The sequence below is a fragment of the Pseudoroseicyclus sp. H15 genome, from assembly GCF_054353345.1.
In genome coordinates this window covers 549,336-605,795 of the sequence record NZ_JBTHJE010000002.1, presented here as the reverse complement: position 1 = coordinate 605,795, position 56,460 = coordinate 549,336, and the positions used below count along the sequence as shown (strand labels likewise).

Genomic DNA, 56,460 nt, shown 5'->3' with positions numbered 1-56,460 from the left:
CCTCAGCCCACCTTCACGCGCGGGTCGAGCAGCGGGTGGAGCAGGTCGATCAGGAAGATCGCGCTCGCCACCGCGATGACCGCCACGGAAGAGACGGCCAGCACCAGCCCGCTGTCGCCGCCATTGACGGCGCGGATCAGCAGGGTGCCGAGGCCGGGGTAGGAGAAGACCTGCTCGGTGATGATCGTGCCCGAGAAGATGCCGCCGAGTGCCATAGCCAGCGCGGTGAGCTGCGGCACCAGCGCGTTGCGGGTGACATAGCCGAAGACGATGCGGTTGCGGTCGACGCCTGCGAGCTCGGCATAGGTCACGTAATCCTCCGAGACGATGTTCGAGACGAGCGCGCGCATGCCGAGGAACCAGGTGCCGATGCTGGCCAGCACCAGCGAGGTGGCCGGCAGGATGGCGTGAAGCAGCACCGAGCCGACGAAATTCCATGTCCAGCCCGGGGTGATGTTCATGGCGAAGCCGCCCGAGATGGGCAGCACGGGCCAGACGAACCCGAAGATGATCACCAGCAGGAAGGCGATGATATAGTAGGGGATCGGCTGAACGCCGATGGCGACGATGCCGAAGGCCTTGAGAAAGCGCGAGTTCTGATAGTAGCCCGCCAGCCCGCCGAGGATATTGCCCAGAAGCCAGCTCAGGATGATGGCCACGGCGAGCAGCCCGACCGTCCAGGGCAGGGCGCGCATCACCAGCTCCATCGCCGGGGTGGGGAAGGCGATCAGCGAGGGGCCGAGATCGCCGCGGATGAAGCGGCTCCAAAAGTTGAGATACTGGCTGAAGAGCGGCTCATCGACGCCGAAGAGCTCTGTCAGCGTGGCGCGGAGCGATTCCACGGCCTGCGGCGAAAAGGTCGACTGGCCGGCGATGCGGCCGATGATCGTTTCGACCGGGCTGATGGGTGAGAAATGGGCGACCACGAAGGCCGCAGACACACCGGCAAACACCACGGCGGCGAGTTGCAGTAGCCGCTTGGCGGCGAAGATCAGGTAGGCTTTCATCCTGGAATGGCCCGCTTTCCTAGGTCGTGAGGAAAATACGCCCGGGGAAGGCGAGGCTCCCCCGGGCGCGGCGTGTTACTCGGCCCCGGTGGGGGTGAGTTGGGTCAGGATGTAGCGAGAGTTGGCCCAGTTGTTCACGATGTTCGCGTAGGGGTTGCTCTCGGCGGCGGGGAAGCCCTGCCAGTAGGTCGTGTCGTAGACCGAGAAGACGTTGTACGACATGACCGGGATGATCGGCATCTCGTCGACCATCAGTTTCACGAATTCCTGCCCGAGCTCGAGATTGCGCGGATCGGTGAATTCGGTGACGCGGACCTCTTCGATGATCCGGTCGAGATCTTCGTTGACCCAGCGCTGCCAGTTGCGCGCCGGCTGGCGCTCGCCCGGCGGCACCACGAAGTCGGAATGCCAGCTGTCGAGGAAGTAGCTGAGGTCGGGGTCGCCGCCCCAGGTCTCGATCGACCAGGCCGTCGCCACCTCGAAATCGCCGAGGGGCAGGGTATCCGCGAAGATCTGCGGATCGGCCTGTGCCGTCACTTCCACGCCGGCCTGCGTCCACTGCTGGGCGATCATGGTGCCCATGCGGTTGATCACGCCATCGGAGAAGGTGTTGAGCGTGAACTCGAAGGGCTCGCCATCGGGCGTCATCCAGTCGCCGCCGTCCTGGGTGAAGCCGGCCGATTCCAGCAGCGTCGCGGCTGCATCGAGATCCTGCTTCCACCAGCCATAGCCGAAGGCGGTGCGGATGGCGTCTTCATCGGTGGGCACGTCCTCGCCGAATTGCGGGCGCACCATGTCGGCCACCTGCAACCCGATGTTCGGATCGTAAGGCTGGATCGTCTCGCCATTGCCGAGATCGAGCTCGTAGTCGGTCAGCCATTGCTGCATCGGGCCGTGGTAGTCACGCGGATGCGTGCCGGTCGGCGGCACCGCGATGGGCGAAAGGGTCGCCGCGCCGCGGTAGGAGGCCATCGAGATCGCCCGCGCATCGAGCATCAGCGCCAGAGCCCAGCGCACGCGCTTGTCCTGGAAGAGCTCGTTCTGGGTGTTGAAGATCACCATCGGCAGCGTCGGGTCGGGGTGGGCATAGGGGAAGCCCGGAAACCAGCCGCGCGCCGTCTCGACATCGTCAACGATCGAGAAGGTGGCCTCGGGCGTCAGGTCGTGGATCATGTCGAGATTGCCGTTGCGCATCTCGATCAGGCGGTTGTCGGAGTTCGGGATCGACCGGTAGATCACATATTGCGGCCCCGGCTCGCCATATTGGGCGACGGTGGTGTTCTCCCAATCGTCACGCTTCTCCCAAGCGTACCAGTAGCCGTTCGGGTCGAAGCTGTGCAGCGTATATGGCCCAAGGCTGACGGGCGGGTTGAACTGGTAGGCCAGCACGTCGTCGACTTCGCTGAAGACATGCTCGGGCATGATCCACGCCGCGTTCCAGCGCACCGAGAACAGCGCATGGAAGCGCGAGTTCGGCTTGGTGAGCGTGAAGTGCACGGTGTAGGGGTCGACCGCCTCGACGCTTTCAACGTTCTCGCTGAAGGCGGCGCTCCAGGTCATGCCGGGCGTGGCCATCTGGGTTTCAACGGTGAAGACCACGTCGTCGGCGTTGAACTCTTCGCCGTCGCTCCAGGTGATGCCCTCGCGCAGATGCACGGTCATCTCGGAGAAGTCGTCGTTATACTCCCAAGGCTCGCTGGCGAGCGAGTTGTAGAGCGCGCCGTCGAGGCCGGCATCGGGGTCGATGTACCACAGCGTGTCCATCGTCAGCTGATGCAGGCCCGTCGACCAGCCGGCGCCATTGCCGGCGACCCAGAGGTTGAAGTTCGGCGGGTTGGTCGCCGGCTGCTCCGGGTTCTGGATGATGAGCGTCTCGTTGCGGGGAAACTCGGTGAGCGGCGGCGCGGCGCCCTCATCCTGAGCGAAAGCGGCCGTCGAAAGAGCCGACAGCACAATTGCTGTCGCAGCCGCAGGTGCGAATGCTGGTTTCATAACTTCCTCCCTGTACCGGCCCCTGAACGGTGCCTGGCGTCATTAATCGTATAATAGTACTCGATTCTGTCAACGATTTTGGCGATATGCATCAGATTAGGTGATATAGATGCGAATGCCGCAATGCGGCGGCCCGAAATGCCTTCCGGGCCGCCAAAATCAGGCCGAATTGCCGCTGTGCAGCGCGGCTCAGGCGTCGCCGACAGACAGGCGGATCATGTGATACGAGAGCGGTTTGAGCGGCAGGCTGAGGCCTGTCCCCTCAAGTTGCAGCCCTTCGCCATTCCCCGGCGTCACTTCGTCGGGCGATTCGGCGGTGTTCACCGCCTCCAGATCGTCATGGCGGATCGTCTTGTGCTCGATCAGGCCGACCTCGCCGAACTGCTCGAGCTTGAGGTCGAGCGAGATCTCGTCGCTCATATGCCGGTTCACGACGAAGAGCGTCACGGTGCCGCCTTCGGTGTCATGCACGGCGGAGACATCGACATACGGCACGTTGTCGCCGTGGGCGCATTCGTAGCCGGGGCTCTCTGTCACCAGCTGCAGAGCGGTGCCGCGCCCGTAGCGCGAGGCGTAGTAGAAGGGCCAGAAGATCGTCTGCCGCCAGGCCCGCCCGCCATTCTCCGTCATGATCGGGGCGATAACGTTCACCAGCTGGGCGATGGCGGCGATCTTCACCACATCCGAGCGGCGTATGAAGGTATTCAGCACGCAGCCGACCTGCAGGACGTCCTCGAAATTGTAGATGTCTTCCAGCAGCGCCGGCGCGTGGGGCCAGCCCTTCTCGCCGCCCAAAATGGGGCGATCCTGGTAGTTGGAATGGTACCAGACGTTCCACTCGTCGAACGAGATGTAGACCTGCTTTTTCGAGCGTTTCTTGGCCTTTACGTAGTCGATCACCCCGGCGACCGAGGCGATATAGGCGTCGAGCTTCTCGTTCAGGCCAAGGAAATCGGGCGTGTTTTTCTCGGGGTTGCGGAAGTACATGTGCAGCGAGATGTAATCGACATTCTCGTAGCATTCCTCCAGAACCGTCGCCTCCCAATCGGGGAAGGTCGGCATGTCGGCGTGAGACGAGCCGCAGACCACAAGCTCCAGCCCCTTGTCGAAGCCGCGCAGGGCCTTGGCCGTTTCGTTGGCGAGGTGGCCATATTCGGCGGCGCTCTTGTGGCCAACCTGCCAGGGCCCGTCCATCTCGTTGCCGAGGCACCAGAGCTTCACGTTCCAAGGCTCTTCGCGGCCATTCTCTCGCCTCAGGTCCGACCAGTAGGTGCCGCCGGGGTGATTGACGTATTCCACGAAGTTGCGCGCCTCATCGAGCCCGCGCGAGCCGAGGTTGACGGCCAGCATCATCTCGGTGCCCACGGTCTCGCACCAATCGGCGAATTCGTGGATGCCGACCTCGTTGGATTCCGAGGTGTGCCAGGCCAGGTCGAGTCGGGTGGGGCGGTCCTCCTTGGGGCCGATGCCATCCTCCCAGTTGTAGGCGCTCACGAAGTTGCCGCCTGGGTAGCGCACCATCGGCACATCCAGCTCGCGCACCAAGTCGGCCACGTCGCCGCGCATGCCGTTCTGGTCGGCCGTCGGGTGATCGGGCTCGTAGATGCCGTGATAGACGGCGCGGCCGAGATGCTCCAAAAATGCTCCGTAGAGCCGGTCGTCAATCTGCGCGATCTGGTAGTCGCGGTGCGCCGTCACCTTGGCTTTCATTCTATCCTCCCCCGTATCGGCTTATCCGATGCATATCTGTAAGTCGGGATAGAAAGCCGGCGGCCTGCCCGCCGTCAAGGGGAGATGTGGGCCGTCAGCCCTTCAGGTGCATCCGCAGGATGATGTCCTGATCGTAATTGCCGAAGCCCTTGCCGAAGATGTTGATGCCCCCCGGATGCCGCGCCTCTTGCTTGACGCCCACGCGCAGCCGCACCGAATGGTGCCGGTCGAGCCCCAGCTCTTCCAGCCGCACGCCGGAGATGCGCGTGCCGTCGACGTAGGAGCCGTCGGAGGTCACGCGGAAGCTCTTCAGCTTGCCGTATTGCGAGCCCTTCAGCTTCCACCAATCCGGCGTGTAAGTGCCTCTTTTATCGCCGAAATCCCCCGGAGACGTCCAGGTCGCCACCTCGATGCCATTGACCCAGATGGTGATGTCGGAAGGCCAGTCTTCGCCGGTGCCGGGCACCTCGGAGCTGAGCTCCATGGTGAATTCGATCGCCTCAAGTTCGCCGTTCTTCAGCTTGGCATTATTGGGGAATTGGTATTCCACATGGCCGCGCGTGAACCACAGAAGGCCGGCGCGCATCCGGTCGGGATCGAGGAAGGAATCCGGCACGTCGAGCAGCCCGACGATGCCATCGGGCCGGCAAAGGCCGCAGGGCGAGGACAGCTCGTAGCCGGTATAAAGCCCGATGGGCATCGCCACTTCGATCGAATCCGTGGCCCGCTTTGCCGCATTGGGCTGAAAGCTGATCATGATCTCGTCGAAGGTCGCGTGGCAGATCTTCTGGTTGCCCTTGCGCGCTTTGCGCGTCTCTGTCCGCACCAGTCCGGCGCTTTCGAGTTGAGACATATTCGACGAAACCGTCGATTGCGGCAACTCCAGACGGGCGGCTATGTCATTGATATTGGCTGGCCCGCTGCCGTGCAGCAGCTTGAGGATGCTCAGGCGCACCGGCGAGGCGAGGCCGCGCAGAACCTCGAGATCCGTCTCCGGATCGACAATCATCACATTACCAGGCAAACGCTCGAAACCTCAATAAACGGGTTCATCTTGTGTATCAGGGTTTGTGGTACATTCAAGGGCGGCAGGCCTCTCGGGCGCTTACGGGGCTGCCATATCGGCCAGTCGGCTGAAAAACGCGCCGACCGGCTCAGCTCCGGCCCGGCAGGCCGGCCTTGGCGATCTTGTCGTTGAGCGTGCGCCGGGGCAGGCCGAGCACCCGCGCGGCGGCCTCGGTATTGCCGCCGCATTGGTCGAGCACGCGGGCGATCTCCTGCATCTCGAAGGCCGCCACCAAGTCGCGCAGCGTCTGGCCCGCTGTAACTGCTGGCGCCTTGGTGCCGGGCGCAGGGCGCGCGAGGCCGAGCACATGGCGGTCGGCCATGATCCTCAGCTCATGGGCATTGCCGGGCCAGTGGTGGGCCTGAAGCGCCTTGCGGTCTTGAAAGGTCACCTCCGGCGCCTCGCGGCCATGCCGGGCGGCGGCATGGGCGAGGAACTGCGCGAAGATCAGCGGCACGTCGGTGGGGATCTGTCGCAGGGCGGGCAGAGCGATTTCGTATCCGGCAATCCGGTAGTAAAGATCCTCACGGAAAGTCCCGGCCCGGATGCCCTCGGCAAGCGGGGCGGAGGCAGAGGCGATGACGCGGAAGTCCACCGCGCGCGCCCCTTCCGGCCCGTCGATCTGCCGGGTTTGCAGCACGCGCAGGAGCTTGGGCTGTAGGGCCAGCGGCAGTGTGTCGATCTGGTCGAGGAAGAGCGTGCCGCCATCCGCCGCGCCGATCAGCCCCGTCGTATCGCCGGTGCCGAACAGCGCCCGTTCGGCGCCGCTTTCCGAAAGCAGGGCGCAGTTCACCACGATGAACGGCCCCTCCAGGCGCGTCCCGCGGCGATGCAGTATGCGCGCCGCCAGTTCCTTGCCGGTGCCCGTCTCGCCGGTCAGCACCACGTCGATCGCCAGCGGCGCGACCTCGGCGAGGCTCTTGCGCAGCGCGGCCATGGTGCGGCTCTCGCCAATGAAATCGCCCTGCTCGGCGAGGCGGCTCTGCAGCCGCGCGACCTCGGCCTTCAGGCGCCCCGTCTTCAGCGCTCGGGCGATGACGCTCATCAGGTGCTCGGCGTCATAGGGCTTTTCGAGGAAGTCCTCAGCGCCCGCCTGCATCGCCCGCACCGCATGGGCGACGTCGCCATGGCCGGTGAGCAGCACCACGGGCACATCGCAGCCCGCCTCGGTGAGCCGGGTGACGAGGCCGATGCCGTCGAGCCCCGGCATCCGCAGATCGGTGAGCACGAGGGCAGGGGGTGCGGTAAGGGCCTCCGCCAGAGCCTCGGTGGCCGAGGCGAAGGGCTGGACCTGGTAGCCAACGGCGGTGAGCAGGTCGGCGAGGCTTTCCAGATGGTCGGGGTCGTCATCGACGACGAAGAGGCGCTCGCCGCTCATTCCGCCGCAATCCTGTCTTGCAGTGCGTCGAAGGTGAGGGCTGCGCGGGTGCCTCCGCCGCCCGCCTCGTCCAGCGTGAGCCGCCCGCCGAACTCCTCGACGATGGTGCGCGAGATGGAGAGGCCAAGGCCAAGGCTCTCGCCGGTTTGCTTGGTGGAGAAGAAGGGCTCCATCACCCGCGCCATCAGGCCCGAGGGGATGCCCGGGCCGTTGTCCAGAACGGCGATCTCGACGCTGCCGCCAGTGACGCGGCGTGTAATGGAAACCTCGGCCCCCTCGCGCCCGGCCACCGCGTCGAGGGCGTTCATCAGAAGGTTCACCAGCACCTGCTCCAGCCGCACCTGCCCGGCGAGGATCACCGGCGACGGGCCATCGGGCGCGAAAGCCACGGGCACGCCGGCATCCGCCGCCCGAGGTGCGACGATATCGAGCGCGCCGGTGATGGCGGCATCCACGAAGACGGGCGTGCGCACGCCGGCCTCTTTGCGGGAGAAGCTCTTGAGATGCTTGATCGTGCGCAGGATGCGGCGGATGTGGCTGCGCGCTTTCTCGATGCGGCTGGTGGCGTAATCGTCGGTCACCCGGCCTGAGAGCAGGGTCGCCGCCAGTGTCGCCTCCATCGCGGCGAGGGGCTGGCTGATCTCGTGCACGATGGCGGCGGACATGCGGCCGAGCGCGGCCATCTTCTCGGAATGGATAAGCGCGTCCTGTGCGTCACGGAGGTCATCCTCCGCCCGCCGCCGCTCTTCGATCTCGCGGGCGAGTTCCACGGTGCGCTCTGCGACGCGGGCCTCCAGCAGCTCGCCCTGTTTCAGGCGCATGGCGACGAAGCGGCGGCGCTGCGCCCAGGTCTGCGCGAGGGCGCCGAGCGCGAGGGTGGACAGGAGCGTGACCGCCGCCGTCAGCCAGGCGGCGCGCGTGGCGGGCGCGAGGGGGGTGCTGTCGAGCAGCACCCAGTCGTCCACGGGCAGAGCCTGACGACGGATCAGCCGGGGCGCGCCATCTACCACCACGCGGGCCTGGCTGGAGGTGGCGAGCACCGGCGCCCGTTCCGTCACCGGGATGCTCGCAAAGGCGCGTGCCTCGTCGATGGCCTGCAGCCGCTCGGGGCCGAGCGGCGCGAGCGGGCGGTAGATCCAGTCGGGACGGCCGGAGAGGATAACCACGCCGAAGCGGTCGGCGACGGCCAGTGTGCCGCCCGTCTCTGCCCATGTCTGCTGCAGCGGCCGCAGGTCGACCTTCACGACGATCACGGCGGATTTGCCCGCGATCTCGGCGCGGGAGGAGAGGAAATACCCGGGCTCGCCGGTGGTGACGCCCACGGCGTAAAGCCGGCCCGCGCCCCATTCCATCGCCTGGCGGAAATAGGGGCGGAAGGCGTAGTTCTCGCCGACGAAGCTGTTCTCGTCCTGCCAGTTGCTGGAGGCGAGGGTGGTGCCATCGGCATTCATCAAGAAGAGCTCGTCGGCCCCCGATTGCCGCGCGGCGACGGCAAGGGCGCGGCTGGCGATCTCGATGGAGGTGGCGCTCTGCGGCGCGATCACGGCAGCGCGGATGCGCGGGTCTTCGAGGGCGAGCGAGGGTAGGTAGCGGTAGCGCTCGATCTCGGAATCGATGGTACGCGCCGTCAGCCCCAGCGAGCGGTCGAGCCGCTGTGCCAGCGCGCCTGTCGACAGGTGCCACGCCCCGGTGCCCGCCGCGAGGGCCGCCAGCACCGCGACGAGGAAGAGCAGCGGCCAGAAGGCCCTGTGGCTGCGCGTGGTCATGGCGCTACTCTGCCACGGCTCCCGCATCCGCGGAATGGCCTTCGGCGCAGGGCGACAGGGTGATGGGCGCGCCGGCCTCCGCCCCGATCTCGTGGCAGGTGCCGCCCGCGCAGAGCTGCCAGCCGCCGGCCGTGGCGCCGGAGGCGGCGAGGGTGAGGGCGGGCACGGTGAGGTCGGCTTCCGACACCCACCAGCCGTCCACCAGCCGGGCCTCCGGCCCCGGCTCCATCCCGGCGCCGGAGCCCTGCACCTCGGCGCGGGTGAGGTGGAGGGCATCGCCCTCCACCCTCCAGCTCTCGCGCCAGCCGGTATGCTCGACGCTGTGCTCCCAGCTCAGCGTGAAGTCCGGGGCGGCGAGCATAAGGAGCGCCGCCCCGACAGCAAGGCAGGTGCTCATGCCTGCGCCCGCTTGCGCCCGCCGAACCAGATGATGGCTCCGGTTGCGGCGGCGAGCGCGAAGCCGATCTCGTCGGTCAGCGGCAGCGAGGCGATGAGCGTGAAGGCAGCGATCATGGCCATCGCTCGCAGCGGCCAGCCGAGCGGGCGGCCCATCCAGCCAATCACCGCGATGCCCCAGAGCGCGATGGAAAGCGCCGTCTTGAACACCACGTAGGCGACGGCCGGCCAGAAGCCGATGGACTCCGCCAAGGGCCCGCCCGGCTGCAGCATCAGCACGGGCGTATAGACGGCCATGAAGGGGATCACGAAGCCCGCCGCCGCCACCTTGATCGCCTCCATCGAGATGCGCAGCCCGTTCGCCTTGGCAATCGGCGCGGCGGCGAAGCAGGCCAGCGCCACCGGTGGTGTCAGGTCCGCCAGGATCCCGAAGTAGAAGACGAACATGTGGCTGACGATCAGCGGTACGCCCAGGTCGAGCAAGGCGGGGCCGGCGATGGAAGAGGTGATGATGTAGTTGGGGATCGTGGGGATGCCCATGCCGAGGAAGATGCAGGTGATCATCGTCAGCACCAGTGACAGGAACAGGCTGCTCTCGCCGATGGAGACGATGAATTGCCCGAAGGTGTTCGCCGCCCCCGTCAGCGTCATCGTCCCGATGATCACGCCCACCAGCGCGCAGGCCACGCCCACCGGCAGCGCCGTGCGGGCGCCCTCGGCCAGGCTGTCGCGGATGAGCCCCAGCGTGCCCCGCCCGCCGCGCGACAGGGCGCACCAGACCAGCAGCACGGCGACGGCGATGAAGAGCACCTCTGTCCCGAACTCCAGGAAGGCGGCGGTGACGAGGCCGAGGCCGATCCAGAAGAGGATGCGCAAGGTGCCGCCGGGCAGCCCGAGCACGATGGAGCCGCCAAGGATGAGCAGCACGGTAAGCGCGAGGCCCACGGTGCCGGCGAAGAGCGGCGTGTAGCCGCCGAAGAGCAGGTAGACGAGCACGCCCAGCGGCACGAGCAGCATCCAGCCCTCCTTCACCGCCTTCAGCGGCGAGGGCAGCTCTGCCTTGGGCAGGCCGCGCAGAGCGTATTTGCCGGCTTCGAGATGCACGATCCAGAAGGCCGAGGCGAAGTAGAGGATGGCGGGGATCAGCGCCGCCTTGACGACCTCGACGTAAGGCACGTCCAGCGTCTCGGCCATGATGAAGGCGACGGCCCCCATCACCGGCGGCATGATCTGCCCGCCCATCGAGGCGGTGGATTCAACGCCCCCCGCGAACTCCGCCCGGTAGCCGAAGCGCTTCATCAGCGGGATGGTGAACTGCCCGGTGGTCACGACGTTCGCCACCCCCGAGCCCGAGATCGTGCCCATCAGCCCGGAAGAGACGACGGAGACCTTGGCCGCGCCGCCCTGCCGGTGCCCGAAGAGGCCCATGGAGACATCGGTGAAAAGCTGGATCATCCCGGCCCGCTCAAGGAACGAGCCGAAGAGGATGAAGAGGAAGATATAGGTTGAGGAGACGTAGATCGGGATGCCGTAGATCCCTTCCGTCCCGTAGGCCATGTGGTCGATTACCTGGCTGAAGGCATAGCCGCGGTGGTTGAGCGGGAAGGGCAGGTACTGCCCGAACAGGCAGTATGCGAGGAAGAGGCCCGAGATGATCGGCAGCGCAATGCCCATCATCGCATAGCCCGCCGCAAAGACCGTCACGAGCGCCGCGACGCCGATGGCGATGTCGAGCGGGGTCGGTCGCCCGGCGCGCAGGATGAGGTCGCGGTATTCCCACCACTGGTAGGCGGCGACGGCGATGGCCACCGCCGCGAGCGCCCAGCAGAGCGCCTTCATCACCGGGCCCACATGCTTGGCATAGGCGATGAGCGGGAAGGTCAGCACCAGCAGAAAGCCCACGTGGATGGCGCGGGTGATCTGGCTGGCCATATCGATGAGATGGGCGGCGGTGGCGATCTGGAAGAGTGAGAAGACGACGGCGATCCAGAAGAGCACCCGGCCGATGGGACGGTCTGGAAAGCTCACGCCGTGGGTTTCCGCCGGCACCGGCGGTTCGGCTTGGGTAGACATGAAGCGTCTCCGGGGAATGGTCGAGACCGCGGGAAAAGCCGCGCGCCGGGAGGGGCGCGCGGCTGGCGTCAGGGGCCGATCAGTCGATCAGGCCCTGCTCGCGGTAGTAGCGCTCGGCGCCCGGGTGCAGCGGCACGGGCATGCCGTCGAGCGCATGCTCCAGCATGATCGAGGCGGCGGCCTGGTGCGAGGAGGTGAGCGTCTCGATGTTCTCGAAGAGCAGCTTCGTCATCTGGTAGGCCGTCTCGTCGGAGACGCCATCATGCGAGACGAGGTAATTCGAGATGGCGATGGTCGGCACGTCCTCGTCCTGCCCGTCATAAGTGCCTGCGGGGATCATTGCGGCCTGGTAGGGGGCGCCGAGCGTCTCGGCGATCTCGGCCGGGATCTCCACGACGGTGATGGCCACGGAGGTCGAGAGGTCGCGGATCGAGGCGACACCGAGGCCCGCCGATTGCAGCGTCGCATCGAGCTGGCGGTTCTTCATCAGCTCGACGGATTCGGCGAAGGGCAGATATTCGGTCTTGCCGAGATCGTCATACGACATGCCCGCCGCGCCAAGGATGGCCCGCGCGTTCAGCTCGGTGCCCGAGGCCGGCGCGCCGACGGAGACGGCGGCACCCGCCAGATCGGCCAGCGTGGTCATGCCGCTTTCTTCGAGCGCGACGAGCTGGATGTAGTTGGGATAGATGGCCGCGATGCCGCGCAGATGGTCGAGCGGGGCGGGGAAGCCGGCCTCTTCGTCGCCGTTCCACGCGGCGGCGACGCTGTCACCCAGCGCGAAGGCGATCTCGCCGCGGCCTTCCTGCAGCAGGTTGAGGTTTTCGACCGAGGCCTTGGTCGATTGCACCTGCGTGCGGGCGCCCTCGATGTTCTCGCCGTAGATGTTGGAAAGGCCGACGCCGAGCGGGTAGTAGACGCCCGAGGTGCCGCCGGTCAGCACGTTGATGAATTCCTGCGCATGGGCGCCGGTGGCCGCGAGGCCGAGCACGGATGCGACAACGGAGCCGCGTAGCGCGGCTGTCAAATAGGTCATGGTTTCCTCCCTGTTGGCGATGACCGCCGGGCAGGATGAGGCACCAGGAGGCGCCGATTTCCCAAACGTTACGCGCTGAGAGGGCCGATCTGGCGGGCAATGTATTGCCCGGGGCCGGGCGAGATAGTGCCTGAAGTTAAAATTCTATTTTTTGTACAGTGGGTTACCTGTGGCGCCGCTTTCGCCGCCCGATCTGGCCGCCCGCGCAATAGAAAACGGGCCGCCCGCATCGCAGGCAGCCCGCTCTCCAATGGTCCAGCGCTGAAAGCCGGCTCAGCTCCGCGCGTCGAGCCCCTCGCCACCGACGGTTCCGAGCTCTTCCAGCGCGCGCTCGGTGAAGCTGAAATCCACCAGCGCCTCCGCCGGCACGACGGGCACATCCTCGAAATCGGGGTTGGCGTAAATGAAGTCCACGGAGGTCTGCAGCTCGGCCGGGTCGAAGCAGCCGTTGATGCACCAGCGCGTTGTCAGGAACGCGGCATTGCGCTCGATATTCTCGCGCGAGATGTCCGGCCGGGCAGCAACGGCGGCCTCGACCCAGCGATCCGGGTGAGCCTCCATGTCGCGCGCGGCGTCGATCAGCGCCTCGGTGAGCCGCAGGAGCGCTTCGTCCTTCTCGGCGATGGTGTCTTCATGCACCGCGAGGAATTTCGACATCGGCGGGGCGAATTGCGAGAACTCGTCGGCATCCATCACGACATGGAAGCCGGGCGTGCCTTCGATGGCCCCGTAGGTGCCGAAGGAGACGGTGGTCGCATCCACCTGGCCCGCCGCCAGCGCCTGCACCCGCACCGCCGGCGCGCCGATGGCAACGTAGGATGGGGCGTCCGGCGACATGCCCATGCCGCGCAGGGCGGACTGGGTAAGGTTGTGATCGAGGCTGCCATTGTCGGCGATGGCATAGCTGCGGCCCTCGAGATCCTCGATGCTCTCGATGTCGTCCACGGCCGCGATCAGGAAGGGGCTGCCAGTGGCGGTGGCGACGATGCCCCGGATCGGAAAGTCGTTTTGCGCGACGAGGCGGATGGCGGCGTCCATGCCGATATCGGCGGCGTCTACGTCGCCGGATTGCAGGGCGGCAGCGGCCTGCGGGGTGCCGTCGAGCGCCACATAGGTCACCTCCAGCCCGTGCTTCTCGAAGAAGCCGAATTCCTGCGCGAGGCGGAAGACGGAACCGGTGGTGAGGTTGAAATTGGCGTCATCCACCGCGAGCGCGATGGTCAGCTGCTCCATGTCGCTCTCTTGCGCGGCGGCGCCAGTGGCGGCCAGCGCGAGGGAGAGGGCGGCGGAGGAGGCGAGGAGAAGACGGCGGTTCATCATGGGGTCACGTCCTTTAAGGGCAGTCAGGCGGCGCGGCGGAACACCGGCAGCGGGTCGAAATCGTCCTTGAGGACGGCGGAGACATCCTCCTGCCCCATCCAGCCCCGGATGAGGGTGGAGTAGATGCGGCGGAAGTCGGTCGTGTAGCGGAGGTTGCCTTCCTCGAGATCGGTGAGGCTGGGCATCCCGCCGTAATGGCCGCCCTCGATGGGCTTGCCGAGGATGAAGGCGGGGCCAGCGGTGCCGTGGTCGGTGCCGAGCGAGGTGTTCTCCGCCACGCGGCGGCCGAACTCGCTGAAGGCCATCAGCACCACGTCGTCGGCGCGGCCCAGACGCTCCATGTCGCGCATGAAGGCGGCGATGTGGTCGGCGGTGTAGGACCACAGCCGCGCGTGCAGGTCGCCCTGGTAGACATGCGTGTCGAAGGCGTTGTTGCGGTAGGGCACGTAGTAGACCCGGGTGGGGAAGTCGGCGGCGATCAGCGCCGCCACCCGCTCCAGCCCCCACGGGACGAGGCCGTAATCGACCGGCGTCTGGTAGGCGCTCCACGCGTCGCGGACGAGCCGCTCGGACTTGCTGGCCGAGGCGGCGATGTCGAAGAGGAAGTCGAGCGAGGCATTGCCGCCGCCATTCCCCCGCCGGTCGACCGCCGCCATCGCCTCCGCCTCCGCCTCGAAGGCGCGGCGGGTGAACTTCTGCGGGTCGTCGAAAACGAGGGGGACGTGGTTCATCGCGCGCACGGCGAGCGACTGGTGGTCGTCGATATTGACGAGGAAGTTGCTGCGGTGGCCGAGCGGGTCGATGGCATCGGCCATGCGCCCGAGCCAGCCGTTCGCCTCGCCGCTGTTTGGCGCGCCCGTCTGCCAGAAGGCCATCGACGAGAAATGCGAGAAGGACGGCTGGTCGTAGCCGACGCCGTGGACGATGGCCATCTGCCCGTCCTTCCACAGCCGCTCGAAGCCGGTCATGGATTTCTGGAAGGCGAAGTGATCGTCGATGGCCACCGCCTTCTCGGGGCGGATGCCGAGGTTCGGGCGGGCGCGGTAATAGGCGTCGTCGGCATAGGGAATGACGGTGTTCAGCCCGTCATTGCCGCCGGAGAGCTCGACGATCACGAGGATGCGCTCGCCGGCCGCCTTCTCGGTCGTCTTCGACCAGACGGGCGAGGTGGTGATGCCGCCGGCGCCTTCCATGACCATGCTGCCATAGCCGGAGCGGAGCAGGCCGTCCTTCTCGTCGCGGGTGAGTTTCGGGGTCTTTGCCATCGGGTCCTCCCGGGTCAGGCCAGCTGGTACTGGGGGGCGCACATGATGCCGTGCGCGACCAGCCTCAGGCCGAATTCCAGATATCCTTCCGCCTCGGCGAGGTCGGAGGTGCCGAGTTCGCCCTCCAGCATCTCCACCAGCGCGGCGCGGGCGGCGCCGTCGAGCGGCAAGGGCAGGAAGCGGGAGGAGAGGGCGTCTACCGCTTGTTCGGTGGTCGTGGCGCCGGTCTCCTTCACCATCTCGGTCAGCGAGAATTGCGCGGGGACGCGAGGGATGGGTTTGAGCTTCCGCATCGCCTCCTGCCAGCCGATGACGCTGGCATAGCGGGTGTTGAAGCTCTCCTGGATGCCATCGGCGGAACTGGGGGCGGCGCCGTCTTCCAGCGTCGCCGCCGTGATCTCCATCCCTTCGTTGAGGTTGCGGTTGACGCGCCGCACCTCGCCGCCGGGGTCGAGGTTGGGGTCGCGGAAGGAGATCATGTCGGGGAACATGACGTCCTTGGCGAAGTTGCCGCGCTCGAACAGCAGGCCCGGCGTGATCCACGCGCGCCCCTCGCTCCAGCCCGCCACAGTCGGTGGGGTGAGCAGCACCTGGCCAAGCGTCTTGCCCACGCTCCACGGGTCGGGCACGCCGGGCAGGGTGTTCAGCCCGAGCTTGCGGTAGGTGGTGGCGATCAGCTCCGTGGGCGAGTGGATATGCGTCGCAATCGACGGCTCGGCGTGGAAATCCTCCGACAGGAAGATTGTGCGCAGGAAGGGGCGGATCTCGTAATCGCCATCGCGGAGCAGGGCGCCGAGGCGTACTGCGAAGTCGGGCGAAATCTCTTCCCGCACGAAGAAGCGGTAGAGCTTTGAGGCGATGTAGATCGCCGTCTGCTCCTGCTGCAGGATGATGCGCAGGATATCGTCGCCATCGAAGCGCCCGCGCTGGCCGAGGAAGCGTTTCTCGCCGTCGTCGTGCAGGGCGGGGTCGAAGGCGAAGGCGAGGTCATCGTTCGTCCAGCCGGTGAAGGCGCGGGCGGCCTCGCGGATGTCATCCTCGGTGTAATTGCCGACGCCCATGGTGAAGAGCTCCATCACCTCGCGGCCGAAGTTCTCGTTGGGCGCGCCCTTCACGTTGTGCGTGGCGTCGAGGAAGACGAGCATCGCCGGGTCCTTCGACACAGCCTCCAAGAGGTCGCGGAAGGAGCCGAGGGCGCCGGCGCGCAGCGTTTCCAGCTGCTGGTGGATCTTGCGGTAATCGCGGAGCTTTTCCTCGCTGGTGGCGAAGTGGCCGTGCCAGAAGAGGGTCATCTTCTCTTCCAGCGGATGCGGCGTCGTCACCATCCGCTCCATCCACCAGAAAGCGAGGCGGCGGGTTTCCAGAGTCGTGGCACGCAGCCAGTAGAAGAAGCGGTTGGTCACCGGCTGCAGCGGCCGGCTGCCGCCGGGTTTGACTTTCACGCCGAGCGCCGCGCCATGCTGCTCGGCCGCCTCGGTGGCGGCGGGGCGCGAAGGCGGGAAGTCAGCGAAGCTCGGCTCCCAGAAGCCGGATTCGTCGAAGGCGGGCAGGGGTGCCGCGCCGGGCGCGCCGGTCAGCATATGCTCGACGGCGGCTTCGGGTGTCATCGCGGCGAGCGCATCGATTTCGGCTGGTGTGCCGCCGAAGCCGGCGCGGTTCAAAAGGTGCAGGGCGCGCGCACGCGACCAGTCATTGGCGCTGACCGGGGCCAGCTCTTCCACTCTAGGCATGGGTCCTCCCAACGCCGCCCTCCCGCGGCGCGTCTCGATAGGTAAGGTAGGGCACCAGGCAGGTTTCGGCGCTCTATCAATGCGATAGGAAAGCTCTATCGGCCAGGATCGGCCTTGTCAGCGCCTTCCCCGGAGAGGGCGCCTGCCAGTTCCTCCAGCGCCGCGCCGTCGCGGGCCATGTCGTGGATCCGCGCCCAGAGCGCCTGCCGAAGCTCGGCGAAGGCGGGCTGGCCGCGGGGGTCATGCTCCCACCGCGGCTCGGGCAGATCGACCGGCATGATCGTGTCCATCCGGCCGGGGCGGGGGCGCAGCACGATGACCCGCTGCGAGAGGATCACCGCCTCGTCGATGTCGTGGGTAACGAAGACCACCGCCATCTTCCGGCGCGTCCACATGCGCAGCAGCTCCGTCCGCAGCGTCTCCCGCGTCATGGCGTCGAGGGCGGCGAAGGGCTCGTCCATCAGCAGCACCTCCGGCTCCACCGCCAGCGCCCGGGCGAGGCCGACGCGCTGCTGCATGCCCCCCGAAAGCTGGTGCGGATAGGCCTCGGCAAAATCGCGCAGGCCCACTGCGCCGAGGAGAGAGCGTGCGCGTGTGCGCCGTTCGGCCTTGGGCAGGCCGCGCAGGCCGAGAACGAACTCGATATTACCGGCGATGGTGCGCCACGGCAGCAGGCGGGCGGACTGGAAGACCATGGCGATGTCGGTGCTCGGCCCCGGCGGGCGGCCCTTCACGAGCACCTCGCCCTCGTCGGCCTGCGTCAGCCCGTCGATGAGGCGCAGCAGCGTGGTCTTGCCGCAGCCCGAGGGCCCGACCAGGCTGACGAACTCCCCCGGCGCCACGTCGAAGGTGATATCCTCCAGTGCCACGACCGCGCCGTCGCCGAAGCTCTTGCCGACCCCCCGCAGGGAGATCAGCGGCTGACCCGCCCCCTCGCTCACAGCGACAGGCGCCAGCGCCCGAACCGCCGCTCCGCCATCCTGAGGGCGATGGTGATCAGCGAGCCGAGGGCCATCATGACAATGACGACGGCGAAGTACTTGTCCATCTGGAAGCGGTTGCCGGCCTTGATCATCTCTCCCCCCAGCCCCGACTGCGCCATCGTCAGCTCGGCGATCACCGTGCCGACGATGCAGACCGCCGCGCCGATGCGCAGGCCCGAGAGGATCGACGGCATCGCGTCGGGCACCATCACCTGCCAGAAGAGCTGCCGCCGCTTGGCACCGAAGCTCTCGGCCATCTCGATCAGGTCCTTGTTGGCATTAGCGATCCCGCCCGTGGTGTTGATGAGGATGGGGAAGACCGCCGCATTCCACACCACGACCACCTTTGCCTCGGTGTAGAGGCCGAACCAGACGATGACGAGCGGGATGAAGGCGGCGCCGGGCGTGGCGTTGATGGCGTTCACGAAGGGGTCGAACACCCGCCCGATCCGGGGAAAGCCGCCAAAGAGGATGCCGATGCCGATGCCGGTGCTGGCGGCAAGAATGAAGCCCAGGCCCAGCACGGTCAGCGACTGGCCGAGGGCGCGCAGCATGGTGCCGTCGCTCCACATGATGATGCTCTGGCGCACCACATCCACCGGGCTCGGCATCACGAGATTGCCGGAGGTCATGTTGAGCAGCTGCATGCCCGCGACGATGCTCACGAGGATCAGCACCTGCCAACCCACCAGACTGCCCCGCCCCGGCGGCCGGCGCGCATGGCGCACGGGCCGAATGCGCGGCTTGGCCGCCTCGGCTGCCGGCGCTTCGGCGGCACGGCGATCCGGCCTGCTCATCTGGCTGTCCTCCATCTCGGGGCCCGCCGGCTTGTGCTGCGGTCGGCCCCCCTCCCGCCTAGAGTGCTAACGCAGGGTATGGACGAGAACCATCGGAAAGGCGGATATGCGATATTGACGTCTCCCAAGGCCGGCCCGGCTAAGACGGACAGACCTGAAGAAGGAGAGAGCAGCACGATGGAGGACGCGTCCGCGACAGGCGGCGATGACAATCTTGCCGACGGGCCGCCCGCCCAGCGGGCCGGCAACGGGCCAACGCTGCATCAGCTGCGCATCTTCCGCGCCGTCGCCAGCGCCGAGACGCTGACGCGCGCCGCCAAGGATCTCGGCCTCACCCAGCCCACGCTGTCGCTGCAGCTCGGCAAGCTAGAGCTGACCATCGGCACCCGGCTCTTCCACCGCCGCCCCGGCGAGATGGAGCTGACCGAGGCGGGGCGCTTCCTGCTGCCGCATGTCGACGAGATGCTGCGTATCCTCTTCGAGGCCGAAGACGGGCTCGCGCGGTTTCGCGGCGACCATCAGCCGGTCATCCGGCTGGCGGGGCTCGATTCCGTCTTGCGGCACGTGCTGCCGATGGCCGTGGGCCAGGTGCAGCCCCAGTTCCCCGATGTCAGCTTCGATATCCGCGAAAGCGCGCCCGCCGAGGTGATCGAGCTGCTGCATACAAGGCGGATCAACGCCGGCCTCGTTGCCGCCAATTCGCTGAGCGGCAACATGCTGGGCGATTTCGACCAGGTGCCGGTGATGGAGGATCCGTATGTCCTCGTCGTGCCGGAATTTCTGAACCTTGACGGTGTCACCGACCCCGAGAACGAGTTGTCGGCGGAGCAGCGGCAGGTGCTGCGCCGCTCGGTGCACTTCGTATTCGGCAGCTCGCATGGCACGCGGGTGGGCGATTGGTACGACCGGCTTCTGCCGGGGCACCACCCCATCGCCCGCTGCCGCAGCTTCGAGACCGCGCTCAGCTTCGCGCGGGCCGGGACGGGCGTGTGCATCGCGCCGGCCCTGGCGACGAATGTGCTGCCCAATTCGGCCGGGCTGCGCCGGTATATCCTGAACGTCCCGCCCCGGCGCGTGGTGGCCCTCGTCCTGTCCCAGCAGCGGCGGCTGGAGCCGCTGGCGACGCTGGTCGGCTGCCTGCAGGAGGCGGGGGCGAGCTTCACCTTCGACGGCCTGCTGTCGACCCCGCCGTTCCTGTCGGCCTCGCTCCGCCAGCGCAGCGAGTGACAGTTCAGCGTGGGGGCTAGAGAGCACCCTCCCGCCGGGGTTCGGCGCCAAACCCCGCCGGGCGGTCGATAAAGTCGCGCACAAAGGCCGAGCGGGGCGCGCTGGTGATCTCTTCGGGCGTTCCGACCTGCTCGATGCGGCCCATGGACATGACGACGACGAGATCGGCGAGCGCCATGGCCTCTTCCTGGTCATGCGTCACGAAGAGGCTCGTCAGCCCGGTCGCGTCATGCACCTCGCGGAGGCCCGCGCGCAGCTCCTTGCGGACCTTGGCGTCGAGCGCGCCGAAGGGCTCGTCGAGCAGCAGCATCTTCGGCTCGATGGCCAGAGCCCGGGCGAGGGCGACCCGCTGGCGCTGCCCGCCGGAGAGCTGGGCGGGGAAGCGGCTGCCGATCTCGGGCAGGCGGATCATCTCCAGCAGCTGCGTGACGCGGCGCCGGATCTCGGCCTCTGCCGGGCGGCGGCTGCGGGGCAGGGCGCGCGGGCCGTAGGCGATGTTCTCGAACACCGTCATGTGCCGGAACAGCGCGTAGTTCTGAAAGACGAAGCCCGCCCGCCGCTCCTGCACCGTCAGTCCCGTTCCGTCGCGCCCGTCGAAGAGCAGGCGCCCGGAGGTCGGTGTCTCCAGCCCCGCGATGATGCGCAGCAGCGTCGTCTTGCCCGAGCCCGACGGGCCAAGCAGGGCGACCAGCGCGCCGTCGGGCACGGAGAGGCGCACGGGGTGCAGCGCCGCGGTGGTGCCGAAGGTCTTGGCGATGTCCTGAATCTCGATGTTCATGGGCTCTCTCCTAATGCCGGCGGGTGGCGGCGATGAGGTCGGCGTGGCGCCATTCCAGCAGCGCTTTCAGGCCGAGCGTGACGAGGGCGAGCAGCGCCAGAAGCGCGGCCAGCGAGAAGGCGGCGACGGAGAGATACTCGTTGTAGAGCATCTCGATCATGATCGGCATGGTGGTGGTTTGCCCCCGGATCTTGCCGGAGACGACGGCGACGGCGCCGAACTCGCCCATCGCCCGGGCATTGCAGAGGAGCACCCCGTAGAGCAGTGCCCAGCGAACGTTGGGCAGCGTCACCGTGCGGAAAGCGCGCCAGCCACGGGCGCCGAGGGTGAGGGCGGCCTCTTCCTCGGCGCGGCCCTGCTCCATCATCACCGGGATCAGCTCGCGGGCGACGAAGGGGAAGGTGACGAAGAGGGTGGCGAGGATGATCGCCGGCAGCGCGAAGACGATGCGGATGTCATGCGCCACCAGCCAAGGGCCGAGCGCCCCATGGGCGCCGAAGAGCAGGATCAGCGACAGGCCGACGACGACGGGCGAGACCGAGAAGGGCAGGTCGATCAGCGTGATCAGCACCGCCTTGCCGCGAAAGTCGAACTTGGCGATGGCCCAGGCGGCGGCGAGGCCGACGGCCGCGTTGAGCGGCAGGGCCACCAGCGCTGTCGTAAGCGTCAGCCGGATCGCCGCCCGCGCGTCGGGCTGCGAAATGGCGGCGAGAAGGGCGAGGGGGCCGTCGGCCAGCGCCTCGGTGAAGACGATTGCCAGCGGCGCGATCAGCAGGATGCCGGTCAGGGCCATGACGGTCACGATCAGCGCCCAGCGGGCGAAGGGCGCCTCGGTGATCGCCGACCGGCTGCGCCGCTGCCGCCGGGGCGGGGCGACAGCCACGGGGGTGAGCAGAGCGTCAGACATGTCCGATCCTCCGGCGGCTCCAGACCTGGAGCAGGTTGATGGCGAGCAGCATGGCGAAGGAGATCAGCAGCATCGCAAGGCCGATCGACGCGGCAGCGTCGTAATCGAACTCCTCCAGCCGGATGACGATGAGCAGGGGGGCGATCTCCGTCAGGTTGGGCAGGTTGCCGGCGATGAAGATGACCGAGCCGTATTCGCCAACGGCGCGGGCAAGGGCGAGCGCGAAGCCGGTGAGGATCGCCGGTGTCAGCACCGGAAGCACCACGCGGGCAAGCGTGCGCGCCCGGCTGGCGCCCAGCGTGGCGCTGGCCTCCTCCGTCTCCACCTCGATCTCGGCGATGACGGGTTGGACCGTGCGCACCACGAAGGGCAGGCCCACGAAGATCAGCGCCATCCAGATGCCGAGCTCGGTATAGGCGACCTGAATGCCGAGCGGGGCGAGGATCTGCCCGAAGGCGCCGTTGGGCGCATAGAGCGCCGTCAGCGCGATGCCGGCCACGGCTGTCGGCAGGGCAAAGGGCAGGTCGACCGCCGCATCCACCAGCCGGCGGCCGGGAAAGCGGTAGCGCGCCAGCACCCAGGCGAGGGCGGTGCCGAAGACCATGTTGATGGCCGAGGCGACCAGCGCCGCCCGGAACGACAGCAGCAGAGCATGCATCACCCGGCGACTGCCGAGGTGGCCGGCCAGCTCCGCCGGCCCCATCGCCACCCCGCGCCCGACGAGCGCGCCGAGCGGGAGGAGCACGATGATGCCGAGCGCCGCCAGCGTGATGCCCATCGCCAGGCCGAAACCGGGCAACGGCGAGGGGGCGCGGAGGGTGCGGGAGCGCATGGGTCTCACTCCTCGTAGATCTGGTCGAAGATGCCGCCCGCGCCGAAGAAGGCGGGCTGCGCCTCGGCCCAGCCGCCGAAATCCTCGATGCCGAAGAGCTCGATCTCGGGGAAGCGGGCGATATCCTCCTCCGCCGCGGCGGAGGTGTCCCAGGCGCGATAGTAGTACTGCAGGGCCAGGGCCTGCGCCTCGGGGGCGTAGAGCTGCTCCAGATAGGCGGTGGCGGCGGCGCGCTGGGCGTCGTCGGTAAGGTTCGCCTCGACCAGCGCCACCGGCGGGTCGGCGCGGATGGAGAGGGAGGGGACGACGATGTCGAACTGGTCCTCGCCCATCTCGGCGAGGGCGAGGAAGGCCTCGTTTTCCCATGTCAGCAGAACGTCACCGACGCCGCGCTGGGTGAAGGTGGTCGTGGCGCCCCGAGCGCCAGAATCTAGCACCGGGACATGGGCAAAGAGCTCCGTCACATAGGCACGGGCGCTCTCTTCGCTGCCGCCCTCCTGTCGCAGGGCCCAGCCCCAGGCGGCGAGGACGTTCCAGCGCGCGCCGCCGGAGGTTTTGGGGTTCGGCGTGATCACCTGGACGCCGTCGCCCACGAGGTCGCCCCAATCGGCGATGCCCTTCGGGTTCCCCTCGCGGACGAGGAAGACGATGGTCGAGGTGTAGGGCGAGGAATTGTGCGGCAGGCTCGCCTGCCAGTCGGCCGGCAGATTGCCCGTCGCCTCGGCGATGGCGTCGATGTCGGAGGCGAGGGCTAGCGTCACCACCTGCGCCCCCAGCCCGTCGATCACTGCCCGCGCCTGCGCGCCGGAGCCGCCATGGCTTTGCTCGATTGTGACGGGCTCGTTGCCCTGCGCCTGCCACCAGGCGGCGAACCACTCGTTGTAGGCGCGGTAGAATTCGCGCGTGGGATCGTAGGAGACGTTGAGCAGCGTCGTGTCGGCGAAGACGGGCGTGACCACGGCGGTGCTGGCGGCGAGCGCGGCGGCGATGCCGGCATGGAGCTTTGTCATGATGCTGATCCTTGTTGGAGGCCGGTTCAGGCCTGCGGGCTGCCGAGCGGGTCGATCCGCGGCTCCCATTGCGCCCTGTCGCGGCCGGCCATGAGCTCGCGCACGGCATCGTCGGGGTCGCGGGTGAAGAGGGCGAGGACCGACCCGTTCACGCGCAGGGGCGCTCCGGTCCGTCTGTCCATCAGGCGCACGAGGCAGGTGCGGCCAGAGATATGTTCCGGGCTTGGCATGCTGTCTGTCTCCCTTCGTTCGGGCCGATCACTCGGCTTACAACAATAAATCTACCGGATTTATCGTGTTTATAGGGAGAGGGCGCCATGCTCCGGGATGGCAGGTCAGGGAAAGATCATTCTCCGGCGAGAGAGCCGTGCAGCGCGTCTGTTCTTTTGTCGCGCTCCAGCAGGTCCTGCAGGGTCAGCGATTCGATGAGCAGCAGGTAGCTCCAGAAGACTTCGCCGAAGACCTTGCGCAGGCGGCATGTCTCTTCGTCGGGGCAATCCTCGCAACGGCGGTAGGCCGTGCGGGAAAGGCAGGGCAGGGGCGCGATGGGCCCGTCGGTCAGCCGCAGCAGCTCGCCGAGCGGGATGCGCTTGGCCGGCCGGGCGAGCAGATAGCCGCCGTTGCGCCCGCGCCGCGCGGCCAGATAGCCCGCCTTGCGCAGATCGAGCAGGATATGTTCGAGAAAGCGCTTCGGCGTGCCGGCCTGGGCCGCGATCTGCTCGATGGTCAGCGCCTCGCCCTCGGGCAGCTCGCCGAGAGCCATCATCGCCTTGAGCGCGTACTTCGTTTTCTGCGTGAACATGGGGTGATCCTAGACACGAAATCCCGCCCGGAACAGTCGTGTTGCCAGAAACCGCAGTAAACCGATAGAGATTTGGGTGCGGGAGTGCCCCGCAAGGAGGTCTGCCATGCAGCTCGACCGCACCGATCGCCGCATCGTCGCCGCCCTGATGGCGGATGCGACGATCACCACGGCGAAGCTGGCAGAGATGGTGGGCCTGTCGCCCACGCCCTGCTGGAAGCGGGTGCAGCGCCTGCAGGAGCAGGGGGTGATTCTCGGCCGCGTGGCGCTGGTGGCGCCGGAAAAGCTGGGCTTCGCGCTTTGCATCTTCGCGGAGGTCGAGGCGCCGGAGCAGACCTCGGCCTGGCGCCGTGCCTTCGGCAAGGCGGTGGCCGAAATACCCGAGGTCATCGAAGCGCACCGCGTCGCCGGCGGCTTCGACTACATGCTGCGCATCGTGGCGCGAGACGTAGCGCATTACGACGAGATCTGCCGCCGGCTCGCCGACGCCATCCCCCTGCGCAACATCACCTCGCTCTTCGTGCTGGAGAATGTCAAACGCGCGGGCGCCCTGCCGATGGACCTGAAGGAGTAGAGCGGGGGGCCCCCGGCGCGGTTACCGGCTCATCTGTTGCAATTCGTTCAGCGCGGCGTCCAGCATGCCGGGGTCGACCTCTTCGATCACCCGGATGTTGCCGGGATCGAGCTGGTCGATGCCCCGGAACAGATCGTCGGGCAGCGGGTCGGTCACGCCGTCGCTCAGCACTAGGATATCGCGAATCTGCTCCCACTCGAGGCCGTCCAGAAGCACCGGCTCGTCATTTCGGCCCGGCAAGATCACCGTGGACTCGCAGCGAGCCTTCGCCGCCAGGAAACCGGCGACGAACGTCATGCGCTCGCCCTGCCCGAGCACGAACTCTGCCGCCTCGTCCAGCACGTTTGGGGCGGACTCCGCGGGGAAGAAAGCACGGTGCGCCGATTCAAGCTGGCGTCCAGCGGCTTCGAGAGCTGAAAGCCGCTCGACGATCTGCCCGTACCGCGCGCGTTCCGGGATCGCATCGGGGTCGACGCCGTCGCGATACATGCTGGCGACAAATCTACCGGGGAGGCCGTCGGCGACGACGATGCAGCTCGGGATCTCTACCTCGGTCAATTCGGGGTCGACGCCCAGCAGGATGGCTGCAGGCGAGGCCGGCCGCTCGAACGTGTGAGTGAAGGAGTTGATGCGGCGCGACAGCTCGTCTTCCGTGACGATGAACGTCAGCATATCGGTGATCGCGTCTGGCAGGTCGGTCCGCGCGGCCGTCAGCTCGCTCTCATAGGCGGCCAGCGCCGCGGGCAGCACGGCGCCGGCGACGTCCATCGGCGTCACGTCGGCACCAAGGGCCGCCACATCGGCACCCACGGCCTCCGGCGCGCCCGGGTACAGCCGTTCGGCGAGCGCCTGCGGCCAGATCTCGGCGACCTCCTCATAGCCCTCGGGGATGTCCAGCGGGATCACGAGGTAGGCAGGCACGCCCCAGCCTGTCACCCGGTTGACATAGCGCCAGTCTTCCGACGTGCGGGCCCACATTTCGGTGAAAAAGTCGTAATACCCGAGCGCCTTGGCCGAGGAGTGAAACCCGGCCTGTGCGAGCCGCACATTCGCGTCGATCAACGGCCGCGCCTCGCCGCAATTTATGCCCGTTCTCAACCCAACTGCGCGGCCCATAGACCGGCCGAAGAGCTCGATGCCAGAGACCGTGAACGCGCTGGCGAGGGCGACGGCCTGCCCGGGCAAGGAAAAGACGTCCTCGATGCGGTCCACATTCCAGTCGAGCGCCTCCCAGACCCTTCCTACTTCCGTTCCGGCGCGGCCGAGGTCCGAGAACATCCCGAAGACTGTCGCGATCACCCAGTCACCGAGGTCGAGGCCAGACATCTGGTTCGGCGGGCCGACGCGGCCGGAGACGAAATCGCTCGACAGCTCGCTCGTCACTCCGGTGACTGCGTTGACAGAGGCGGCGATGGAGCGGCGATGCTCGAACATCAGCTCATAGTGACACTGGCGGTCGTCCTTCAGGTCGAACCGGCTGAAGGAAATCTCGGCGCTCTCGCCGGTCTGCCATTCGGATTTGGAAACCTGCGCGCTGTAGCGGATCACCAGGCGGTGGTGCGTGCCGTCGGCAGCGATGACCAGAAAGGTCAGATCGGTCTGCTGTGCGGGGTAGGGGTGAAACACGCCTTGCTGGGCAGAGGCACCGGTGGCGCTAAGAGCAAGGGCGAGCGCGGCGAATGTCTTAAGTATCTGTCGCAGGGGACCAGCCTCCCAAATGGGTGAAAACTGGCACACGATTCCGTGAAGATCAACTTTTTCGGGGCTTCGCGAGTGATGCCACTGACCGCGTCCACTAGAGCGGCCCCTGAAAACGCAACGCGGCCGCCCGGCATCCCGGACGGCCGCTTGGCACATTCTCCCGCCGCTCAGCTGTGGCGGATCTCTGTGCCGAGCACCTTCAGGCATTCGCGCATGAAGGCGGCCAGCGCCGTCCAGCCCTTGGCGGAGACCATGTTGCCGTCGACATAGGCCTCCTTGGGGTCGGCGTCGTAAAAGGTGCCGCCGACGGCGACCACCTCGGGCGCGCAGGCGCCGAGGCCGGCGACGGTGCGGCCCTTCAGAACGCCCGGCACCGCCATCAGGATCTGCACGCCGTGGCAGATGGTGAAGATCGGCTTCCCGGTGTCGTGGAAGTGCTTCACGATCGCCTGCACGCGCGGATCGGTGCGGATGTACTCCGGCCCCCGCCCGCCGGCGGCGTAGACGGCATCGTAGCTGTCGAGCTCGGCCTCGGCCTCGGAGAAGGTCTTGTTGATCTCGGCGTTGTGGCCGGGCTTTTCCGTATAGGTCTGGTGGCCTTCGAAATCGTGCAGCGAGGTGGCGATGACCTCGCCGGCGCTCTTGTCGGGGCAGACGACGTGAACCGTGTGGCCCACGGCCTCCATCCCCTGCTGGTAGACGTAAATCTCGTATTCCTCGGTGAATTCACCGCACAGCATGAGGATCTTCTTGCCGCTCATCTGCTCTCTCCTGAATTGGGTCGCGGGGTCGCCCGGCCGCTGACCGGCCGGGCGAGGTTGGGCTCAGAACGGCGAGTCGGGGAAGTAGAACTGCTCGGCGTTCTCGGGCGTGATGAGCGGCGCATCCAGAAGGAAGGACCCGCGCATCGGCGCCTGGCCGGCGAATTGCGCCGCCGTCATGTACATGGCCGAGGCGATCATCGACGGCGGGTAGGGGGTGGAGATGGGCGTGCGCTCGTCGCCGTCCATCACCATCTCGATCACCTGCTTCATGCCGTTGCCGCCGAGGGCGTATTGCACATCCGTCCGCTCCGCCATGTCGACCGCTTCGAGCACGCCGAGGAGCATGTCGTCATCGTTCGCCCAGACGGCGTCGATGTTGGGGTAGCGGGCGAGGTAGTCCTGCATCAGCGTGAAGGCCTCATCCTGGTTCCAGTTGGCGTACTGGATGTCGAGGATCTCGATGTTCGACTGCTCGATCACCTCCTGGAAGCCCTGGATGCGCTCGTCGTCGATGACCGTCGGGATGCCGCGCAGCACCACGATCTCGCCCTCGCCGCCGAGCTTGTCGACGAGCCATTCGGCGGTGTTGGCGCCCACGGCGATGTTGTCGCCAGCAACGTAGAGATCCTGGATCGAGGGATCGGAGAGGCCACGGTCCACCACGGTGATGAAGGTGCCGCCCTGGGCGACCGTCTCCACCGGGCCGGTCAGCTCTTCAGAGGTGAAGGGCAGGATGACCAGCGCGTCGAGATCGTTGGTGGCCGACAGATCCTCCAGCGCCGAGACCTGCGCCGTGGCGGAGGAGGCGGTGGAGACGATGACGTCGATGTTCGGGTAGGCGGCCTCGATCTGCTGCTCGGCCTGCTCGGCGTGGTAGACGACGCCGCCGGTCCAGCCATGGGTGGCGGCGGGGATCGACACGGCGATGGTGAAGTCGATGTCCTGCGCGTGCACGGCGGCGCCGGTGGCAGCCCCCGCCGCGAGCGTGGCGGCGGAGAGCAGCAGGCGCGTCCTTGTCTGGATAGTCATGTTTCGTTTCCTCCCTGTTGAAATCGTCACCCGCGCTCAGCGGGCGTTCGTGAAGCGGTGCGCAAGCATGGCGATGATGATGATCGCGCCCTGCACCGCGGCCACGAGGTATTCAGACACCATGTCCGACAGGACCATGACGTTCGCGATGACCTCGAGGATGAGTGCGCCGGCGACGGAGCCCAGGACGCGGCCCTTGCCGCCGCGCAGGAGCGTTCCGCCGATGACGACAGCCGTGATGACCTGAAGCTCCCAGAGCTGGCCGGTGGTCGGCGTGGCGGCGCCGAGGCGCGGCACGTAGCAGATGGCGGCGACGGCCACGCAGAAGCCCTGGATGACGAAGGCCATCGTGCGCACCCGCCCGACATGCACGCCCGAGAAGCGGGCGACATCGTCGCTGGAGCCGGCGGCGGTGACGCGGCGCCCGTACTTCGTGCGGTAGAGCAGGAAGCTGCCGACCGCGATGACGACGATGGTCATCAGGACGGGGTAGGGGATGCCGAGGAAATCGCCGAAGTAGACGGGCCGGTAGGCCTCGCGCAGCGAGCGGTCGATGGGGATCGAGCCGCCGTCGGAGAGAAAGGTGATGAAGGCGCGGAAGATGCCCATCGTGCCGAGCGTGACGATGAAGGGTTCTATCCTGCCCACCGTCACGATCACGCCGTTGAGCAGCCCGCAAAGCGAGCCCACCACCAGCGCCACCCCGGCCCCGGCGAGGATGGCCCAGTTGCCCAGGGCGGGCACCATGGCGTTCATCGACATGATCATGATGCCGGTGACGAAGGCCATCATCGAGCCGACCGACAGGTCGAGCCCGCCCGAGGCGATCACGAAGGTCGCGCCGACGGCGATGATGGCGATGAAGGCGCTGCGCGTGACGACGTTCAAGAGGTTGTTGGCCGACAGGAAGTTGCTGTTGATCAGCGCGCCGAGGATCACGATGACCGCCAGCGCGATGAAGGGCGCCAGCTCTCCCCAGCGGATGCCCTGGCGGCGCTTCCCCGGCGCCGCTGTGATGTCTGCCGTGCTGCTCATGCGATTGCTCTCCCCCCGGTCCGGTCGCGGCTGCTGGCCGCGGCGTAGACCACCTTCTGTTCCGTGATCTCCTCGCCCGTCAGCTCCGCCACGAAGCGGCCGCCGCGCATCACGAGCACCCGGTCGGCGAGGCCGACCAGCTCGGGCAGTTCCGACGAGATGACCACGCAGGCCTTGCCCGCCTGCACCAGCGCGTCGATGAACTTGTAGATCTCGCTCTTGTTGCCGATATCGATGCCGCGCGTCGGCTCATCGATGATGACGACCGACGGGTCGGTCATCATGACCTTGGCGAGCAGCAGCTTCTGCTGGTTGCCGCCCGAAAGCTGGCCTGCCTCCAGCGTCAGGGCACGCACGCGGATGTCGTATTCCTCGACGGCCTCGCGCAGGGCACGGGTCTCGCCGCCGCGGTCGAGCATGATGCCGGGGCTGACGCTGTCGAGCGCCTGCAGGGTCAGGTTCGGCGCCAGCCGCTCACGCAGGAGCAGGCCTTTGCCCTTGCGATCCTCCGTCAGGTAGACGAGCCCGGCCTGCATCATAGCCTCGACGCTGGGCCGAGCGATGGCGGTGCCGTTCACTTGGATCGAAGCGGCATGGCTGGGCCGCAGCCCCATCAGCCCCTCGATCAGCTCGGTCCGCCCGGCGCCGATCATGCCACCGATGCCCAGCACCTCGCCGGGGCGCACCTCGAACGAGGCCTCGACCTTGCCGTGATCGACTGAAAGGTCCTTCACCACGAGCAGGGGGGCGGCGGAGGAGGCGCCGCGCTTGGGCGGGTAGAGCATCGAGAGCTCGCGCCCGACCATCAGCTCGGCCATCTGGCGCTGGTCCAGCTCCGAGGCCGGCCATGTGCCGATCATCTCGCCGTCGCGCAGCACCGTCACCCGGTCGGCCAGCTGCTCGACCTCTTCCAGCCGGTGCGAGATGTAGAGGACGGCGACGCCCTGGCTGCGGAGCGTCTCCACCACGACGATCAGCGCCTCGACCTCCTCGTTCGCCAGCATGGCGGTGGGCTCGTCGAGGATCACCACCTTGCGGTCGTCGAGCAGGGCGCGGGCGATCTGGATGAGCTGCTGCTGGGCGAGCGGCATGTCGGAGACGATGTCGGCCGGGTGCGCATTGGCGCCGACGCGGGCCAGCACCTCGGCGGTGCGGCGGTTCATGGCGCGGTCGTCCACCATCAGCCCGCGCGTCAGCTCGCGGCCGAGAAAGAGGTTCTGCGCCACACTCAGATCGGGGGCGAGCAGGATCTCCTGGTGCACCAGCACCACGCCCGCCGCCTCGGCCTGCACGGAATCGGCGAAGTCGACGCGGGTGCCGTCCATCTCCAGATGGCCTGCCGTGGGGCGGGCATGGCCGGAGAGCAGGCGCATCAGCGTGGACTTGCCGGCGCCGTTCTCGCCGATGATCGCGTGCACCTCGCCGGGGCGGATATCGAGGGTGACATCCTTCAGCACGGTGATCGGCCCATAGGCCTTCGCCAGCCCGTCGGCCCGCAGGACGGGCAGGGCGGCGGTGTCAGCCTTGGCGTGCACGGCGGCGTTCATTCGAAGGCCGCCGCCAGCCGGTCGCGCGAGCGCGCGATATGATCGTGCATCGCCGCGTGGGCGGCATCGGCATCGCCGGCGCGGAAGGCTTCGAGCAGGCGCTCGTGCTCTTCCAGTGCCTCCTGCGTGACGCGGGAATGGAACATCAGGCGGAAGATGTGCAGGTGCACATGCTGGTCGGTCAGCGCCTGCCGGACGGTCTCGTTATCGGCGATCTTCAGGATCTCTTCGTGGAACTGCGCATCCGCCCGGGCGAAGCGTGAATAACGGCTGTTGCGGTCGACCGGCTGCTCGCCCTTCTCCATGTCGGCGGCGGAGAGTTCGAGGCGGTGCAGCAGCTCGGGCGTGAGGTTCAGGCAGGCCTGACGGGCGCTCTCGGGCTCCACCATCAGGCGGAACTTGTAGAGATCGTCGAACTGCTTGTGGGTGAGCTGCGGGGCGGCGGAATAGCCGATGAGATGCGCCTTGCGCACCAGCCCCTCGCGCTCCAGCCGGGCGAGGGCTTCACGGACAGGCGTCTGGGAGACGTTGAGCTCGCGGGCCAGCCCGTCGATGGGCAGGCGGGCGCCGGGCGGAATCTCAAGCGACATCAGCCGCTCGTAGATCCGCTCATGCACGCCGTCGACGATGCTCGGCGGGCGCACAAGGCTGCCTTTTCCTGCTCTCTCCGTAGCGACTGCCACCCCGGTCCTCCCCCCGATCAGCGTCCTTGACAGGGCAGACCTTAACACCGATAGGATATCGAATGTCAAATGCAATATCATATACGATATGGTCTGGCGGGGCTGTAAGCTCTGCAGAGCGGGCGTCAGGGCATTGAAATAACGCGGCAATTCCGGGTGGGCTCACGCCGCCGGAATTGCCGGACGAACGAGGGAGGGCCGCCCGGCCGTGCCAGATGGCGGGCGGGCCGGCGCGAAGGTTGGAGGAGAAGACCATGGCGATATTCGGCACGATCAGGGCCCCGAGAGAGCTGATCTTCGGGGCAGGCCAGCGCCGCTCGCTCGGGCCCATCGCGGCGGGTCTCGGCAAGCGCGCGCTGATCGTGACGGACGAGCGCCTCGCCGGCGATGCAGACTTCCTCCAGATGGTGGCCGATCTGGAAGGGGCGGGCCTCGCCACGCAGGTCGATGCCTCCACGCTGCCCGACGTGCCCGTCGCCACTGCCATCGCCAGCGCCGAGGCGGCGAAGGACTTCCAGCCCGATCTGGTCATCGGCGTCGGCGGCGGCTCCTGCCTCGACATGGCCAAATGCGTGGCGCTGCTGCTCAGCCACGGCGGCAAGCCGCAGGATTACTACGGCGAGTTCATGGTGCCCGGCCCGGTGCTGCCGCTCATCGCCATCCCCACCACCGCCGGCACGGGGTCGGAGGTGACGCCCGTCGCCGTCCTCTCCGACGACGCGCGGCAGCTGAAGGTCGGCATCTCCTCGCCGCATCTCATCCCCACCGCCTCGATCTGCGACCCCGAGCTGACGGCGACCTGCCCGCCGGGCCTGACCGCCATCGCCGGGGCCGACGCGCTGACCCATGCCATCGAGGCCTTCACCGCCATCCGCCGCGAGCCGGTGGCGGGGCTGGCGCAGGAGCGGGTCTTCGTCGGCAAGAACACCACCTCCGACCATTTCGCCCTGCAGGCCATCGCCCTGCTCTGGGAGGGGCTGGAGCGCGCCGTGACCGACGGCAGCGATGCCGAGGCCCGCGCGCAGGTGATGCTGGGTGCCACCAATGCAGGGCTCGCCTTCGGCGTGGCCGGCACCGCCGCCGCCCATGCCATCCAGTACCCGGTCGGGGCGCTGACCCACACGGCGCACGGGGCAGGGGTGGCGTGTCTCATGCCCTATGTCATGGCGTGGAACGCGCCGAAGATCGGGCCGGAGCTGGAGCAGATGGCCGGGGTGATGGGGCTTGGCGGCGGCGCGGATGTCATCCCCGCCATCGCCGCGCTCTTCGCCCGCATCGGCATCCCCGCCACGCTCGCCGATCTCGGCCTCGCGGAGGACAAGCTGGATTGGGTGGCCGAGCAGAGCTGCGGCATCGCCCGGCTCATCCAGAACAACCCCAACCCGCTGCCGCCGGAAGACATGCGCCGCCTCGTCGGCGCCGCCTATCACGGCGAGACCGCCGCCCTGACCGCCTGATCGGAGACCAATATGACGCTCGACACCCCGCACAAAGGCTATGCCGACCCCGCCCTGCATGCGCAGGGGCTCTACATCGGCGGCGAATGGCGCGCCGGCGGCGGCATCCCGGTCACCGATCCCTCCACCGGCGAGACGCTCGCCGAGGTCGCGGATGCGGGCGAGGCGGAGGCCGCCAGCGCCGTCGAGGCCGCCGCCGCCGCAGCGCCCGGCTGGCGGAAGACGCCGCCGCGCCAGCGTTCGGAGATCCTGCGCCGCTGGTTCACCCTGATGACGGAGCATGCCGAGGAGCTGGCGACGCTCATCAGCCTCGAGAACGGCAAGGCGCTGCCCGATGCGCGCGGCGAGGTCGCCTATGCCGCCGAGTTCTTCCGCTGGTACGCCGAGGAGGCGACGCGCATCGGCGGCGAGTTCCGCCACACGCCCTCGGGCGCGCACAACATCCTCGTCGATCACGAGCCCATCGGCATCGCGGTGCTGATCACGCCGTGGAACTTCCCCGCCGCCATGGCCACCCGCAAGATCGGCCCGGCGCTGGCCGCGGGCTGCACGGTGATCCTCAAGCCCGCCTCCGAGACGCCGCTGACCGCCTATGCCATGGCGCGGCTGGGGGAGGAGGCGGGCGTGCCGCCGGGCGTGGTGAACGTGCTGACGACGAGCAACCCCGGCCTGGTGACGGCGGCGATGCTGGCCGACCCCCGGGTGCGCAAGCTCTCCTTCACCGGCTCCACCGGCGTTGGCCGGACGCTGCTGGCCGAGGCGGCGAAGACCGTCGTGAGCTGCTCGATGGAGCTCGGCGGCAACGCGCCCTTCCTCGTCTTCGACGATGCCGATCTGGAGGCGGCGCTGGATGGCGCCATGGTCGCCAAGATGCGCAACGGCGGCGAGGCCTGCACGGCGGCGAACCGCTTCTACGTGCAGGCGGGCATCCACGATGCCTTCGTCGCCGGCCTGACGGAGCGGATGGCCGGCCTCACGCTCGGCGCCGGCTACGAGGACGGCGTGCAATGCGGGCCGATGATCACGGAGAAGGCGGTGGAGAAGATCGACCGGCTGGTCCGCGATGCGGTGGAGCAGGGCGCGACGGCCACGACCGGCGGCGCCCCGCTGGAGCGCGCCGGGCATTACTACCCGCCGACCGTCCTGCAGGACGTGCCCGCCGGCCGCGACATCGCGCGGGAGGAGATCTTCGGCCCCGTCGCCGCCATCAGCCGCTTCGAGACAGAGGAGGAGGCGGTGAGCCTCGCCAACGACACCGAGTACGGTCTGGCCGCTTACGTCTATTCCCGCGACATCATGCGCGCGATGCGGGTGGGCCGCGCCATCGAGACGGGTATGGTGGGCATCAACCGTGGCCTCATGTCCGACCCGGCGGCGCCCTTCGGCGGCGTCAAGCAGAGCGGGCTGGGGCGCGAAGGGGGCGTGACCGGCATCCTTGAGTTCATGGAGCCGAAATACTTCGCCGTGGAGTTCTGAAGATGGCGCCGCCGGATGGCCTCGATCTCTATCGCAACCGGGATTTCATCCCCGATTTCGACAACATCATGGCCGAGACCGAGGCTCGCAGCCGCGAGGTTGCCCGGCAATTTCGCGTCGAACGTGATGTCAGCTACGGGCCCGGGGCCCGGCAGGCCTTCGATCTGATCTTCCCACCCGGCCCCGTTGAGGGCGCGCCGCTGCACATGTTCATCCATGGCGGCTATTGGCGCGCCGGCAGCAAGGAGGCGCATACGCTGGTCGCCGCCCCCGTGGTCGCTGCCGGCGGCATCGCGGCCATCGCCACCTACGAGCTGATGCCACAGACGCGCCTCGCCGCCATCGTGGAGCAGGTGCGCGAGGCGGCGCGCCACCTCGCCTGGATGGCACCGGAGCTGGGCGCCGACCCGGCCCGCTTCACCGTCAGCGGGCATTCGGCGGGGGCACATCTGGCCTCGTTGCTCGCGGCGAAGGCGCCGGGGGATGCGGCGATGCCCGACCTGCCGCCCATCAAGGCGATGCTGCTGGCGAGCGGCATCTACGATCTGACCGGCATCCCCGGCAGTTTCCTGAAGGATGAGGCCGAGATGCGGGAGGACGAGGCCGCGGACTGGTCGCCACTTGCCGCCGATCACCTGGCCGGGCCGCTGCGCGTCATCACCCGCGGCGCGGAAGAGACGGCGCCGTTTCAGGAGCAGGCGGAAGCGCTGGCGGGGCTGCTGGGCCCGGAGGCGGAGCTGCGCCAGGAGGCGGGGCACAACCACCTGTCCATCGTGCTCGACCTCGGCGATCCGGCCGCGCCGCTCGGGGCGCGACTGGCGGAGATGGTGGCGGCGAGCTGAGGGGCGTCCGTCTCCCCGCGCTAGTTCAGTAGAGCGGGGAGGAAGAGCACCAGCGACGGCACCGCGATGGCGATGGCGACGACCACGAGGTCGGCCAGCATGAACGGCAGCACCCCGGCGAAGACCTGCGTGACGCTCACGTATTTGCCCGCCACGTTCTTGATGACGAACACGTTCATCCCCACGGGCGGCGTGATCATCCCGATCTCCAGCAGCTTCACCACCAGCACGCCGAACCAGACGAGGCTGATCTGCTGCGCTTCCAGCACCGGCAGGAAGACGGGCAGGGTGACCAGCATGGCGCCGAAGGGCTCCATGAACGTGCCGAGCACCAGGTAGATCGCCACGATGATGAGCATCAGACCGACGTAGGAGAGGTCGGCCCCCGCGACGGCCTGGGCGATAAAGCCCGACAGGCCCGAGATGCCCAGGAAGCGGGTGAACATCGTGGCGCCGATGCCGATGATTAGCAGCGAGCCGGTGGTGGTGACCGTCTCGATCAGCGAGGTCTTGAAGGCGGCCCAGGTGAGCGAGCGGGTGGCAGCGGCCAGCAAGAGTGTGCCGAGCGCGCCGACGGCGCCGGCCTCTGTCGCCGTGAAGAGGCCGGAGAACAGGCCGCCGAAGACCAGCAGAACTAGCAGCGCGATGGGCAGGATTTTGGCGATTGCGCGGGCGCCCTCGTTGTCGGCCATCTCGCCGCGGTTGGGGATGAGATCGGGCCGCAGCCAGCAGATCACCAGCACCACGGTGCAGTAGGACAGCGCGGTCAGCACGCCGATGGAGATACCTCCGACGAAGACCTGTGTGATCGAGGTCTCGGCGATGACCCCGTAGATGATCATCAGGATCGAGGGCGGGATCAGGGCGCCGATGGTGCCGCCGGCGGCAATGCAGCCCGCGGCGATCGAAGGGTTATAGCCCGCCTTCACCATCTCGGGGATCGCGATGCGCCCCATCGCGGCCGAGCAGGCGAGCGACGAGCCGGAAACGGCGGCAAAGCCCGAGCAGGCGAAGATCGACGAGATCGCCAGACCCCCGGGCAATCGCGCCAGCACCACCTTGGCGGCCTCGAACAGCCCCCCGGTCATGCCGGAGTGGAAGGCGAGAAAGCCCATGAGCAGGAACATCGGCACGGCCGACATCGTCCAGCTGGCGACGAAGGAATAGGGCGTGTTGGCGAGGATGCCGATAGCCGGGTTCACGCCGATCAGCGCTGTGATGCCGCCGAACGAGACGAGGATCAGCGACAGCGCGACCGGCAGGCGCAGAACGAGCAGCAGGGCAAGGATGCCGATGCCCCAGAGGCCGACGTCAACGTTCATCTTGGCGGAGCTCCAGAGCTGCGGACAGGCGCGGCGAGGCAAAGGCCAGCGTGCCGATCAGGCAGGCGGCGGAGGCGACGGTAAAGCCGATGGCCGGGATGTAATAGGAATGCCAGACGGGCATCTGGATGCTCACCAGCTCGACAAAGCTGCCGGTGCGCGTTTCCTTCAGCGCCTTCGGCCAGGTCGACCAGGCGAGCAGGGCATAGGTGCCGGCGGCCACGAGCATCACCACCGCGTCGGAGGCATGGCGCATCCGGTCGCTCAGGGCGAAATCGAGCAGCTCGACAGAGATCATCTGCCGGCGCAGCTCAAGCCAGGCGAGTGGCAGGAAGGCGATGCCGGTCATGTAGTAGCGGGCCACGATCTCGGGCGTCGTGTTCATCGCGATGTTGAAGAGATTGCGCAGGGCCACGTCGAGGCAGATGTGCAGCATCATCGCCACCACGGCGACGGCTCCCACATAGGCCAGCACGCGGCTGATCCATAATGCCAGCTTCGCCAGCGCCTGCATGTCCCCGCTCCCCCCTCAGGATGCCCGGCCCGCCGCGAAGGCGGGCCGGAGCGATTGTCGTTACATTCCGTAGGTTTCGAGATCGACCTTCGACCAGATCTCTTCCTGCGCGCGGGCGGCCAGAGCCTCGGGGTCTTCACCGACCTCTTCGACGATGGCGGTCCACTTTTCCACCAACGCGGCAAAGTCGCCGGCCAGCGGGTTGGCGTCGATGCGGGCCTGGATGTCCTCTTCCGCGAAGGCGTTCGACGCGTCGAGGAAGGCCTGATCGGGCTGGATCACCTCGATGCTGTCGCTTGCCTCGACGGCCTCGGTCGCTTCGGCCGGCAGCTGGAAGGCCCAGCGGTCGGTCAGCTGCGGGTCACCGCGGTTGGCGGCGGCCACGAACTGCTGGCGCTGCTCAAGGCTCATGCCTTCCCACGTGTCGAGCGACGTCGTGAAGTTAGAGGTCACGTGATAGGTGCCGAGCGGGATCATGGTGACATAGGTCGCCACGTCGATCAGCCGGTAGGACAGCATGTCGACGATGGAGGCCATGGTGCCGTCGATGGTGCCCTGGCTCATCGCCTCGAACTGGTCGCCGACGGCGATGTTCACCGGCGTCGCACCGAAATGCTCGGCCCAGCGCGAGTAGGGGGCACCGCCGGAGCGCAGGCGCAGACCCTGCAGGTCTTCCGCCGTGCGGACGGGTGTGGTCGTCAGCAGGACGTAGACGTCGGACGAGCCGGCGCCGAGGAAGACGGAGCCGAAGGTCTTGAACTCTTCCTGGCAGGGCTCGCAGTTGACGCCGAACTCGGTCATCGCCCAGGCCATGGCATGGGGGTTGCGGCCGAGCAGGGCCAGGTCACCGGCTACGCCCGTTTCGGGGAAGTCGGCGGCGAAGTAGAGCGGCAGGCCGTTGGCGACATTGGCGAGGCCGGACTGCAGGGCGTCCTTCACTTGCGGCAGGGCCACGACTTCCGGCCCGAGGATGGTGCCGGTCATCTCGCCACCGGATTCCTCAGAAAGGAATTCGGCGAAATGCTCGTACATGTAATAGGCGGGGTGCGCCGGCGGGGCGGCGGGGGCAAGGCGCAGCTCCTGCGCCTGTGCGGCGCCTCCCAGAAGCGTGCTGGCCAATAGCAGGCCGATAGCTTTTTCCTTGAACATAGTTTCCTCCCTGGATTGCGTTCAAAGCTTCAAAAGTCGTCTCGCATTCTCCTTCAGGATCTTCGGGATCACGCTGGGTTTCATCTCCAGCTTCTCGAAATCATCGAGCCAGCGGTCCGGCGTGATGGCCGGCCAGTCGGAACCGAAGAGCATCTTGTCCTGCAGGATCGAGTTCGCATAGCGCACAAGGATCTGCGGGAAATACTTGGGCGACCAGCCGGAGAGGTCGATGTAGACGTTCGGCTTATGGGTCGCGACGGCCAGCGCCTCTTCCTGCCAGGGGAAGGAGGGATGGGCCGCGATGATCGGCATGTCGGGGAAATCCACCGCGACATCATCCAGATACATCGGGTTTGAGTACTTCAGCTTCATGCCCATGCCGCCGCGCATGCCGGCCCCGACGCCCGTTTGCCCGGTGTGGAACAGGCTGATGCAGCCCTCTTCGGCAATCGCCTCGTAGATCGGGTAGGCGGCACGGTCGTTGGGGTAGAAGCCCTGAAACGTGGGGTGAAACTTGAAGCCCTTGATGCCGAATTCGCGCACCAGCCGCCGAGCCTCGCGCGCGCCGGCGCGGCCCTTGGCCGGGTCGATCGAGGCGAAGGGGATCAGAACGTCGCTGTTCTCGGCGGCTATGGTCGCCACCTCCTCGTTGGAATAGCGGCGAAAACCGGTTTCGCGCTCGGCATCCACCGGGAAGATCACCGCGCCGATATTGCGCTCGCGGTAATAGGCGGCGGTGTCCTGCACCGAGGGGAGCATCCCCTCCTTGCCGGCGGGGTTCTTGAAGTAATTGGCCATGCCGGCCTGAAATTCGTCGTAGCCATCGTCACGCGGGCCGCAGCAGGGCTCTTCGGCGTGGGTGTGGATGTCGATGGCGCGCAGGTCGTCGATATTCATCGCACCCAGCCTTCTGTTCCGCAATATTTCTTGAGCAGCGCCGCAAGCTGGCGCTTCTCTTCGGGGGTGAGATCGGTGTCGTTGTAATTGTCGGCGCCGAAGAAATCGGCCTGCCGCTCTTCGACGAACTCCTGGCCCCGTTCTGTCAACGACAGCTCGACAGAGCGGCGGTCGCCATCGGGGATGTGGCGGGCGATGATGCCGTTGCCTTCAAGCCGGCGGATGATCTTGGTCATATGCGCGGGCTTCACCCGCAGCTTCTGCGCCAGCACACCCTGCCGGATGCCGGGGTTGAGGTTGACGACCCACAGGATCGAGAACTCGCCGGGTTTCAGGTCGAGATGGCCGAAACGGCTATAGAACCGCTCGAAATTGCGCAGCTGGGCGATGCGCAGCATGAAGCCGAGCGATGTCTCCAGCGCGCCGAGCTGCACGTGCTCGGCCTCCGCCTCTGCCACCGGCTGCATGCCTTCCGCCCGCATGTTCAAGTCGCCCTCTTAGGCGCGGCCACCTTGCCGGCGCGCTTTTCGAGGAAGGCCTTCAGGCGCTCTTCGGCTTCCGGCGTGGTGGCCGAAAAGGACGAGATGAAGCTCTCGACGAACAGACCGTCATCGCGGCCCATGGCCTGAATGCGGGGCAGGGCGTTGATCACCGCGTAATTGGAGAATTCGGCATTGCTGGCGGCCTTGGTCGCCAGCTCGACGGCCTGCTCCAGCGCCTGGCCTTCGGGCACGACATATTGCACGAGGTTCCAGCGCTCCGCCGTCTCGGCATCGACCGAGCGGCCGGTCAGCATCATGTCGGTCATCCGGGCCACGCCCATCAGCCGGGCCGAGCGGACAGAGCCGCCGCCGCCCACGAAGATGCCGCGCGTGCCCTCGGGCAGGGCGAAGAAGGCCGTCTCGTCGGCCACGCGCACATGCGCGGCGCTCGCCAGCTCCAGCCCGCCGCCTACGACGGCGCCGTGCAGGGCGCAGAACCAGGGGATGTCGCCGAATTCCAGAAGGGTGAAGACCTCGTGCCATTTGCGGCTGCCGCGCATGCCTTCGAGCGGCGACTTCTGCACATGCTCGGCCAGGTCGAGGCCGGCGCAGAAATGCTGGCCATGGCCATGGATCACGCCGGCCTTCGCTTCAGAGCGCGCTCGGAGCACGGCTTGCTCGATCTGGCCCACGAATCGGTCGCTGATCGCATTGCGTTTTTCGGGACGGTTCAGGCCGATCAGCGCGACGTCGCCGCGCATTTCGTAGGTCACCATGTTCTCGGCGCTGCCGTCGCTCACGCGTCGCTCCTTCGTTGTCTGGGGCGGACCTTAGGCGAGGGTATTTTCCTTGTAAACTAATTCCGTGTGTTCAATAGTCCGCGGCGAGGAGAAAAGGGAGGTTCGCCATGGCCGATGAGGCGCCCATGCGCGATGTGCAGCTATGGACGCCGCGCATCGCATCCAAAACGCGCGAGGACGGCACGGTTCTGGTCTGGCGCGAGGATGAGCTGCCGCCTTACCCCGACCGGCTGTCGGACCGTATCCTGCACTGGGCCGAAACGGCGCCCGAGCGCATCTGGATGGCCGAGCGCGGCCCGGATGGCGGCTGGATCGAGATGAGCTACGGCGAGCTTGCGCAGGCCATGGCGCGGGTCGGCACCAAGCTGCTCTCGCTCGGCCTGTCGCCGGAGCGGCCGCTGATGATCCTCTCCGGCAATTCCCTCGATCACGCGGTGGCGGCGCTCTCGGCCCAATATGTGGGCGTGCCCTCCGCCGCGGTGGCGCCGGCCTATGCGCTGATCAGCCAGGACTTCGCCAAGCTGAAGGACATCGCCGCCCAGATTACCCCAGGCGCCATCTTCGTGCAGGATGCCGAGCCCTTCGCCAAAGCCATCAGCGCGGTCTTCGACGCCGATGTGCCGGTGATCTCGGCCAAGGGCGAGGTGCCCGGCCGCCAGATGCTGCGCTGGGCCGATGTGATGGCTACCGAAGCGAATGAGACAGCCGAAGAGGCGCGCAGCAAGACCGGGCCGGAGACGGTGGCGAAGTTCCTCTTCACCTCCGGCACCACCGGCTCGCCCAAAGCCGTGATCCAGACCCAGCGGATGCTCTGCGCCAATATGGAGCAGGTGCTCGACTGCTACGCCTGGCTGCGTGACGAACCGCCCGTGCTGGTAGACTGGGCGCCGTGGAACCACGTCGCCTCCGGCACCAAGGTGTTCAACATCGCGCTCTACAACGGCGGCACCTTCTACATCGACGCCGGCAAGCCCACGCCGGACGGCATGAAGGAGACGATCCGCAACCTCCGCGAGATCGCGCCCACCTGGTACTTCAACGTACCCGCCGGCTTCGAGATGCTGATCGAGGCGATGGAGAAAGACGATGCGCTGCGCGAGAACTTCTTCTCCCGCGTGAAGATGCTGCTTTACGCCGGCGCCGGCATGGCCGCCCACACCTGGCGGCGCCTGGAGGAGCTGGCAGTGGAGACCATCGGCGCCAAGGTGCTGATGTGCGCCGGCCTCGGCAGCACCGAGACGGCGCCCTTCGCCATCTTCTGCACCACGCCCCAGCCCGGCCCGGGCAATTGCGGCATCCCCGCGCAGGGCGTGACGCTGAAGCTCGTGCCCTCTGGCGACAAACTCGAGGCGCGCTTTCGCGGCCCCAACGTGACGCCCGGCTATTGGCGCAACGACAAGCTCTCTGCAGAGGCCTTCGATGAGGAAGGCTTCTACCACATGGGCGATGCCCTGCGCTTCGCCGTGCCCGGCAAGCCGGAGGAGGGGTTCTTCTTCGACGGGCGCATCGCCGAGAACTTCAAGCTCAGCACCGGCACCTGGGTCGCCGTTGGCGCGCTCCGGGCCAAGCTGATCGACGCGATGGACGGGCTGATCCGCGATGCGGTCATCGCCGGCGAGGGGCAGGACGAGCTTGGCGCGCTACTCGTGCCCTTCCGCCCCGGTATGGAAAAGCTCGTGCCCGGTGGTGCCGACCTCAGCGACGAGGCGCTTTATGCGCATCCCAATGTCACAGGCCGGCTGGGCGAGCTCCTCCGTGCCCATGCGAAGGCGGCCAGCGGATCGTCCAACCGCGTCATGCGGGCGATGGTGCTGACGGAGCCCCTGAAGCTCGATGCGGGCGAGGTGACGGACAAAGGCTCTGTAAACCAGCGTGCGGTACTCAACCGTCGGGGGGCGGCGGTCGAATCGCTTTATGGCGAGGGGCCGGGCGTCATTCATGCCGCCGAAAGGGCGAGGTAGAACATGCAGATCGACGGGACGAGCGCATTGGTCACCGGCGGGGCCTCTGGCCTGGGCGCCGCCACGGCAAGGATGCTGGCAGAGGCGGGGGCCAAGGTCACCCTGATCGACCGCAACGAGGGCGGCGCAATCGACCTGGCGCATGAGATCGGCGCGCATGGCCTGGCGGTGGACGTCACCTCCTCGGAAGAGGTGCGCGCCGCCTTCAACGTGGCCAGCGAGGCCTTCGGCGTGCCACGCATCGTGGTGAACTGCGCTGGCATCGGCGGGGCGAGCCGCATTGTCGGCCGTGACGGGGTGATGCCGCTCAGCGATTTCGAGAAGGTGATCCGGGTGAACCTGATCGGCACCTTCAACGTCATGCGCATTGCGGCGCATCAGATCTCGCTGGCTGAGGAGGTTCGCGGCTGCGCGGGCGTGATCATCAACACCGCCTCGGTCGCCGCCTTCGAAGGGCAGATCGGCCAGGCGGCCTATGCGGCCTCGAAGGGCGGCATCGTCTCGATGGGCCTGCCGGCGGCGCGCGAATTCGCCCGCTTCGGCATCCGCGTGAACACCATCGCGCCGGGCATCTTTCACACCGCGCTTCTGGCCGAACTCAGCGACGAGGCGCGCCAGGCGCTGGAACGCTCGATCACCGCGCCCGCCCGGCTGGGCGACCCGGCGGAATTCGCCCATACCGTGCGCTTCGCGGTGGAGAACGACTACCTCAACGGCGAGGTGATCCGCCTCGACGCCGCCACACGGCTGCAGTCGCGGTGAGCGGCGCATTGCGGCCGGGGCCGGCGCGGGTGTCGGCCGGGGAGGGGGGCTGTCTGCCCCCCGCCGCTGCGCGGCCCCCCCGAGGATTTTATCAGAGCAAAGACGAGGGGGGCGGCTGCGGCCGTGGGGCCTGATGGATTGGGCGGCGGAGCAGGGGCGGATGCTGGCGATGCTGGGCGTGACGCCCGGCTGGCAGCGTTTGGTGGAGCTGGGCGCGGCGGATGACGAGATTGCCGGCGCTGTGCTGGAGGCGGCGGCGCGGCTGGCCGCCGGGGTGCTGATCGAGGCGGGCGACGAGGGCGACCGCATCGGGGCGCGCGTGGAAGGCGGGCAGGTGGTGCTGCCGCCAAGCTATGCGGGGGCCTGGCGAGAGGTGGCGGCGGGCGGCTGGATCGGGCTCGATCTGCCGGAAGAGCAGGGCGGCGCCGGCCTGCCGGTGGCGCTGCAGGCCGCCTCGGAGGCGCTCTTCGATGCGGCGGCGCCGGCCTTCTACATGGCGCCCGGGGCGGCGCGCTCGGCCGCGCATCTGCTGGCGCGCCACGGCGGGCCGGCGCTGGCCGATTGGGTGCCGGCGCTGATCGCCGGCGAGCGGGCGGCGACGATCTGCATCTCCGAGCCGGGGGCCGGCTCTGATGTGGGGCGCATCTCGACGCGGGCGGCGCGCGAGGACGGCGTCTGGCGGGTGACGGGGCAGAAGATCTGGATAAGCTTCGGCGAGCACGATCTGGCCCCCGTAATCGGCCATTGCCTGCTGGCGCGCACGTCTGACGCGCCGGGGACGCGCGGACTCTCGTTGTTCCTCGTGCCGGCGCGACGGGGCGAGGCCGGGGTGTCGCTGATGCGCATCGAGGAGAAACTGGGCCTGCACGGCTCGCCCACCTGTGCGCTGGCCTTCGATGGGGCCGAGGCGGAGCTGATCGGCGAGGAGGGGCGCGGGCTGCCGCAGCTCTTCGCGATGATCGAGCGGATGCGTCTGCAGACCGGGGTGCAGGGGCTGGGCATCGCGGCACGCGCCGCGGGGATCGCCGAGGCCTATGCGCAGGAGCGGCGCCAGGGCGGGCCGGCCGATGCGCCGCCGGTGCCGATTGCCACCCATCCCGATGTGCAGCGCCAGCTCGCCCGCCTGCGGGCGGAGGTGGAGCTGATGCGGGCCGCCGTGCTGGAACTGGCCGTGCAGCTCGACCTCGCCGGGCACGCGCCCGAAGCGGAGGAGCGGGAGGAAGCTGCGGCGCTCGCCGCCTTCCTGATGCCGCTGATCAAGACCTTCGGGGCAGAGACGGGGTTTGACGGGCCGCATCGCGCCATCCAGCTCCTTGGCGGCGCGGGCTATACGCAGGACTGGCCGCTGGAGCGGATGCTGCGCGATGCGCGCGTGCTGGCGATCTACGAGGGCACCTCGGGCATGCAGGCGATCGACTTCACCGAGCGCCGGCTGGTGCGGGGGCGTGAGGGGCTCGCGGCCTTCCTGGCGCGCGCCGAGGCGCCGGGCTTCGCAGAGCTGGCCGAAGAGGTGGCGGCCGCGCCCGAGGCAGCGCGCCTGGCCGCCGCCGATGCGGTGATGCGCGCAGGCTGGGTGGCCGTCACCGGCTGGCTGGCGGTGCGCATCGAAGCGGTCGACCCCGCCAGCGCCGCCACCCTGCGCCGCGCCCTGCCGGAGCGCTTTGCCCTGCACGCGGCCGAGGCGCGCGCTGCGCTGGCCGCGCAGGCCCTTGACCCCGCCGCCGCTTTCGCCTGATTGGGCCGGGCGACGACGGAGGTTACATGCTCTACGCCTGGCGCCGGGATGGCGATGCTCTTGCCAAGATGGATGCGGCCGCCCCCCTGGAGGGCGCGGTCTGGATCGACCTGTTCTCGCCCGACACGGATGAGATGGCGGCGGTCCGCGCGCTCGGCCTGCCGGTGCCGACCCGCGAGGATATGGAGGAGATCGAGATCTCCAACCGCCTCTATGTCGAGAACGGCACCGATGTGATGACGGCCATGCTGCCCGGCCGTCTGCCGGACGGCAGCCAGACCTCGGCGCCCGTCTCGTTTATCCTCACCGGCAGTCAGCTGCTGACTGTGCGCTATCACGCCCCCCAGCCGTTCGAGACCTTCGGGCCCCGTGCCGGGCAGGGCTCCACCGGGGTGGAGAATGTCGAGGCGCTGCTCCTTGGCCTGATCGAAGAGATCGTCGCCCGCCAGGCCGACCTATTGGAGGCGGTGGGCCGGATGCTCGATCAGGTGGCGCGCCGCGTCTATGACGATGAGGATCGCTCAGAGGGCGATATGCGCGAGATGCTCCGAGAGCTTGGCCGCGAGGGCGAGGTGATGAGCCGGGTGCGGCTGGGGCTCCTTAGCATCGAGCGGGTGCTGGGCTTCTTCCTCGCCCGGCGCGGCACTGCCGGAGGGCATGTGAAAGCGGCCGCTAAGGCGCGCCAGCGCGACATCGATGCGCTGGAGGTGCATGCCGATTTCCTCGCCAGCCGCCTAGGGCTGATCACCGACACGACGCTGGGGATGATCAACCTCGACCAGTCGGCGACGGTGAGCATCGTCTCGGTGATGAGCGTGATCTTCCTGCCGCCGACGCTGATCGCCTCGCTCTACGGCATGAACTTCAAGTTCATGCCGGAGCTGGACGAGGCCTGGGGCTATCCGGTGGCCGTGGCCGCGATGGTGGCGAGCGCGACGCTGACCTGGGCGTTCTTCCGGTGGAAGCGGATGCTTTGAGGGCGGGTTGAACACCCGCCTTGCAGCTCTGCACCGCGCGCGGAATCAAGGCCTTCGCGCCGCCGCTCTGGTGAAGGTACCGCTTAGCCCGCCGCCGGGAGGGGTGTGGCTGGCATAAAGCGCAGTCGCGGGCATAGCGGGGCGCCATCCCAAGGGCCGGCGTGCGGTGTTCCGCTGCCTGGCCGGCCGGGATGGCGGCGACCCAGTTCTAGGTGATGACGTTCGGCCCGTCGCGCCCGCTGCGGGCCTTGATGCCGGCAAGGCTTTCGGCTGCTGCGATCACGGGCGCCAGTGCGTCCTGCGGGTCGTCGCCGAGTTTCGCCGGTTCGGTCTCCAGCCGCTCCAGGTACAGCCGGATGGTGGCGCCGACAGTGCCGGTGCCCGAGAGGCGGATGACCGCGCGGGCGCCGCCTTCGAAGGTGACGATCAGGCCCTGCCGCTCTGAGCGGCTGCCGTCGACCGGGTCGTCATAGGCGAACTCCGTCGCGCTTTCGACGACCAGCCCTCCATGCTCTTGCCCAGGCAGTTCCGTCAGCCGAGCGCGCAAATCCTCGACCATCTCGTTCGCCACACCGGCGTCGACATCCTCGTAATCGTGGCGCGAGTAGTAGTTGCGGCCGTAGGTCTTCCAGTGGTCTTCCATCAGCTCGGCGACGGACTTGCCGCTCTTGGCGAGGATGTTGAGCCAGAGGAGCACGGCCCAGAGCCCGTCTTTCTCGCGCACATGATCGCTGCCCGTGCCGGCGCTTTCCTCGCCGCAGAGCGTGGCGCGGCCGGCGTCGAGAAGGTTGCCGAAGAACTTCCAGCCTGTCGGCGTCTCGAAGCAATCGATGCCGAGCTTCTCGGCCACCCTGTCCACCGCCGCAGAGGTGGGCATCGAGCGGGCGACGCCGGCCAGACCGCCGCTATAGGCCGGGGCCAGCGTGGCGTTGGCGGCCAGCACGGCCAGGCTGTCCGACGGGGTGATGTAGATACCTCGCCCGAGGATCATGTTGCGGTCGCCGTCGCCGTCGGAGGCGGCGCCGAAATCGGGGGCGTCAGCGCCCATCATCTGGTCGACCAGCGGCTTGGCCCAGATCGGGTTGGGGTCGGGGTGGCCGCCGCCGAAATCGGGCTTGGGCTGGCCATTGATGACGGTGCCTTTCGCAGCGCCGAGACGGTTTTCGAGGATCTCGGTCGCATAGGGGCCGGTGACGGCATGCATCGCGTCGAAGACCATGGTGAAGCCGCCGGCAAACAGGGCCTTCAGCGCGTCGAAATCGAAGAGCTCCTCCATGAGGGCCGCGTAGTCTTCGACCGGGTCGACCACCTCGATCTCCATCTTGCCGAGGCGATGGGTGCCGGGGGCGGAGAGGTCGATGTCGGTGCTTTCGCCGATGCGGTAGGAGGTGATCGTCTGCGTCGCAGCATAGATCCGGTCGGTCACGCCCTCGCTGGCCGGGCCGCCGTTGGGGCCGTTGTACTTGAGGCCGAAATCCTCATCCGGCCCGCCGGGGTTGTGGCTGGCCGAGAGGATCAGCCCGCCATCGGTGCCGCGCTTGCGGATCAGGTTCGAGGCGGCGGGGGTGGAGAGCAGGGCGCCGACGCCCACGATGACCTTGGCCGCGCCATTGGCCGCCGCCATGCGCAGGATCACCTGCGCGGCGCGGTCGTTGAAATAGCGCCCGTCGCCGCCGAGCACGAGCACCTTGCCATCGACACCGCCGATGCCGTTGAAAATCGACTGGACGTAGTTCTCCAGATAATGCGCGCCCATGAAGACATGCGTCTTCTTTCGCAGGCCCGAGGTGCCGGGCTTCTGGCCCTCGATCGGCTTGGTCGGCGTTTCGATGATCTCCATCGCGCGGCTCCTCCTGTCATTTCGGCTGCGGGATTGCCCGTCAGCTCTTCTTTTGCGCCGTCTCTTCCTGAACGAAGACGACGACGGAGTTCTGGCGTACCCGCGCCACATCGCGCGCCGGCTTGGGGCCGGCATAGGGGCGGGCGGTGTCGATATGGCGCACCCAGCGGCGCCCCTCGGGCGGCGACGGTAGGGTGACGTTGACCCCCGCCCCGGCATTGTAGACGCAGAGGATCGCGTGTTCGAGCGCCGCGTAATCGGGCGTGCCCGAGGCGGTGCGCATCTCGCAGATCACACAGCGCAGCTCCGGCTGGGCCCAATCCTCTTCGCTCATCACTGCGCCATCGGCCCGGCGCCAGAACAGGTCTGGCTTTCCGTCGATCAGGCGGGGGCGTGAGTGCAGGAAGCGCTTCTGGCGCAGCGTCGGGTGCGCCTTGCGGAAGGCGATGATCTGGCGGACGAACTTGAGGAACTCGGTATCGGCAGAGGCCCAGTCGACCCAGCCGATCTCGTTGTCCTGGCAATAGGCGTTGTTGTTGCCCTGCTGGCTATTGCCCAGCTCGTCGCCGGCGAGGATCATCGGGGTGCCCTGCGAAAAGAGCAGCGTCGCCAGCATGTTGCGGCGGCGAAGGGCGCGGGCGGCCTTGCGGGCCTTGTCCGTCGTCGGGCCTTCCTCGCCCATATTGTCGGAGAGGTTTTCCGAATGGCCGTCGTTGTTGTCTTCGCCGTTCGCCTCGTTGTGCTTGCCGGCGTAGCTGACCACATCCATCAGCGTGAAGCCGTCATGGGCGGTCAGGAAGTTGACCGAGGAGGTGGCGGCGCGGGTGTCATGGTCGAACTGCTGGGCCGAGCCGGTGATGCGGTTGGCCAGCCTCGGCGCCATGCCGCTGTCGCCCCGCCAGAAGCTGCGCACCTCATCCCGGAACTTGTCGTTCCACTCGGCGAAGGGCGGGGGGAAGGCGCCAAGCTGATAGCCGCCGGGGCCGATGTCCCACGGCTCTGCGATGAGCTTCACGCGAGAGAGAACCGGGTCTTGCCGCAACGCATCGAAGAAGGCGGCGCCGCGGTCGAAGCCGCCCTCCTCGGTGCGGCCGAGCGTGGAGCAGAGGTCGAAGCGGAAGCCGTCGACATGCATGATCTCCACCCAGTAGCGCAGCGAATCCATGATCATGCGCAGCACCATGGGGTGGTCGACGTTCAGCGTGTTCCCGGTGCCGGTATCGTTGATGTAGTAGCGCGGCGTCTCGGCCAGCCGGTAGTAGCTGGCATTGTCGAGCCCCTTGAAACTCAGCGTCGGCCCCAGCTGGTTGCCCTCGGCGGTGTGGTTGTAGACCACGTCGAGGATCACCTCGATGCCGGCGGCATGCAGGCGGGCGACCATGTGCTGGAACTCGCCGATGTCGTTCGTCGCCATGTAGCGCGGCTCGGGAGCGAAGAAGCCGATGGACATGTAGCCCCAGTAATTCTTCAGCCCCTTGTCGAGAAGGAAGCGGTCATCGATGAACGAATGCACCGGCAGCAGCTCGATAGCAGTGATGCCGAGCTTCACCAGGTGGTCGATCACGGGGTCGGAGGCGAGGGCGAGATAGGTGCCGGGCCAGGGCGTGCCGGGCTTGGCGGCGGTCAGGCCCTTCACATGCGCCTCGTAGATCACCGTGTCATGCATCGGCGTGCGCGGCGCGCGGTCGTTGCCCCAGGAGAAGCAGGGATCGACGACGATCGAGCGCGGCATGTAGGGGGCCGAGTTGCGGGTGTCGAACGTCAGGTCTTTGTGCATGGCGCCAACGTCGTAGCCCATCAGCGCGTCGTGCCAGCGCGGGTGGCCCGAGAGCTTCTTGGCGTAGGGGTCGATCAGCAGCTTGTGCGGGTTGAACCGGTGGCCCTCATCCGGCCGGTAGGGGCCATGGGCACGGTAGCCGTAATGCTGGCCGGGGCGGATGCCGGTGAGATAGCCGTGCCAGACATGGCCGTCATGCTCGGGCAGGTCGATGTTCAGCGTTTCGTCGCGCCCGTCGTCGGAGAACAGGCACAGCGTCATGCGGGTCGCATGTTCCGAGAAGACGGCGAAGTTCACGCCCTCGCCATCGAAGGTGGCGCCGAGTGGGAAGGACCGGCCCGGCTTGATTGCGTAGCGTCCCGGCATCAGGCGGGAGAGACCTCTTCATACAGCCGCGCATATTCCGCGGCAGAGCTGTGCCAGCCCACCGGCTGAGCCATCGCGTTCTTCTGCAGCTGCCGGAAGGTTCGCGGAGAAGAGTAGAGATCGCAAAGCCTTGCAAGGGCATTCTTAAGTGATTCCGCATCGACCGGGTGGAACTGGAGCCCGGTTGCCACAGGCCGGGCGAGAGCTGCCGGCGAGGCGTTGATGACGGTGTCTGCCAGCCCGCCGGTGAGGGCGACGATGGGCAGCGCGCCGTAGCGCAGGCCGTAAAGCTGGGTCAGCCCGCAGGGCTCGAAGCGCGAGGGCACGAGGATGGCATCGGCGCCCGCCATCATGCGGTGCGACAGCGCCTCGTCATAGCCGATGCGCACGGCGATATTGTCATGGGTCTCGGCATAGCCGCGCAGTGCCTCTTCGATCTCGCGCTGTCCGGAGCCGAGAAGGGCGAGCTGCCCGCCGCATTCCATCAGCACGGGCAGGGCGTCGAGCAGCATGTCGAGGCCCTTCTGCTCGGTCAGGCGCGAGACGACGATGCAGAGCGGACCGTCGGTTTCCGGCAGGCCGAATTCGGCGCGCAGGGCCGCCTTGTTGGCGGCCTTGCCGCGCGGCTTGCCGTAGGGCGCGGGGATCAGCGGGTCTGTCTCCGGGTCCCACACCTCGGTGTCGATGCCGTTGAGAATGCCGGCCAGATCGGCGCGGCGGGCGCGCATCACCCCGTCGAGCCCCATGCCGAAGGCGGGGCGCATCAGCTCGCCGGCATAGCCGGGCGAGACGGTGGTGAGCTTGTCGCAAAGCGTCAGCCCCGCTTTCAGCATCGAAAGCTGGCCCCAATATTCCAGCCCGTCAGGATGGTAACGCAGCGGATCGAGGCGCAGATCCTCCAGCCGCTCGGCGGGCACGAGGCCCTGGAAGGCGATGTTGTGAATGGTGAGCACGGTGCCCACCTTACCTGCGCCCTGCATGGCGAGGTGATCCGCCACGAGCCCGGCCTGCCAGTCATGGGCATGGATCACATGCGGCTGCCAGCCGGGCAGGGCGCCGGCGCCGATGCGCGCGGCCATCCAGGAGAGGGCCGCGAAGCGCAGGGCATTGTCCTGCCAGTCGCGGCCTTCGGGGTCGAGATAGGGCCCGCCCTCGCGGGCGAAGAGATGCGGGGCGTCGAGCACGAGCAGGTCGAGCCCCGCGGCCGTGCCGGCCATGATGCGGGCGGGGCCGCCGAAGACATCCTGCTCTTCATAGAGCGTGCCGGCCGAGCCGATTGCCGCCATGACGGCGGGATAGCCGGGCAGGAGGGTCTTCATCCGCACGCCATGCTCTTTCAGCGCGCCGGGCAGGGCGCCTGTCACATCGGCGAGCCCGCCCGTTTTGACCAGTGGCGCGCATTCCGACGCCACCGACAGCACATCCCTCATCAAGGCCCCTCTCGCCTATCTTCCGCGCCTCAAAGAGACGCGGCGCGCTTGTCCAGCATGGCGCTCGTGATCAAGGTCACGCCGCCCTCGCTGACGCGGAACCACTTGGCATCTTCCGCCGGATCCTCGCCAACGACGAGCCCTTCGGGAATCTCGACACCCCGGTCGATGACCACCCGTCGCAGCCGTGCCGAGCGATTGACAGTGACGTATGGCAGAACAACGGCATGATCGAGGACGGCGTAAGAATTCGTGTGCACCTGCGTGAAAAGAAGCGAATTTCGCACCTCGGTGCCCGAAATGATGCAGCCACCGGAGACCATCGAAGAGATGGCGATGCCGCGCCTGTCTTTCTCGTCATGGATGAACTTTGCGGGCGGCGCACCTTCGGAATAGGTCCAAACCGGCCATTCATTGTCCCACAAGTTGAGATCGGGATTGAAATTGGTCAGGTCGATATTGGCCTGATGGAAGGCGTCGATGGTGCCGACATCTTTCCAATAGGCGGGCCGGCCTTCCTCGCGCACGCAGGAATCGTCGAAGCGATGCGCCATCGCCTTGCCGTTCTTCACGATGTCGGGGATCAGGTCGTTGCCGAAATCATGGCTGGAATTGGGGTCTTCGGCGTCGCGCTGCAGAAGGTCGCGCAGGAATTTCCAGCTGAAGACATAGATGCCCATCGATGCGAGCGCCTTGTCGGGCTCGCCGGGAATTCCCGGCGGATCGGCGGGCTTTTCGAGGAACGAGGTGATGCGGTCTTCGGTATCGACATGCATCACGCCAAAGGCCGTCGCCTCCATCCGCGGCACGGAAAGGCAGCCGATGGTGACGTCGGCCCCGCTTTCGGCATGCTGGCGCAGCATGATCTCGTAATCCATCTTGTAGATGTGGTCGCCGGCCAGAATGATCACGTAATCAACGCCGTAGCTGTCGACGATGTCGATGTTCTGCGTCACGGCGTCGGCCGTGCCGCGATACCACGAGTTTTCGTCCATCCGCTGGCTGGCAGGCAGGATATCGAGAAATTCGTTGCGCTCGGCGCGAAAGAAGGTCCACCCGCGCTGCATGTGGCGGATCAGCGAATGCGCCTTGTATTGCGTGGCGACGGCGATCTTGCGGATGCCGGAATTGAGCGCGTTCGACAGGGCGAAGTCGATGATGCGGGCCTTGCCGCCGAAATACACCGCTGGTTTCACCCGGTAATCGGTCAGTTCTTTCAGCCGCGAGCCGCGCCCGCCCGCCAGCACGAATGCCATCGAGCGCTGGGTCAGTCTCTTCGTTTCCATGTGTCCTCCTCCCTGTCCTCCCGCTGTGCCGGGCTTATGCCGTCGAACGGATGCCAGAGCGCTTGCGTTCCCCGGTGTCGCCAGGGAATCGCATGCAGCTTCCGCCGATTGCTTTTTGATGAAATGCGGGGCGTTTGCGGGCTGCCGTCACGCGCAATGATCCGAGGCGATGGCGCTGCTGCGAGGGGGCATTCTGCCCCGCGCTGCCTGGCGCCGTCTGCCTCTTTGGATACATCTCAACTCCACGCGTGCGGCGGCTGCAAAGCCCATCATAGGCATGGATCAAATTGTCACAACACTTGGCGCATTCAGGCGCCCTCAAGCGTGAGAGTGAGGTCAGCGGGCAGGGCGCGCGCGATGATGCGGGTGGCATTCGGCAGGTCGTTCGATTCCACCCGGCGAATAGCGGCAGTCCGCGACAGGCCGAAGTTGAGCCAGCGCTGCACCAGACGGGCGCGCAGCTCGCTCTTCGGCACCTCGATCCAGGCGGTCAGGTCCCAGCCCTGCGCCAACTCCCGCCAGGGATGCTCGTCGAACAGCAGGTAATTGCCCTCGACGATGACGACAGGGCAGCTGGAGGGCACGACCATGGCGCCGGCGATGGCGATGTCGCGCGTGCGGTCGAAGACCGGTGCCGCCACTTCCTCACCTTCGGCCAGGCGCGAGACTAGGTAGAGAAAGCCTGCCGCGTCAAAGGTTTCCGGCGCGCCCTTGCGCCCTCGCATGCCCATCTCGTCGAGCACGGCGTTGTCGAGATGAAAGCCGTCCATCGGCACGATCTCTGCCTCACAATGCTGCGCGGTCAGGCGGCGTTTCAGCTCGCGGGCCAGCGTCGTTTTGCCCGAGCCGGGCGGGCCGGCGAGGGCGACCAGCTGGCGCGGCTGCCCCGCGCGGGCGGCATGGATGCGCTCGGCGAGCGCAGAGACTTGCGACGAGATGTCCAGCACAGGCGACAGGTCCGTTCAACATGGGTCTGGCGCCACCGCCAGATGCGTCCACCCGCGCTGGCAGCGTCGGGGGCGGGCGCACCGTTCGGGGGCGCACGGGGGTAATCATAGACCGAGGTGCTGCAGCTTCAAACGGGCTGTGTGCTTCCCTCTGCGGCAAGCGCCGGTATTCGCCGGGAGGTCGTGACAAGGGCGGCGACATTCCGCATGATCTTCAGATGGATATGAAAACCGCTCTCCGGGTGGTCCGGGCGATCATCGCGAATATCTCTCGCGCAGACCTCGGCCTCGCCGCGGCGGGCGTGGCGTTCTTCGGCATGTTCGCCGTGTTCCCGGCCATCGCCGCCGTGGTGGCGCTCTTCGGCATCCTCGCCGACCCGGTGGTGGTCGAGGATCAGTTCGAGCTTTGGCGTGATTTCATGCCCGAGGATGTGTTCCGCCTGCTCTACAGCCAGATCTCGCGGCTTCTTGCGGCGCAGAGCGACACGCTGGGCTGGGCAACCATCATCTCGGTTCTGCTGGCGCTATGGACATCGCGCGCCTCCGTCTCGGCCCTGATCATGGGGCTCAACGCAATTCACGGCGCGCCGGAGCGGACGGGCATGGCCCATATGATCCGCGTCATGGTGCTGACGAGCGGGCTGATCCTGCTGGCCATCTTCGCGCTGCTAGTGGTGGTCGTGGCGCCGCTGGTGCTGGCTATCCTTCCGCTGCCCCAGATTACCCAGCTCATCGCCGAGGGGGTGCGCTGGCTCGCAGGGGTGGCCATCGTCTTTATCGGGCTGGGGGCGCTCTACCGCTGGGGCCCGAACGTGCCCGGCGACCGGGCCTCCATCGCCAACCCGGGCACCTTCTTCGCGGTGCTCTGCGGCATTCTCGCCTCCACCGGCTTCTCGCTCTACCTCAGCAATTTCGGCCGCTACAACGAACTTTACGGCTCGATCGGGGCAGTCATGGCGCTGATGATGTGGCTCTACATCATGGCCCTCCTCGCCCTCGTGGGCAGCGCGGTGAACGTGGCGCTCAGGGCCGAGCGGCGGCGGCGGCGCGAGCTGAAGGCGGAGCGCATCGCCGCCCGCAAGGCCGAGCGAGAGGCCGCCCGGCGAGCCCGCGAACAGGAGCAGGAAGACGAGGCCAAGGCCAGCGCCGGCGAAGAGATGCAGATGCCCGACGAGGACATGCCCGACATCGGCCCCGGCGATCTGGAAAAGCCCGGCACCCTGCCGGATGAGGAGCGCCCGCCCAATGAGCGCCCGCCCGTCAGCGTGCATGACGACGACCCCGAGCGCCCCGGCCACGGCAGCTCGGTGCCCGAGCGCTAGAAGCCCTCAGCCAAGCAGCAGCACGTCTGGCAGGGCGAGGAGCGCCGGCAGAGTCGCCCGCTGGCCGGGCAGGGGCATCAGGCGAGGATCATCCGGCCGGCGACCAGCTGAAAGCGGCCGAGCACCAGTTGCCAGCCCGAGCTGTAGGAGGCCTGCGCCGTCACGCCGCCTGCGCCGAGCTGCTCGAAGCCGGAATGAACGAGGTGCACGATCGTGCCGGTGTCGGTGGGCGTGAAGGTCACCTCCACTTCCGTCGCCTCGTCCTCGCCGCGCCCGACATGCCAGCGGATGCCGAGCCGCTCGCCCGGCTGCCAGGTACTGATCTGCCCCCAGCTCGCCTGCGTGCCATCCGGCCTGGTCTCGCGGATCTGCCCGCCCTCGCGCGGCTCGACGCTGAGGCCGGCGGGCAATTCGCCCTCGCCGGCGGAGAGAGAATGTGTCTCGAGCGGCCACCAATCCTCCATCTTTTCGGTGAAAAGGCGGAAGGCGTCGCGCGGGCGCAGGGGCACGTGCACGCTGGTCTCCACCGGCGTCAGTTTCGCGGGCTGTTCAGTCATCGGGGTTCTCCTCGTTCGCTTTGGCGGCTCTTGCCTGCTCGGCGGCGCTGGCCGCGAAACAGGCGAAGGCATCGCTCCACAAGGTTTCGAAATAGGCACGCACCCGCGCGACCCCCTCGGGCGAGAGGGCATAGATGCGCCGTGTCCCCTCGGCCCGCACATCGACAAGGCCGGCGCCGGAGAGCACCTTGAGATGCTGCGACACGGCCGGGCGGCTGACGGGCAACCCCTCGGCGAGGGTGGCCACCGCCAGCGGACCGGCGCGCAGCCGCTCTACCAGCGCCCGGCGCGTCGGGTCGGCCAGAGCGGCGATGGCGGCATCGGCGGCCGGGGGAGGGGTTGAATCTGCGTAAGTCACGACTTACCGTAACGTTGGGCTAACCAATAGGCAAGTCCGGAGACCGCAGGTCTGCCTGCCGCTCCTCCCGCCCTTGAAGCTGCTTGGCCGCTTCTTTACATGGCCGATACTGTCCGGCCGCCGAAACGCCGGGGCGACCCCGCCCAAGGAGAAATCATGCAAGACCCTGTCGAGACCTACATGAACCTCGTGCCGATGGTCGTCGAACAGACGAGCCGGGGCGAACGCGCCTACGACATTTTCTCGCGCCTGCTGAAGGAGCGGATCATCTTTCTGAACGGCCCCGTGCATGACGGCATGAGCCAGCTTGTCGTGGCCCAGCTGCTGCACCTCGAGGCCGAGAACCCGAAAAAAGAGATCTCGATGTACATCAACAGCCCCGGCGGCGTGGTGACATCGGGCCTGTCGATCTACGATACGATGCAATACATCCGCCCGAAGGTTTCGACCCTCGTGGTGGGGCAGGCGGCCTCGATGGGCTCGCTCCTCTCCTGTGGCGGCGCGGCCGGCATGCGCTTCTCGCTGCCGAATTCGCGCATCATGGTTCACCAGCCGTCCGGCGGCTATCAGGGCCAGGCGACGGACATCATGATCCACGCGGCCGAGACGCAGAAGATCAAGGACAAGCTGATCGCGATCTACGCCAAGCACACCGGCCACTCGACCGAAGAGATCCACAAGGCTCTTGAGCGCGACAACTTCATGTCGCCCGAAGAGGCCAAGGAGTGGAACCACATCGACGAGATCCTCGAAAACCGTGGCGGCGCCGATGCCGACGCGCCGGTCAGCTGACGC

Annotated in this window: 50 protein-coding genes; 11 read left to right on the top strand and 39 right to left on the bottom strand. The window is 67.5% G+C overall.

Translation table 11 applies throughout. The features are described from left to right. Positions 1-2: 2 nt before the first annotated feature. The 14 genes from ACXN5S_RS06780 to ACXN5S_RS06715 all read right to left on the bottom strand — a co-directional run bounded on the left by ACXN5S_RS06780 (position 3) and on the right by ACXN5S_RS06715 (position 18,519). The gene (locus ACXN5S_RS06780; RefSeq protein WP_458604643.1) at positions 3-1,007 is read right to left on the bottom strand and encodes an ABC transporter permease; all 1,005 of its coding nucleotides are present in this window, start codon (positions 1,005-1,007) and stop codon (positions 3-5) included. Positions 1,008-1,082: 75 nt separating this feature from the next. Beyond that, positions 1,083-2,999 carry an ABC transporter substrate-binding protein gene (locus tag ACXN5S_RS06775; RefSeq protein WP_458604642.1) on the bottom strand — a complete coding sequence of 639 codons (1,917 nt, stop codon included), beginning with the start codon at positions 2,997-2,999 and terminating at the stop codon, positions 1,083-1,085. Positions 3,000-3,188: 189 nt separating this feature from the next. Then, on the bottom strand, positions 3,189-4,709 hold the full coding sequence (gene arfA / locus ACXN5S_RS06770) for an arabinosylfuranosidase ArfA (protein WP_458604641.1): 1,521 nt from the start codon (positions 4,707-4,709) through the stop codon (positions 3,189-3,191). A gap of 94 nt (positions 4,710-4,803) precedes the next feature. Then, a complete protein-coding gene (locus ACXN5S_RS06765; RefSeq protein WP_458604640.1) occupies positions 4,804-5,718 on the bottom strand; it encodes an ArsR/SmtB family transcription factor in 915 nt (304 codons plus the stop codon). Between the two features lie 145 nt (positions 5,719-5,863). Further along, positions 5,864-7,153: a sigma-54-dependent transcriptional regulator gene (locus ACXN5S_RS06760; protein WP_458604639.1), complete on the bottom strand. Its 1,290-nt coding sequence runs from the start codon at positions 7,151-7,153 to the stop codon at positions 5,864-5,866. After that, entirely contained in the window at positions 7,150-8,919 is a 1,770-nt protein-coding gene (locus ACXN5S_RS06755; RefSeq protein WP_458604638.1) for a sensor histidine kinase, read from the bottom strand. Before ACXN5S_RS06755 ends, ACXN5S_RS06760 begins: the two co-directional genes overlap by 4 nt. Positions 8,920-8,923: 4 nt before the next feature. Then, the gene (locus ACXN5S_RS06750; RefSeq protein ID WP_458604637.1) at positions 8,924-9,316 is read right to left on the bottom strand and encodes a DUF1850 domain-containing protein; all 393 of its coding nucleotides are present in this window, start codon (positions 9,314-9,316) and stop codon (positions 8,924-8,926) included. After that, positions 9,313-11,388 (bottom strand): TRAP transporter permease, encoded by a 2,076-nt coding sequence (locus ACXN5S_RS06745; protein WP_458604636.1) that lies wholly within the window; start codon positions 11,386-11,388, stop codon positions 9,313-9,315. The genes ACXN5S_RS06750 and ACXN5S_RS06745 overlap by 4 nt, the downstream gene beginning before the upstream one ends. 79 nt (positions 11,389-11,467) lie before the next feature. After that, positions 11,468-12,424, bottom strand: coding sequence for a TAXI family TRAP transporter solute-binding subunit (locus ACXN5S_RS06740; RefSeq protein WP_458604635.1), 957 nt, complete (start codon positions 12,422-12,424; stop codon positions 11,468-11,470). Between the two features lie 273 nt (positions 12,425-12,697). After that, positions 12,698-13,744 carry an ABC transporter substrate-binding protein gene (locus ACXN5S_RS06735; protein ID WP_458604634.1) on the bottom strand — a complete coding sequence of 349 codons (1,047 nt, stop codon included), beginning with the start codon at positions 13,742-13,744 and terminating at the stop codon, positions 12,698-12,700. 23 nt (positions 13,745-13,767) lie between these two features. Further along, positions 13,768-15,009 (bottom strand): DUF1501 domain-containing protein, encoded by a 1,242-nt coding sequence (locus tag ACXN5S_RS06730; protein WP_458604633.1) that lies wholly within the window; start codon positions 15,007-15,009, stop codon positions 13,768-13,770. A gap of 14 nt (positions 15,010-15,023) precedes the next feature. Next, a complete protein-coding gene (locus ACXN5S_RS06725) occupies positions 15,024-16,739 on the bottom strand; it encodes a DUF1800 domain-containing protein (RefSeq protein WP_458604632.1) in 1,716 nt (571 codons plus the stop codon). 95 nt (positions 16,740-16,834) lie between these two features. Next, the gene (locus ACXN5S_RS06720) at positions 16,835-17,680 is read right to left on the bottom strand and encodes an ABC transporter ATP-binding protein (RefSeq protein ID WP_458604631.1); all 846 of its coding nucleotides are present in this window, start codon (positions 17,678-17,680) and stop codon (positions 16,835-16,837) included. Continuing rightward, positions 17,677-18,519, bottom strand: coding sequence for an ABC transporter permease (locus ACXN5S_RS06715; RefSeq protein WP_458604630.1), 843 nt, complete (start codon positions 18,517-18,519; stop codon positions 17,677-17,679). Before ACXN5S_RS06715 ends, ACXN5S_RS06720 begins: the two co-directional genes overlap by 4 nt. A gap of 177 nt (positions 18,520-18,696) precedes the next feature. Here ACXN5S_RS06715 and ACXN5S_RS06710 point away from each other — a divergent pair, with 177 nt between their 5' ends. Next, on the top strand, positions 18,697-19,746 hold the full coding sequence (locus ACXN5S_RS06710) for a LysR family transcriptional regulator (protein ID WP_458604629.1): 1,050 nt from the start codon (positions 18,697-18,699) through the stop codon (positions 19,744-19,746). A gap of 16 nt (positions 19,747-19,762) precedes the next feature. Here ACXN5S_RS06710 and ACXN5S_RS06705 read toward each other — a convergent pair whose 3' ends face one another. The 6 genes from ACXN5S_RS06705 to ACXN5S_RS06680 all read right to left on the bottom strand — a co-directional run bounded on the left by ACXN5S_RS06705 (position 19,763) and on the right by ACXN5S_RS06680 (position 24,075). Next, positions 19,763-20,524, bottom strand: a complete 762-nt coding sequence (locus ACXN5S_RS06705; protein WP_458604628.1) for a sulfate/molybdate ABC transporter ATP-binding protein — start codon at positions 20,522-20,524, stop codon at positions 19,763-19,765. Positions 20,525-20,534: 10 nt separating this feature from the next. Then, complete coding sequence (gene cysW / locus ACXN5S_RS06700) at positions 20,535-21,431, bottom strand: sulfate ABC transporter permease subunit CysW (RefSeq protein ID WP_458604627.1); 897 nt, start codon at positions 21,429-21,431, stop codon at positions 20,535-20,537. Further along, positions 21,424-22,263 carry a sulfate ABC transporter permease subunit CysT gene (cysT, locus tag ACXN5S_RS06695; protein WP_458604626.1) on the bottom strand — a complete coding sequence of 280 codons (840 nt, stop codon included), beginning with the start codon at positions 22,261-22,263 and terminating at the stop codon, positions 21,424-21,426. Before cysT ends, cysW begins: the two co-directional genes overlap by 8 nt. 5 nt (positions 22,264-22,268) lie before the next feature. Then, positions 22,269-23,273 (bottom strand): sulfate ABC transporter substrate-binding protein, encoded by a 1,005-nt coding sequence (locus tag ACXN5S_RS06690; RefSeq protein WP_458604625.1) that lies wholly within the window; start codon positions 23,271-23,273, stop codon positions 22,269-22,271. 26 nt (positions 23,274-23,299) lie between these two features. After that, a complete protein-coding gene (locus ACXN5S_RS06685) occupies positions 23,300-23,503 on the bottom strand; it encodes a hypothetical protein (protein WP_458604624.1) in 204 nt (67 codons plus the stop codon). 116 nt (positions 23,504-23,619) lie between these two features. Continuing rightward, positions 23,620-24,075 (bottom strand): RrF2 family transcriptional regulator, encoded by a 456-nt coding sequence (locus ACXN5S_RS06680; RefSeq protein ID WP_458604623.1) that lies wholly within the window; start codon positions 24,073-24,075, stop codon positions 23,620-23,622. Positions 24,076-24,181: 106 nt separating this feature from the next. On the opposite strand from ACXN5S_RS06680, the gene ACXN5S_RS06675 reads away from it, so the two are divergent. After that, entirely contained in the window at positions 24,182-24,649 is a 468-nt protein-coding gene (locus tag ACXN5S_RS06675) for an Lrp/AsnC family transcriptional regulator (RefSeq protein ID WP_458604622.1), read from the top strand. A 21-nt stretch (positions 24,650-24,670) separates the two neighbouring features. Here ACXN5S_RS06675 and ACXN5S_RS06670 read toward each other — a convergent pair whose 3' ends face one another. From ACXN5S_RS06670 to ACXN5S_RS06645, 6 genes are all read right to left on the bottom strand, one after another. After that, a complete protein-coding gene (locus ACXN5S_RS06670) occupies positions 24,671-26,275 on the bottom strand; it encodes a hypothetical protein (RefSeq protein WP_458604621.1) in 1,605 nt (534 codons plus the stop codon). 242 nt (positions 26,276-26,517) lie between these two features. Continuing rightward, positions 26,518-27,111, bottom strand: a complete 594-nt coding sequence (locus ACXN5S_RS06665) for a DJ-1/PfpI family protein (protein ID WP_458604620.1) — start codon at positions 27,109-27,111, stop codon at positions 26,518-26,520. 63 nt (positions 27,112-27,174) lie between these two features. Beyond that, positions 27,175-28,143, bottom strand: coding sequence for a substrate-binding domain-containing protein (locus ACXN5S_RS06660; RefSeq protein ID WP_458604619.1), 969 nt, complete (start codon positions 28,141-28,143; stop codon positions 27,175-27,177). Positions 28,144-28,179: 36 nt separating this feature from the next. Beyond that, on the bottom strand, positions 28,180-29,178 hold the full coding sequence (locus ACXN5S_RS06655; RefSeq protein ID WP_458604618.1) for an ABC transporter permease: 999 nt from the start codon (positions 29,176-29,178) through the stop codon (positions 28,180-28,182). After that, on the bottom strand, positions 29,175-30,713 hold the full coding sequence (locus ACXN5S_RS06650; protein ID WP_458604617.1) for a sugar ABC transporter ATP-binding protein: 1,539 nt from the start codon (positions 30,711-30,713) through the stop codon (positions 29,175-29,177). The genes ACXN5S_RS06655 and ACXN5S_RS06650 overlap by 4 nt, the downstream gene beginning before the upstream one ends. A gap of 8 nt (positions 30,714-30,721) precedes the next feature. Further along, complete coding sequence (locus tag ACXN5S_RS06645) at positions 30,722-31,369, bottom strand: GntR family transcriptional regulator (protein ID WP_458604616.1); 648 nt, start codon at positions 31,367-31,369, stop codon at positions 30,722-30,724. Positions 31,370-31,662: 293 nt separating this feature from the next. Between ACXN5S_RS06645 and ACXN5S_RS06640 the strand changes: the two genes are divergently transcribed. From ACXN5S_RS06640 to ACXN5S_RS06630, 3 genes are read left to right on the top strand one after another with little or no spacing between them, the layout of a single operon-like run. Continuing rightward, positions 31,663-32,865: an iron-containing alcohol dehydrogenase gene (locus ACXN5S_RS06640; RefSeq protein ID WP_458604615.1), complete on the top strand. Its 1,203-nt coding sequence runs from the start codon at positions 31,663-31,665 to the stop codon at positions 32,863-32,865. 12 nt (positions 32,866-32,877) lie between these two features. After that, entirely contained in the window at positions 32,878-34,341 is a 1,464-nt protein-coding gene (locus ACXN5S_RS06635) for an NAD-dependent succinate-semialdehyde dehydrogenase (protein WP_458604614.1), read from the top strand. A 2-nt stretch (positions 34,342-34,343) separates the two neighbouring features. Then, positions 34,344-35,183, top strand: coding sequence for an alpha/beta hydrolase (locus ACXN5S_RS06630; RefSeq protein WP_458604613.1), 840 nt, complete (start codon positions 34,344-34,346; stop codon positions 35,181-35,183). Positions 35,184-35,203: 20 nt separating this feature from the next. On the opposite strand, the gene ACXN5S_RS06625 is transcribed toward ACXN5S_RS06630, so the two are convergent. The 6 genes from ACXN5S_RS06625 to ACXN5S_RS06600 are packed head-to-tail and all read right to left on the bottom strand — an operon-like array spanning position 35,204 to position 40,347. Then, on the bottom strand, positions 35,204-36,505 hold the full coding sequence (locus tag ACXN5S_RS06625; protein WP_458604612.1) for a TRAP transporter large permease: 1,302 nt from the start codon (positions 36,503-36,505) through the stop codon (positions 35,204-35,206). Beyond that, a complete protein-coding gene (locus ACXN5S_RS06620; RefSeq protein ID WP_458604611.1) occupies positions 36,495-37,019 on the bottom strand; it encodes a TRAP transporter small permease in 525 nt (174 codons plus the stop codon). The genes ACXN5S_RS06625 and ACXN5S_RS06620 overlap by 11 nt, the downstream gene beginning before the upstream one ends. Before the next feature lie 60 nt (positions 37,020-37,079). Next, positions 37,080-38,168, bottom strand: a complete 1,089-nt coding sequence (dctP, locus tag ACXN5S_RS06615) for a TRAP transporter substrate-binding protein DctP (protein ID WP_458604610.1) — start codon at positions 38,166-38,168, stop codon at positions 37,080-37,082. Between the two features lie 21 nt (positions 38,169-38,189). After that, the gene (locus ACXN5S_RS06610; RefSeq protein ID WP_458604609.1) at positions 38,190-39,065 is read right to left on the bottom strand and encodes an amidohydrolase family protein; all 876 of its coding nucleotides are present in this window, start codon (positions 39,063-39,065) and stop codon (positions 38,190-38,192) included. Next, positions 39,062-39,547, bottom strand: coding sequence for a MarR family winged helix-turn-helix transcriptional regulator (locus ACXN5S_RS06605; protein ID WP_458604794.1), 486 nt, complete (start codon positions 39,545-39,547; stop codon positions 39,062-39,064). The genes ACXN5S_RS06610 and ACXN5S_RS06605 overlap by 4 nt, the downstream gene beginning before the upstream one ends. A 2-nt stretch (positions 39,548-39,549) precedes the next feature. Beyond that, entirely contained in the window at positions 39,550-40,347 is a 798-nt protein-coding gene (locus ACXN5S_RS06600) for a crotonase/enoyl-CoA hydratase family protein (protein WP_458604608.1), read from the bottom strand. Positions 40,348-40,454: 107 nt separating this feature from the next. On the opposite strand from ACXN5S_RS06600, the gene ACXN5S_RS06595 reads away from it, so the two are divergent. The 4 genes from ACXN5S_RS06595 to ACXN5S_RS06580 all read left to right on the top strand — a co-directional run bounded on the left by ACXN5S_RS06595 (position 40,455) and on the right by ACXN5S_RS06580 (position 45,782). Further along, a complete protein-coding gene (locus ACXN5S_RS06595) occupies positions 40,455-42,308 on the top strand; it encodes a feruloyl-CoA synthase (RefSeq protein WP_458604607.1) in 1,854 nt (617 codons plus the stop codon). Between the two features lie 3 nt (positions 42,309-42,311). Further along, a complete protein-coding gene (locus ACXN5S_RS06590) occupies positions 42,312-43,070 on the top strand; it encodes an SDR family NAD(P)-dependent oxidoreductase (protein ID WP_458604606.1) in 759 nt (252 codons plus the stop codon). A gap of 133 nt (positions 43,071-43,203) precedes the next feature. Beyond that, entirely contained in the window at positions 43,204-44,805 is a 1,602-nt protein-coding gene (locus ACXN5S_RS06585) for an acyl-CoA dehydrogenase family protein (RefSeq protein WP_458604605.1), read from the top strand. Between the two features lie 26 nt (positions 44,806-44,831). Then, the gene (locus ACXN5S_RS06580) at positions 44,832-45,782 is read left to right on the top strand and encodes a magnesium transporter CorA family protein (protein WP_458604604.1); all 951 of its coding nucleotides are present in this window, start codon (positions 44,832-44,834) and stop codon (positions 45,780-45,782) included. A 208-nt stretch (positions 45,783-45,990) separates the two neighbouring features. Here the strand turns inward: ACXN5S_RS06580 and ACXN5S_RS06575 are convergent, their stop codons facing one another. The 5 genes from ACXN5S_RS06575 to ACXN5S_RS06555 all read right to left on the bottom strand — a co-directional run bounded on the left by ACXN5S_RS06575 (position 45,991) and on the right by ACXN5S_RS06555 (position 53,428). Beyond that, positions 45,991-47,622, bottom strand: a complete 1,632-nt coding sequence (locus tag ACXN5S_RS06575) for an alpha-D-glucose phosphate-specific phosphoglucomutase (RefSeq protein ID WP_458604603.1) — start codon at positions 47,620-47,622, stop codon at positions 45,991-45,993. Positions 47,623-47,662: 40 nt separating this feature from the next. Next, a complete protein-coding gene (gene glgX, locus ACXN5S_RS06570; protein WP_458604602.1) occupies positions 47,663-49,765 on the bottom strand; it encodes a glycogen debranching protein GlgX in 2,103 nt (700 codons plus the stop codon). Then, positions 49,765-51,195 carry a glycogen synthase GlgA gene (gene glgA, locus ACXN5S_RS06565; protein WP_458604601.1) on the bottom strand — a complete coding sequence of 477 codons (1,431 nt, stop codon included), beginning with the start codon at positions 51,193-51,195 and terminating at the stop codon, positions 49,765-49,767. Before glgA ends, glgX begins: the two co-directional genes overlap by 1 nt. 29 nt (positions 51,196-51,224) lie before the next feature. Next, complete coding sequence (gene glgC / locus ACXN5S_RS06560) at positions 51,225-52,481, bottom strand: glucose-1-phosphate adenylyltransferase (protein WP_458604600.1); 1,257 nt, start codon at positions 52,479-52,481, stop codon at positions 51,225-51,227. A gap of 308 nt (positions 52,482-52,789) precedes the next feature. After that, the gene (locus ACXN5S_RS06555) at positions 52,790-53,428 is read right to left on the bottom strand and encodes a nucleoside triphosphate hydrolase (RefSeq protein ID WP_458604599.1); all 639 of its coding nucleotides are present in this window, start codon (positions 53,426-53,428) and stop codon (positions 52,790-52,792) included. 224 nt (positions 53,429-53,652) lie between these two features. Here ACXN5S_RS06555 and ACXN5S_RS06550 point away from each other — a divergent pair, with 224 nt between their 5' ends. Next, complete coding sequence (locus ACXN5S_RS06550) at positions 53,653-54,750, top strand: YihY/virulence factor BrkB family protein (RefSeq protein ID WP_458604598.1); 1,098 nt, start codon at positions 53,653-53,655, stop codon at positions 54,748-54,750. A gap of 77 nt (positions 54,751-54,827) precedes the next feature. Here ACXN5S_RS06550 and ACXN5S_RS06545 read toward each other — a convergent pair whose 3' ends face one another. Both ACXN5S_RS06545 and ACXN5S_RS06540 read right to left on the bottom strand, forming a co-directional pair. After that, positions 54,828-55,307 (bottom strand): SRPBCC domain-containing protein, encoded by a 480-nt coding sequence (locus ACXN5S_RS06545; protein WP_458604597.1) that lies wholly within the window; start codon positions 55,305-55,307, stop codon positions 54,828-54,830. After that, on the bottom strand, positions 55,300-55,665 hold the full coding sequence (locus tag ACXN5S_RS06540; RefSeq protein WP_458604596.1) for an ArsR/SmtB family transcription factor: 366 nt from the start codon (positions 55,663-55,665) through the stop codon (positions 55,300-55,302). Before ACXN5S_RS06540 ends, ACXN5S_RS06545 begins: the two co-directional genes overlap by 8 nt. A gap of 156 nt (positions 55,666-55,821) precedes the next feature. On the opposite strand from ACXN5S_RS06540, the gene ACXN5S_RS06535 reads away from it, so the two are divergent. After that, positions 55,822-56,457, top strand: a complete 636-nt coding sequence (locus tag ACXN5S_RS06535; protein ID WP_458604595.1) for an ATP-dependent Clp protease proteolytic subunit — start codon at positions 55,822-55,824, stop codon at positions 56,455-56,457. Positions 56,458-56,460 lie beyond the last annotated feature (3 nt).

Bases quoted from the DNA above. Each gene is read 5' to 3' on its own strand.
- ACXN5S_RS06780 (WP_458604643.1), bottom strand. From the start codon at position 1,007: ATGAAAGCCTACCTGATCTTCGCCGCCAAGCGGCTACTGCAACTCGCC.
- ACXN5S_RS06775 (WP_458604642.1), bottom strand. From the start codon at position 2,999: ATGAAACCAGCATTCGCACCTGCGGCTGCGACAGCAATTGTGCTGTCG.
- arfA (WP_458604641.1), bottom strand. From the start codon at position 4,709: ATGAAAGCCAAGGTGACGGCGCACCGCGACTACCAGATCGCGCAGATT.
- ACXN5S_RS06765 (WP_458604640.1), bottom strand. From the start codon at position 5,718: ATGATTGTCGATCCGGAGACGGATCTCGAGGTTCTGCGCGGCCTCGCC.
- ACXN5S_RS06760 (WP_458604639.1), bottom strand. From the start codon at position 7,153: ATGAGCGGCGAGCGCCTCTTCGTCGTCGATGACGACCCCGACCATCTG.
- ACXN5S_RS06755 (WP_458604638.1), bottom strand. From the start codon at position 8,919: ATGACCACGCGCAGCCACAGGGCCTTCTGGCCGCTGCTCTTCCTCGTC.
- ACXN5S_RS06750 (WP_458604637.1), bottom strand. From the start codon at position 9,316: ATGAGCACCTGCCTTGCTGTCGGGGCGGCGCTCCTTATGCTCGCCGCC.
- ACXN5S_RS06745 (WP_458604636.1), bottom strand. From the start codon at position 11,388: ATGTCTACCCAAGCCGAACCGCCGGTGCCGGCGGAAACCCACGGCGTG.
- ACXN5S_RS06740 (WP_458604635.1), bottom strand. From the start codon at position 12,424: ATGACCTATTTGACAGCCGCGCTACGCGGCTCCGTTGTCGCATCCGTG.
- ACXN5S_RS06735 (WP_458604634.1), bottom strand. From the start codon at position 13,744: ATGATGAACCGCCGTCTTCTCCTCGCCTCCTCCGCCGCCCTCTCCCTC.
- ACXN5S_RS06730 (WP_458604633.1), bottom strand. From the start codon at position 15,009: ATGGCAAAGACCCCGAAACTCACCCGCGACGAGAAGGACGGCCTGCTC.
- ACXN5S_RS06725 (WP_458604632.1), bottom strand. From the start codon at position 16,739: ATGCCTAGAGTGGAAGAGCTGGCCCCGGTCAGCGCCAATGACTGGTCG.
- ACXN5S_RS06715 (WP_458604630.1), bottom strand. From the start codon at position 18,519: ATGAGCAGGCCGGATCGCCGTGCCGCCGAAGCGCCGGCAGCCGAGGCG.
- ACXN5S_RS06710 (WP_458604629.1), top strand. From the start codon at position 18,697: ATGGAGGACGCGTCCGCGACAGGCGGCGATGACAATCTTGCCGACGGG.
- ACXN5S_RS06705 (WP_458604628.1), bottom strand. From the start codon at position 20,524: ATGAACATCGAGATTCAGGACATCGCCAAGACCTTCGGCACCACCGCG.
- cysW (WP_458604627.1), bottom strand. From the start codon at position 21,431: ATGTCTGACGCTCTGCTCACCCCCGTGGCTGTCGCCCCGCCCCGGCGG.
- cysT (WP_458604626.1), bottom strand. From the start codon at position 22,263: ATGCGCTCCCGCACCCTCCGCGCCCCCTCGCCGTTGCCCGGTTTCGGC.
- ACXN5S_RS06690 (WP_458604625.1), bottom strand. From the start codon at position 23,273: ATGACAAAGCTCCATGCCGGCATCGCCGCCGCGCTCGCCGCCAGCACC.
- ACXN5S_RS06685 (WP_458604624.1), bottom strand. From the start codon at position 23,503: ATGCCAAGCCCGGAACATATCTCTGGCCGCACCTGCCTCGTGCGCCTG.
- ACXN5S_RS06680 (WP_458604623.1), bottom strand. From the start codon at position 24,075: ATGTTCACGCAGAAAACGAAGTACGCGCTCAAGGCGATGATGGCTCTC.
- ACXN5S_RS06675 (WP_458604622.1), top strand. From the start codon at position 24,182: ATGCAGCTCGACCGCACCGATCGCCGCATCGTCGCCGCCCTGATGGCG.
- ACXN5S_RS06665 (WP_458604620.1), bottom strand. From the start codon at position 27,111: ATGAGCGGCAAGAAGATCCTCATGCTGTGCGGTGAATTCACCGAGGAA.
- ACXN5S_RS06660 (WP_458604619.1), bottom strand. From the start codon at position 28,143: ATGACTATCCAGACAAGGACGCGCCTGCTGCTCTCCGCCGCCACGCTC.
- ACXN5S_RS06655 (WP_458604618.1), bottom strand. From the start codon at position 29,178: ATGAGCAGCACGGCAGACATCACAGCGGCGCCGGGGAAGCGCCGCCAG.
- ACXN5S_RS06640 (WP_458604615.1), top strand. From the start codon at position 31,663: ATGGCGATATTCGGCACGATCAGGGCCCCGAGAGAGCTGATCTTCGGG.
- ACXN5S_RS06635 (WP_458604614.1), top strand. From the start codon at position 32,878: ATGACGCTCGACACCCCGCACAAAGGCTATGCCGACCCCGCCCTGCAT.
- ACXN5S_RS06630 (WP_458604613.1), top strand. From the start codon at position 34,344: ATGGCGCCGCCGGATGGCCTCGATCTCTATCGCAACCGGGATTTCATC.
- ACXN5S_RS06625 (WP_458604612.1), bottom strand. From the start codon at position 36,505: ATGAACGTTGACGTCGGCCTCTGGGGCATCGGCATCCTTGCCCTGCTG.
- ACXN5S_RS06620 (WP_458604611.1), bottom strand. From the start codon at position 37,019: ATGCAGGCGCTGGCGAAGCTGGCATTATGGATCAGCCGCGTGCTGGCC.
- dctP (WP_458604610.1), bottom strand. From the start codon at position 38,168: ATGTTCAAGGAAAAAGCTATCGGCCTGCTATTGGCCAGCACGCTTCTG.
- ACXN5S_RS06610 (WP_458604609.1), bottom strand. From the start codon at position 39,065: ATGAATATCGACGACCTGCGCGCCATCGACATCCACACCCACGCCGAA.
- ACXN5S_RS06605 (WP_458604794.1), bottom strand. From the start codon at position 39,547: ATGCGGGCGGAAGGCATGCAGCCGGTGGCAGAGGCGGAGGCCGAGCAC.
- ACXN5S_RS06595 (WP_458604607.1), top strand. From the start codon at position 40,455: ATGGCCGATGAGGCGCCCATGCGCGATGTGCAGCTATGGACGCCGCGC.
- ACXN5S_RS06590 (WP_458604606.1), top strand. From the start codon at position 42,312: ATGCAGATCGACGGGACGAGCGCATTGGTCACCGGCGGGGCCTCTGGC.
- ACXN5S_RS06585 (WP_458604605.1), top strand. From the start codon at position 43,204: ATGGATTGGGCGGCGGAGCAGGGGCGGATGCTGGCGATGCTGGGCGTG.
- ACXN5S_RS06580 (WP_458604604.1), top strand. From the start codon at position 44,832: ATGCTCTACGCCTGGCGCCGGGATGGCGATGCTCTTGCCAAGATGGAT.
- ACXN5S_RS06575 (WP_458604603.1), bottom strand. From the start codon at position 47,622: ATGGAGATCATCGAAACGCCGACCAAGCCGATCGAGGGCCAGAAGCCC.
- glgX (WP_458604602.1), bottom strand. From the start codon at position 49,765: ATGCCGGGACGCTACGCAATCAAGCCGGGCCGGTCCTTCCCACTCGGC.
- glgA (WP_458604601.1), bottom strand. From the start codon at position 51,195: ATGAGGGATGTGCTGTCGGTGGCGTCGGAATGCGCGCCACTGGTCAAA.
- glgC (WP_458604600.1), bottom strand. From the start codon at position 52,481: ATGGAAACGAAGAGACTGACCCAGCGCTCGATGGCATTCGTGCTGGCG.
- ACXN5S_RS06550 (WP_458604598.1), top strand. From the start codon at position 53,653: ATGAAAACCGCTCTCCGGGTGGTCCGGGCGATCATCGCGAATATCTCT.
- ACXN5S_RS06545 (WP_458604597.1), bottom strand. From the start codon at position 55,307: ATGACTGAACAGCCCGCGAAACTGACGCCGGTGGAGACCAGCGTGCAC.
- ACXN5S_RS06535 (WP_458604595.1), top strand. From the start codon at position 55,822: ATGCAAGACCCTGTCGAGACCTACATGAACCTCGTGCCGATGGTCGTC.